General features: G+C 70.3%; 68 protein-coding genes and 1 tRNA gene (2 of these 69 only partly in view). 53 read left to right on the top strand and 16 right to left on the bottom strand.

The features are described from left to right. A protein-coding gene (locus tag ACWERV_RS09200) for a pyridoxal phosphate-dependent aminotransferase (RefSeq protein WP_452930640.1) crosses the window boundary here: on the bottom strand, positions 1 to 725 show its 5' portion. Its footprint begins 469 nt before the window's first position; only the first 725 of its 1194 coding nucleotides appear in the window; it begins with the start codon at positions 723 to 725; its stop codon lies off the left edge, out of view. Between the two features lie 218 nt (positions 726 to 943). Between ACWERV_RS09200 and ACWERV_RS09195 the strand changes: the two genes are divergently transcribed. The 3 genes from ACWERV_RS09195 to nusG all read left to right on the top strand — a co-directional run bounded on the left by ACWERV_RS09195 (position 944) and on the right by nusG (position 2409). Next, positions 944 to 1016, top strand: a tRNA-Trp gene (locus ACWERV_RS09195). A 107-nt stretch (positions 1017 to 1123) separates the two neighbouring features. Next, positions 1124 to 1417 (top strand): preprotein translocase subunit SecE, encoded by a 294-nt coding sequence (secE, locus tag ACWERV_RS09190; protein ID WP_398185500.1) that lies wholly within the window; start codon positions 1124 to 1126, stop codon positions 1415 to 1417. Positions 1418 to 1542: 125 nt separating this feature from the next. Continuing rightward, positions 1543 to 2409 (top strand): transcription termination/antitermination protein NusG, encoded by an 867-nt coding sequence (gene nusG, locus ACWERV_RS09185; protein WP_452930637.1) that lies wholly within the window; start codon positions 1543 to 1545, stop codon positions 2407 to 2409. A gap of 82 nt (positions 2410 to 2491) precedes the next feature. Here nusG and ACWERV_RS09180 read toward each other — a convergent pair whose 3' ends face one another. Next, positions 2492 to 3289 carry an SGNH/GDSL hydrolase family protein gene (locus tag ACWERV_RS09180; protein ID WP_398185494.1) on the bottom strand — a complete coding sequence of 266 codons (798 nt, stop codon included), beginning with the start codon at positions 3287 to 3289 and terminating at the stop codon, positions 2492 to 2494. 390 nt (positions 3290 to 3679) lie between these two features. Between ACWERV_RS09180 and rplK the strand changes: the two genes are divergently transcribed. From rplK to tuf, 11 genes are all read left to right on the top strand, one after another. Next, positions 3680 to 4114 (top strand): 50S ribosomal protein L11, encoded by a 435-nt coding sequence (gene rplK, locus ACWERV_RS09175; protein WP_398185491.1) that lies wholly within the window; start codon positions 3680 to 3682, stop codon positions 4112 to 4114. A gap of 173 nt (positions 4115 to 4287) precedes the next feature. Next, positions 4288 to 5013 (top strand): 50S ribosomal protein L1, encoded by a 726-nt coding sequence (gene rplA / locus ACWERV_RS09170; RefSeq protein ID WP_398185488.1) that lies wholly within the window; start codon positions 4288 to 4290, stop codon positions 5011 to 5013. A gap of 116 nt (positions 5014 to 5129) precedes the next feature. Continuing rightward, complete coding sequence (locus ACWERV_RS09165; RefSeq protein ID WP_452930632.1) at positions 5130 to 5960, top strand: hypothetical protein; 831 nt, start codon at positions 5130 to 5132, stop codon at positions 5958 to 5960. A gap of 316 nt (positions 5961 to 6276) precedes the next feature. Next, positions 6277 to 6813 carry a 50S ribosomal protein L10 gene (gene rplJ / locus ACWERV_RS09160; protein WP_398185482.1) on the top strand — a complete coding sequence of 179 codons (537 nt, stop codon included), beginning with the start codon at positions 6277 to 6279 and terminating at the stop codon, positions 6811 to 6813. A 154-nt stretch (positions 6814 to 6967) separates the two neighbouring features. Continuing rightward, on the top strand, positions 6968 to 7354 hold the full coding sequence (gene rplL, locus ACWERV_RS09155) for a 50S ribosomal protein L7/L12 (protein ID WP_398185480.1): 387 nt from the start codon (positions 6968 to 6970) through the stop codon (positions 7352 to 7354). A gap of 651 nt (positions 7355 to 8005) precedes the next feature. Further along, positions 8006 to 11491, top strand: a complete 3486-nt coding sequence (gene rpoB, locus ACWERV_RS09150; protein WP_398185476.1) for a DNA-directed RNA polymerase subunit beta — start codon at positions 8006 to 8008, stop codon at positions 11489 to 11491. Positions 11492 to 11599: 108 nt separating this feature from the next. Beyond that, positions 11600 to 15499 (top strand): DNA-directed RNA polymerase subunit beta', encoded by a 3900-nt coding sequence (locus tag ACWERV_RS09145; protein ID WP_452930628.1) that lies wholly within the window; start codon positions 11600 to 11602, stop codon positions 15497 to 15499. Between the two features lie 336 nt (positions 15500 to 15835). After that, positions 15836 to 16207, top strand: coding sequence for a 30S ribosomal protein S12 (gene rpsL / locus ACWERV_RS09140; protein ID WP_031519741.1), 372 nt, complete (start codon positions 15836 to 15838; stop codon positions 16205 to 16207). A gap of 2 nt (positions 16208 to 16209) precedes the next feature. Further along, complete coding sequence (gene rpsG / locus ACWERV_RS09135) at positions 16210 to 16680, top strand: 30S ribosomal protein S7 (protein WP_031519738.1); 471 nt, start codon at positions 16210 to 16212, stop codon at positions 16678 to 16680. Between the two features lie 38 nt (positions 16681 to 16718). Then, positions 16719 to 18845 (top strand): elongation factor G, encoded by a 2127-nt coding sequence (gene fusA, locus ACWERV_RS09130; protein ID WP_398185467.1) that lies wholly within the window; start codon positions 16719 to 16721, stop codon positions 18843 to 18845. A gap of 82 nt (positions 18846 to 18927) precedes the next feature. Next, positions 18928 to 20121, top strand: coding sequence for an elongation factor Tu (tuf, locus tag ACWERV_RS09125; RefSeq protein ID WP_398185464.1), 1194 nt, complete (start codon positions 18928 to 18930; stop codon positions 20119 to 20121). A gap of 102 nt (positions 20122 to 20223) precedes the next feature. Here tuf and ACWERV_RS09120 read toward each other — a convergent pair whose 3' ends face one another. Together ACWERV_RS09120 and ACWERV_RS09115 are read right to left on the bottom strand one after the other, a co-directional pair. Next, the gene (locus tag ACWERV_RS09120) at positions 20224 to 21978 is read right to left on the bottom strand and encodes a hypothetical protein (protein WP_452930623.1); all 1755 of its coding nucleotides are present in this window, start codon (positions 21976 to 21978) and stop codon (positions 20224 to 20226) included. After that, positions 21975 to 22682 (bottom strand): ABC transporter ATP-binding protein, encoded by a 708-nt coding sequence (locus ACWERV_RS09115; protein ID WP_398185459.1) that lies wholly within the window; start codon positions 22680 to 22682, stop codon positions 21975 to 21977. Before ACWERV_RS09115 ends, ACWERV_RS09120 begins: the two co-directional genes overlap by 4 nt. A gap of 263 nt (positions 22683 to 22945) precedes the next feature. On the opposite strand from ACWERV_RS09115, the gene ACWERV_RS09110 reads away from it, so the two are divergent. Further along, positions 22946 to 24193, top strand: coding sequence for a GDSL-type esterase/lipase family protein (locus ACWERV_RS09110; protein WP_452930620.1), 1248 nt, complete (start codon positions 22946 to 22948; stop codon positions 24191 to 24193). A 110-nt stretch (positions 24194 to 24303) separates the two neighbouring features. Next, entirely contained in the window at positions 24304 to 24711 is a 408-nt protein-coding gene (locus ACWERV_RS09105) for a hypothetical protein (protein ID WP_452930617.1), read from the top strand. Positions 24712 to 24880: 169 nt separating this feature from the next. On the opposite strand, the gene ACWERV_RS09100 is transcribed toward ACWERV_RS09105, so the two are convergent. Further along, entirely contained in the window at positions 24881 to 25138 is a 258-nt protein-coding gene (locus ACWERV_RS09100; protein ID WP_452930615.1) for a hypothetical protein, read from the bottom strand. Between the two features lie 106 nt (positions 25139 to 25244). Between ACWERV_RS09100 and ACWERV_RS09095 the strand changes: the two genes are divergently transcribed. From ACWERV_RS09095 to ACWERV_RS09080, 4 genes are all read left to right on the top strand, one after another. Next, positions 25245 to 25592: an ArsR/SmtB family transcription factor gene (locus ACWERV_RS09095; protein WP_398185447.1), complete on the top strand. Its 348-nt coding sequence runs from the start codon at positions 25245 to 25247 to the stop codon at positions 25590 to 25592. Positions 25593 to 25597: 5 nt separating this feature from the next. Next, a complete protein-coding gene (locus ACWERV_RS09090) occupies positions 25598 to 25834 on the top strand; it encodes a hypothetical protein (protein WP_452930612.1) in 237 nt (78 codons plus the stop codon). A gap of 100 nt (positions 25835 to 25934) precedes the next feature. Further along, complete coding sequence (locus ACWERV_RS09085) at positions 25935 to 26756, top strand: alpha/beta fold hydrolase (RefSeq protein WP_452930609.1); 822 nt, start codon at positions 25935 to 25937, stop codon at positions 26754 to 26756. Between the two features lie 37 nt (positions 26757 to 26793). Continuing rightward, entirely contained in the window at positions 26794 to 27495 is a 702-nt protein-coding gene (locus ACWERV_RS09080; protein WP_452930606.1) for an IMP cyclohydrolase, read from the top strand. Here the strand turns inward: ACWERV_RS09080 and ACWERV_RS09075 are convergent. From ACWERV_RS09075 to ACWERV_RS09050, 6 genes are all read right to left on the bottom strand, one after another. After that, entirely contained in the window at positions 27488 to 29497 is a 2010-nt protein-coding gene (locus tag ACWERV_RS09075) for a hypothetical protein (RefSeq protein WP_452930603.1), read from the bottom strand. The two genes, ACWERV_RS09080 and ACWERV_RS09075, sit on opposite strands and share 8 nt — an antisense overlap. A gap of 38 nt (positions 29498 to 29535) precedes the next feature. Next, positions 29536 to 30255 carry a hypothetical protein gene (locus tag ACWERV_RS09070; protein WP_452930600.1) on the bottom strand — a complete coding sequence of 240 codons (720 nt, stop codon included), beginning with the start codon at positions 30253 to 30255 and terminating at the stop codon, positions 29536 to 29538. Then, complete coding sequence (locus ACWERV_RS09065) at positions 30252 to 31091, bottom strand: phosphotransferase (RefSeq protein WP_452930595.1); 840 nt, start codon at positions 31089 to 31091, stop codon at positions 30252 to 30254. The genes ACWERV_RS09070 and ACWERV_RS09065 overlap by 4 nt, the downstream gene beginning before the upstream one ends. A 10-nt stretch (positions 31092 to 31101) precedes the next feature. Further along, a complete protein-coding gene (locus ACWERV_RS09060) occupies positions 31102 to 31569 on the bottom strand; it encodes an SAM-dependent methyltransferase (protein ID WP_452930592.1) in 468 nt (155 codons plus the stop codon). Between the two features lie 29 nt (positions 31570 to 31598). Then, the gene (locus tag ACWERV_RS09055) at positions 31599 to 32186 is read right to left on the bottom strand and encodes a Uma2 family endonuclease (RefSeq protein ID WP_452930590.1); all 588 of its coding nucleotides are present in this window, start codon (positions 32184 to 32186) and stop codon (positions 31599 to 31601) included. A gap of 84 nt (positions 32187 to 32270) precedes the next feature. Then, complete coding sequence (locus tag ACWERV_RS09050) at positions 32271 to 33641, bottom strand: UDP-N-acetylglucosamine--N-acetylmuramyl-(pentapeptide) pyrophosphoryl-undecaprenol N-acetylglucosamine transferase (protein ID WP_452930587.1); 1371 nt, start codon at positions 33639 to 33641, stop codon at positions 32271 to 32273. 175 nt (positions 33642 to 33816) lie between these two features. Between ACWERV_RS09050 and ACWERV_RS09045 the strand changes: the two genes are divergently transcribed. Then, positions 33817 to 34302, top strand: a complete 486-nt coding sequence (locus ACWERV_RS09045; protein ID WP_452930583.1) for a hypothetical protein — start codon at positions 33817 to 33819, stop codon at positions 34300 to 34302. Positions 34303 to 34324: 22 nt separating this feature from the next. Here the strand turns inward: ACWERV_RS09045 and ACWERV_RS09040 are convergent, their stop codons facing one another. Beyond that, positions 34325 to 34525, bottom strand: a complete 201-nt coding sequence (locus ACWERV_RS09040; protein ID WP_452930580.1) for a hypothetical protein — start codon at positions 34523 to 34525, stop codon at positions 34325 to 34327. Positions 34526 to 34648: 123 nt separating this feature from the next. On the opposite strand from ACWERV_RS09040, the gene ACWERV_RS09035 reads away from it, so the two are divergent. The 4 genes from ACWERV_RS09035 (at position 34649) to ACWERV_RS09020 (ending at position 36751) form a co-directional block, all read left to right on the top strand. Next, entirely contained in the window at positions 34649 to 34915 is a 267-nt protein-coding gene (locus ACWERV_RS09035; protein ID WP_398185412.1) for a hypothetical protein, read from the top strand. 95 nt (positions 34916 to 35010) lie between these two features. Continuing rightward, positions 35011 to 35706, top strand: coding sequence for an HAD family hydrolase (locus tag ACWERV_RS09030; RefSeq protein WP_452930578.1), 696 nt, complete (start codon positions 35011 to 35013; stop codon positions 35704 to 35706). Between the two features lie 33 nt (positions 35707 to 35739). After that, positions 35740 to 36516: a MerR family transcriptional regulator gene (locus ACWERV_RS09025; RefSeq protein WP_452930576.1), complete on the top strand. Its 777-nt coding sequence runs from the start codon at positions 35740 to 35742 to the stop codon at positions 36514 to 36516. A gap of 31 nt (positions 36517 to 36547) precedes the next feature. Continuing rightward, the gene (locus tag ACWERV_RS09020; protein ID WP_452930573.1) at positions 36548 to 36751 is read left to right on the top strand and encodes a hypothetical protein; all 204 of its coding nucleotides are present in this window, start codon (positions 36548 to 36550) and stop codon (positions 36749 to 36751) included. On the opposite strand, the gene ACWERV_RS09015 is transcribed toward ACWERV_RS09020, so the two are convergent. The 4 genes from ACWERV_RS09015 to cpt all read right to left on the bottom strand — a co-directional run bounded on the left by ACWERV_RS09015 (position 36729) and on the right by cpt (position 39050). Further along, positions 36729 to 37592 carry a metallophosphoesterase family protein gene (locus tag ACWERV_RS09015; RefSeq protein ID WP_452930570.1) on the bottom strand — a complete coding sequence of 288 codons (864 nt, stop codon included), beginning with the start codon at positions 37590 to 37592 and terminating at the stop codon, positions 36729 to 36731. The two genes, ACWERV_RS09020 and ACWERV_RS09015, sit on opposite strands and share 23 nt — an antisense overlap. Positions 37593 to 37655: 63 nt before the next feature. Further along, a complete protein-coding gene (locus tag ACWERV_RS09010) occupies positions 37656 to 38066 on the bottom strand; it encodes an SRPBCC family protein (RefSeq protein WP_452930567.1) in 411 nt (136 codons plus the stop codon). A 54-nt stretch (positions 38067 to 38120) separates the two neighbouring features. After that, positions 38121 to 38498 (bottom strand): hypothetical protein, encoded by a 378-nt coding sequence (locus ACWERV_RS09005; protein ID WP_452930564.1) that lies wholly within the window; start codon positions 38496 to 38498, stop codon positions 38121 to 38123. Positions 38499 to 38507: 9 nt separating this feature from the next. Next, positions 38508 to 39050 carry a chloramphenicol phosphotransferase CPT gene (cpt, locus tag ACWERV_RS09000; RefSeq protein WP_452930561.1) on the bottom strand — a complete coding sequence of 181 codons (543 nt, stop codon included), beginning with the start codon at positions 39048 to 39050 and terminating at the stop codon, positions 38508 to 38510. Positions 39051 to 39524: 474 nt separating this feature from the next. On the opposite strand from cpt, the gene rpsJ reads away from it, so the two are divergent. From rpsJ to rpsK, 28 genes are all read left to right on the top strand, one after another. Then, positions 39525 to 39833, top strand: a complete 309-nt coding sequence (gene rpsJ, locus ACWERV_RS08995) for a 30S ribosomal protein S10 (RefSeq protein ID WP_014144312.1) — start codon at positions 39525 to 39527, stop codon at positions 39831 to 39833. 14 nt (positions 39834 to 39847) lie between these two features. Beyond that, positions 39848 to 40492: a 50S ribosomal protein L3 gene (gene rplC / locus ACWERV_RS08990; protein WP_398185384.1), complete on the top strand. Its 645-nt coding sequence runs from the start codon at positions 39848 to 39850 to the stop codon at positions 40490 to 40492. A gap of 4 nt (positions 40493 to 40496) precedes the next feature. Further along, entirely contained in the window at positions 40497 to 41156 is a 660-nt protein-coding gene (gene rplD, locus ACWERV_RS08985) for a 50S ribosomal protein L4 (protein ID WP_398185381.1), read from the top strand. After that, the gene (gene rplW / locus ACWERV_RS08980; protein WP_398185378.1) at positions 41156 to 41482 is read left to right on the top strand and encodes a 50S ribosomal protein L23; all 327 of its coding nucleotides are present in this window, start codon (positions 41156 to 41158) and stop codon (positions 41480 to 41482) included. The genes rplD and rplW overlap by 1 nt, the downstream gene beginning before the upstream one ends. A 45-nt stretch (positions 41483 to 41527) precedes the next feature. Continuing rightward, a complete protein-coding gene (gene rplB / locus ACWERV_RS08975) occupies positions 41528 to 42364 on the top strand; it encodes a 50S ribosomal protein L2 (protein ID WP_031524803.1) in 837 nt (278 codons plus the stop codon). A 12-nt stretch (positions 42365 to 42376) separates the two neighbouring features. After that, positions 42377 to 42658, top strand: coding sequence for a 30S ribosomal protein S19 (gene rpsS / locus ACWERV_RS08970; RefSeq protein WP_014178772.1), 282 nt, complete (start codon positions 42377 to 42379; stop codon positions 42656 to 42658). A gap of 45 nt (positions 42659 to 42703) precedes the next feature. Continuing rightward, a complete protein-coding gene (rplV, locus tag ACWERV_RS08965) occupies positions 42704 to 43051 on the top strand; it encodes a 50S ribosomal protein L22 (RefSeq protein WP_031524799.1) in 348 nt (115 codons plus the stop codon). Then, positions 43051 to 43881, top strand: coding sequence for a 30S ribosomal protein S3 (gene rpsC / locus ACWERV_RS08960; protein ID WP_398185373.1), 831 nt, complete (start codon positions 43051 to 43053; stop codon positions 43879 to 43881). The genes rplV and rpsC overlap by 1 nt, the downstream gene beginning before the upstream one ends. 6 nt (positions 43882 to 43887) lie before the next feature. After that, a complete protein-coding gene (gene rplP / locus ACWERV_RS08955; protein WP_031524795.1) occupies positions 43888 to 44307 on the top strand; it encodes a 50S ribosomal protein L16 in 420 nt (139 codons plus the stop codon). Continuing rightward, positions 44307 to 44540 carry a 50S ribosomal protein L29 gene (rpmC, locus tag ACWERV_RS08950; protein WP_031524793.1) on the top strand — a complete coding sequence of 78 codons (234 nt, stop codon included), beginning with the start codon at positions 44307 to 44309 and terminating at the stop codon, positions 44538 to 44540. The genes rplP and rpmC overlap by 1 nt, the downstream gene beginning before the upstream one ends. Further along, positions 44540 to 44824, top strand: a complete 285-nt coding sequence (rpsQ, locus tag ACWERV_RS08945; RefSeq protein WP_031524791.1) for a 30S ribosomal protein S17 — start codon at positions 44540 to 44542, stop codon at positions 44822 to 44824. The genes rpmC and rpsQ overlap by 1 nt, the downstream gene beginning before the upstream one ends. 130 nt (positions 44825 to 44954) lie before the next feature. Next, complete coding sequence (gene rplN, locus ACWERV_RS08940) at positions 44955 to 45323, top strand: 50S ribosomal protein L14 (protein WP_031524788.1); 369 nt, start codon at positions 44955 to 44957, stop codon at positions 45321 to 45323. A gap of 3 nt (positions 45324 to 45326) precedes the next feature. Then, on the top strand, positions 45327 to 45650 hold the full coding sequence (gene rplX, locus ACWERV_RS08935; protein WP_031524786.1) for a 50S ribosomal protein L24: 324 nt from the start codon (positions 45327 to 45329) through the stop codon (positions 45648 to 45650). Beyond that, a complete protein-coding gene (rplE, locus tag ACWERV_RS08930) occupies positions 45650 to 46207 on the top strand; it encodes a 50S ribosomal protein L5 (RefSeq protein WP_398185363.1) in 558 nt (185 codons plus the stop codon). Before rplX ends, rplE begins: the two co-directional genes overlap by 1 nt. Positions 46208 to 46209: 2 nt before the next feature. Further along, entirely contained in the window at positions 46210 to 46395 is a 186-nt protein-coding gene (locus tag ACWERV_RS08925; protein WP_031524782.1) for a type Z 30S ribosomal protein S14, read from the top strand. 211 nt (positions 46396 to 46606) lie between these two features. Then, entirely contained in the window at positions 46607 to 47005 is a 399-nt protein-coding gene (gene rpsH, locus ACWERV_RS08920; protein WP_031524780.1) for a 30S ribosomal protein S8, read from the top strand. A gap of 21 nt (positions 47006 to 47026) precedes the next feature. Then, a complete protein-coding gene (rplF, locus tag ACWERV_RS08915; RefSeq protein ID WP_398185359.1) occupies positions 47027 to 47566 on the top strand; it encodes a 50S ribosomal protein L6 in 540 nt (179 codons plus the stop codon). A gap of 2 nt (positions 47567 to 47568) precedes the next feature. Then, positions 47569 to 47952 carry a 50S ribosomal protein L18 gene (rplR, locus tag ACWERV_RS08910; RefSeq protein ID WP_398185356.1) on the top strand — a complete coding sequence of 128 codons (384 nt, stop codon included), beginning with the start codon at positions 47569 to 47571 and terminating at the stop codon, positions 47950 to 47952. Positions 47953 to 48001: 49 nt separating this feature from the next. Then, positions 48002 to 48607 (top strand): 30S ribosomal protein S5, encoded by a 606-nt coding sequence (gene rpsE, locus ACWERV_RS08905; RefSeq protein ID WP_398185354.1) that lies wholly within the window; start codon positions 48002 to 48004, stop codon positions 48605 to 48607. Beyond that, positions 48607 to 48789 (top strand): 50S ribosomal protein L30, encoded by a 183-nt coding sequence (gene rpmD, locus ACWERV_RS08900; protein WP_031524772.1) that lies wholly within the window; start codon positions 48607 to 48609, stop codon positions 48787 to 48789. The genes rpsE and rpmD overlap by 1 nt, the downstream gene beginning before the upstream one ends. A gap of 2 nt (positions 48790 to 48791) precedes the next feature. Continuing rightward, positions 48792 to 49244, top strand: coding sequence for a 50S ribosomal protein L15 (rplO, locus tag ACWERV_RS08895; RefSeq protein ID WP_031524770.1), 453 nt, complete (start codon positions 48792 to 48794; stop codon positions 49242 to 49244). A gap of 233 nt (positions 49245 to 49477) precedes the next feature. Then, on the top strand, positions 49478 to 50794 hold the full coding sequence (secY, locus tag ACWERV_RS08890; RefSeq protein WP_398185350.1) for a preprotein translocase subunit SecY: 1317 nt from the start codon (positions 49478 to 49480) through the stop codon (positions 50792 to 50794). Next, positions 50794 to 51462: an adenylate kinase gene (locus ACWERV_RS08885; RefSeq protein WP_398185347.1), complete on the top strand. Its 669-nt coding sequence runs from the start codon at positions 50794 to 50796 to the stop codon at positions 51460 to 51462. The genes secY and ACWERV_RS08885 overlap by 1 nt, the downstream gene beginning before the upstream one ends. Positions 51463 to 51595: 133 nt before the next feature. Beyond that, positions 51596 to 52432 carry a type I methionyl aminopeptidase gene (map, locus tag ACWERV_RS08880; protein WP_398185344.1) on the top strand — a complete coding sequence of 279 codons (837 nt, stop codon included), beginning with the start codon at positions 51596 to 51598 and terminating at the stop codon, positions 52430 to 52432. A 131-nt stretch (positions 52433 to 52563) separates the two neighbouring features. Next, complete coding sequence (infA, locus tag ACWERV_RS08875) at positions 52564 to 52785, top strand: translation initiation factor IF-1 (protein ID WP_003956442.1); 222 nt, start codon at positions 52564 to 52566, stop codon at positions 52783 to 52785. A 27-nt stretch (positions 52786 to 52812) separates the two neighbouring features. Further along, on the top strand, positions 52813 to 52926 hold the full coding sequence (rpmJ, locus tag ACWERV_RS08870; protein WP_003956441.1) for a 50S ribosomal protein L36: 114 nt from the start codon (positions 52813 to 52815) through the stop codon (positions 52924 to 52926). 186 nt (positions 52927 to 53112) lie between these two features. Next, positions 53113 to 53493 carry a 30S ribosomal protein S13 gene (gene rpsM / locus ACWERV_RS08865; RefSeq protein WP_398185341.1) on the top strand — a complete coding sequence of 127 codons (381 nt, stop codon included), beginning with the start codon at positions 53113 to 53115 and terminating at the stop codon, positions 53491 to 53493. A 68-nt stretch (positions 53494 to 53561) separates the two neighbouring features. Then, positions 53562 to 53944, top strand: partial view of a 30S ribosomal protein S11 gene (rpsK, locus tag ACWERV_RS08860; RefSeq protein WP_003956432.1) — the 5' portion only. The gene runs 22 nt beyond the window's last position; the window shows 383 of its 405 coding nt (coding positions 1-383); the start codon lies at positions 53562 to 53564; its stop codon lies beyond the right edge, outside the window.

The following is a 53944-nucleotide window of genomic DNA, read 5'->3' as shown; positions in this document are numbered from 1 at the left end:
CCGGTCATGGCGTACGTCTTGGCCACGCCGTTGACGACGATGCACTTCTCCCGCAGCTGCGGGACGACCTGCGGCATCGAGGTGAAGACGGTGTCGCCGTAGACGAGGTGCTCGTAGATCTCGTCGGTGAGCACCCACAGGCCGTGCTCGACGGCCCAGCGGCCGATCGCCTCGGTCTCGCCGGGGCTGTAGACCGCGCCGGTCGGGTTGGACGGCGACACGAAGAGCACGACCTTGGTGCGCTCGGTGCGGGCCGCCTCCAGCTGCTCCACCGTGACCCGGTAGCCGGTCGTCTCGTCCGCGACGATCTCGACCGGTACGCCGCCCGCGAGCCGGATCGACTCGGGGTAGGTGGTCCAGTACGGGGCGGGCACGATGACCTCGTCGCCCGGGTCGAGCACCGCGGCGAAGGCCTCGTAGATGGCCTGCTTGCCGCCGTTGGTGACCAGCACCTGCGAGGCGTCCACCTCGTAGCCGGAGTCGCGCAGCGTCTTGGCGGCGATGGCGGCCTTGAGCTCCGGGAGCCCGCCGGCGGGCGTGTAGCGGTGGAACCTCGGATTGCGGCAGGCCTCGACGGCGGCGTCGACGATGTAGCCGGGCGTCGGGAAGTCCGGCTCTCCTGCACCGAAGCCGATCACCGGACGCCCGGCGGCCTTGAGGGCCTTGGCCTTGGCGTCGACGGCGAGAGTGGCGGACTCGGAGATCGCACCGACACGGACCGACACGCGCCGATCGGTCGCCGGAGGTACTGGGGGAGTGGCTGCGCTCATACCTGCATCGTCCCAGACACCAACCGCCCCCGGCACCGGGGTTTGGGGCCCGGAAAGCGCGTTCGGAGGCAATCCGAGGCAAGGCGTTCGACGAGATGCCTCCGAGCACGTACACTCAACGCTCGATGGCCTCCCGGCGATGTCGCCTGCGGTACGTTGGGAGTGTCTGTCGAAGGGTCGTAGCTCAATTGGTAGAGCACTGGTCTCCAAAACCAGCGGTTGGGGGTTCAAGTCCCTCCGGCCCTGCTCCACACGTCCTCACCGGACGTGGGCAGGCAGATGCAGGCATAAGGCACTCGCCGTACCGCGCGACGGGCGCGGCACGGCCACGACCCGGAGTCAGGTGAGGACGAGTGACTGAGATCACGGACTCCATCGAGGTCCCTGAGCCTGACGCGTCTCAGGACGACAACGAGGCCGAGAAGAAGCCCCGCCGCGGCGGCAAGCGCGCGAAGAAGGGGCCGCTCGGCCGTCTTGCGCTGTTCTACCGCCAGATCGTCGCGGAGCTCCGCAAGGTCGTCTGGCCCACCCGCAGCGATCTGAGCACGTACACCACTGTGGTGATTGTGTTCGTTGTGGTCGTCATCGCGTTCGTGAGCGTGGTTGACTGGGGTTTCAGCAAGCTCGTTTCCGCCGTTTTCGGCTGAGCCGTCCGCTCTTGCCGGGCCGGTCTCGGGCCGGGTTCCGCGTCCCGCCTGTCCGCGCGGAGGGCGCCGGGCGCTGGTCGCCCCGCCCGCAGTGCCACCCTTGAAGTCAGGAAGAAGCAGTCACCGTGTCTGACCCGAACGTGTACGACGCCGACGAGTCCGTCGAGGGCGAGGAAGCAGCGCTCGACGCCGTCGAGGCCGCCGAGGAGCCCGCCGACGCGCAGGACCCGGCCGAGTCCGAGTCGGCGGAGGACGCGGAGGAGTCGGAGGAGTCGGACGCCGCCGAGGACGACGACGAGACCGCGGCCGAGGACGACGAGTCCGATGAGGACGAGGACGAGGCCGAGGACAACGGCGAGGCCGAGGAGCCGGCCGCCCCGGTCGACCCGGTGGCCGCCTTCCGCGAGGAGCTGCGCACGCTCCCCGGCGAGTGGTACGTGATCCACACCTACGCCGGGTACGAGAACCGGGTGAAGTCCAACCTGGAGCAGCGTGCCGTCTCGCTGAACGTCGAGGAGTACATCTACCAGGCGGAGGTCCCGCAGGAGGAAGTCGTTCAGATCAAGAACGGCGACCGCAAGACCATCCGGCAGAACAAGCTCCCCGGCTACGTCCTGGTCCGCATGGACCTGACGAACGAGTCCTGGGGCGTCGTCCGCAACACCCCCGGCGTCACGGGCTTCGTCGGCAACGCCTACGACCCCTACCCGCTGACCCTGGACGAGATCGTCAAGATGCTCGCCCCCGAGGTCGAGGCGGCCGCCGAGGCCGCGGCCATCGCCGAGGGCACCGCGGTCCCGCGCAAGGTCGAGGTCCAGGTGCTGGACTTCGAGGTCGGCGACTCGGTCACCGTCACCGACGGCCCCTTCGCGACGCTCCAGGCCACGATCAACGAGATCAACCCGGACTCGAAGAAGGTCAAGGGCCTCGTCGAGATCTTCGGCCGCGAGACCCCGGTCGAGCTGAGCTTCGACCAGATCCAGAAGAACTGACGTTCCGTAAGTTCGTACGACCGAGCCCCTGCCTTCCGCGTCCGGAGGGCAGGGGCTCGGTCGTCACCGCGGCCGTTGCCGGTCAGTCGTTGGCGTTCAGCAGGGGGAGGTAGCCGGCGGAGTGGCCGGTGGCCGTGGGGTGGTAGGACTCCCAGCTCGGTGAGATGACCAGGGAGTGCAGGTAGTCGTCGCCCGAGCAGAGTTCGTGGCCCTTGAAGGTGCTGCGCACGTCGCCGAAGGCGAAGCCGTGGGAGGCCGCGACCGAGGCGATCGTGGAGTCCAGGACGTCCGCGGCCTCGTTTATCTTCTGGTGCTTGGTGTCGCTGAGGCCGACGCAGATCCACGCCGACAGGTCGTACATGTCCGGGTAGCCGAGGACGACGACCTTCGCGTTGGGCGCCTTGGCGCGGATCGCGTTGTAGGTGGTGTTCAGGCGGCCGGGCAGGGTGTTGCGGATGTACGTCTCGGCGGTGCTGACGCGGCTGACGCACGTGCTGTCGGAGCCGGTCACGCAGGTGGTCATGACGTCGGCGAAGCCGGCGTCGTTGCCGCCGATGGTGAGGGAGACCAGACCGGTGGAGGAGTTCAGACCGCCGAGCTGGCTGTTGGTCACATCCGTGGTGACCGCGCCCGAACAGGCGGCGAAGGTGAACGAGGACGGGCTGTGGGCGGCGGCCCACAGCGCGGGGTACGCGCTGTTGCTGCGGTGGCAGTCGCCACTGGAGCTGATGTAGTTGCCTGCGCCGTTCCCGGCGGAGTACGAGTCCCCGAGAGCGACGTACGCGGGCCCGGCCGCCTGTGCCGGGCCGGAGAAGACCAGCGCCGCCGTCAGGGCGGACGCCAGCGCGGTAAGAGCGGTGAGGGGCCTGCTCAGCTTCACGGAACCTCCTGGGTGAGGGCTTCCTGCAGCACTGTGGTACCAGCCAGTAGGTAGCCACGGGAAGTGTCCATGCCAAGAATTCTTCCCGCGTAGACCAGAACTTCAGGTTCCGCTACGGGAGTTGACGGTGGCGCGGGTGCAACTCGTGGGCCGGTGGAGGTATCTGAGGGGGCAACAGTGCATGGCGTGCTGTGATCGTACCGCTACTCGCAGTGTCTGCCGAGAGGCAGCGCGACGGGCGGGCTCCGTGCCGTGCGGAGCCCGCCGAGCGGGGCCGGGTGCGGGAGCGGCCGGAACGGATTTCGGGGCCGGGGGCAGTACCCGCTATCGTGGTGCGGTATGCCTGCTCGCAGGTATGGAAAAAACTCTCAACAGGACCCGGAGAGAGCAATGCCTCCCAAGAAGAAGAAGGTCACGGGGCTGATCAAGCTCCAGATCAACGCCGGTGCGGCCAACCCGGCGCCGCCGGTCGGCCCCGCGCTGGGCCAGCACGGCGTCAACATCATGGAGTTCTGCAAGGCCTACAACGCGGCCACCGAGTCGCAGCGCGGCATGGTGATCCCGGTGGAGATCACGGTCTACGAGGACCGCTCCTTCACCTTCGTCACCAAGACCCCGCCGGCGGCCAAGCTGATCCTCAAGGCCGCGGGCGTCGACAAGGGGTCCGGCACCCCGCACACCAAGAAGGTCGCCAAGCTCACCCGCGACCAGGTGCGCGAGATCGCCACGACCAAGATGCCCGACCTCAACGCGAACGACCTGGACGCGGCGGAGAAGATCATCGCCGGTACCGCCCGTTCCATGGGCATCACGGTCGAGGGCTGACGCCCGAGCTCGCGCAGTGGCCGGCCGAGGTACGAGGCCGTCCGCGGAGCGAGGGAGCAGGAAGCCCGAGCGGAACAGGCGAGGGCTGACGCCCCGCGCAAAGGCAGCACCTGTGGAAGGGCCTGCTCGGCCCGCACCACGAACTCCATCGAAACAGCTACAGGAGTAGTTCCATGAGCAAGCGCAGCAAGTCTCTCCGCGCTGCGGACGCCAAGATCGACCGGGAGCGGCTGTACGCGCCCCTGGAGGCCGTCCGGATCGCCAAGGAGACCGCGTCGACCAAGTTCGACTCGACCGTCGAGGTCGCCTTCCGCCTGGGTGTGGACCCGCGCAAGGCCGACCAGATGGTCCGTGGCACCGTGAACCTTCCGCACGGCACCGGCAAGACCGCCCGGGTCCTGGTCTTCGCGACCGGTGACCGTGCTGCGGCCGCGGAAGCCGCGGGCGCCGACATCGTCGGCTCCGACGAACTGATCGACGAGGTCGCGAAGGGCCGGCTGGACTTCGACGCCGTCGTCGCCACCCCGGACCTCATGGGCAAGGTCGGCCGCCTCGGCCGCGTCCTCGGCCCGCGTGGTCTGATGCCGAATCCGAAGACCGGCACCGTGACGCCCGACGTGGCCAAGGCCGTGACGGACATCAAGGGCGGCAAGATCGAGTTCCGCGTCGACAAGCACTCCAACCTGCACTTCATCATCGGCAAGGTGTCCTTCGACGACGCCCAGCTGGTGGAGAACTACGCGGCGGCGCTGGACGAGATCCTGCGTCTGAAGCCGTCCGCGGCGAAGGGCCGCTACCTGAAGAAGGCGGCCGTCTCCACGACGATGGGCCCCGGCATCCAGGTCGACCCCAACCGCACCCGCAACCTCCTCACCGAGGAGGACCCGGCGGCGGTCTGACCCGCGCCGTACCTCGCGAACGCCCCGCATTCCCCCTTCCCGGGGGGTGCGGGGCGTTCCGCGTCTACGATGCCCCGTGGCGCGCTGGGGAGCACGCCCGACAAGGGGGGTACAGCATGCGTACGACGAAGACGGCGGCGGCCGCGGCGGTCATCGTTCTCGCGGTCACGACCGCGGCCTGCGGCGGCTCGCACGACCACGGCGCGGCGCCCGGCGCGAACACGGCGGCGACCGGCACCACGAAGCCGCCCGCGGCAGGGGCCGACGCCGACAGCGCCGCGGCCAAGGCGGTCGTGGCGATGGTCGACCGGGCCGAGTCGATGCGCTCCGTGCACACCGCCACCGTGATGCGGCGCGGCAGCTCGACGGTCACGGAGACCGGGATCAGCTCCTGGGGCGGCCCGGACGCGGGGCTGGTTCTCACCGCGTCGCCCGCGGCGTTCGGCATGCAGGGGGTGAACCACCACGACCGCATGGAGGTGCGCTCGCTGCACGGGTTCCAGTACGTGCAGGTCGATCCGCCGGCCGCGGGGCCGAACAAGGGGAAGAGCTGGCTGCGCTTCACCCTGACCGCCACCATGGGCGAGGAGGTCGCGGCGGCAATGGCGGAGCAGATGGAGCACAGCCCGGTCCAGCGGCTGCTCCTGATGCCGTCCAGCGGCCCGGTCACGCTGGTCGGGCACGAGACGGTGGACGGCCGTCCGGCGGTGCACTACCGGGGCACCGTCCCCACGGACGCCAGGATCGTGGCGGCGCACAAGGTGCCGGAGTCGGCGCGCGTCGATGTGTGGGTGGGTGCGGACGGGCTGCCGGTGCGGATGGTCAGCGACGACGGGAAGCAGCGCACCACCGACGACTTCAGCGACTTCGGCGGCGTCGTCCACATCCAGCAGCCGTCGGCCGCGCAGACGATCGTTCCTCCGCCGCCCACGAGCGCCACGGCCTGACCGGGGTGTCCGGTTCCGCCGCGGGCTCGCGGGCGATTTGCTCCGTGGGGTCGCGGTCCCGTACGCTGCCGGGGAAGCCAAAGACCGCTGGTTGCCGTCGTGTCCGGATCTCCGGGCGGGGCGGCCGAAGGATCCGCTGATGCGGACGGCCCGCGCAGGTGATCGTGGATGGACTCCGAAGCCTTGAGGGGAAACCCGAAGGGCAGCGTCGAGTCACGCCCCGTGCGCCTGCGCCGGGGCGTTTGTTTTGCCCGGGGCACACCCGCCTCGTCCTTCGTTCCGCGCGGTCCATCACCCCGGAAGGAGGCCGAGACTCATGGCGAGGCCTGACAAGGCTGCCGCGGTTGCCGAGTTGACGGACCAGTTCCGCGCCTCGAACGCCGCTGTGCTGACCGAGTACCGCGGTCTCACCGTCGCGCAGCTCAAGACGCTGCGCCGCTCGCTCGGTGAGAACGCCCAGTACGCCGTGGTGAAGAACACGCTGACCAAGATCGCGGCCAACGAGGCCGGGATCACCCAGCTCGACGACCTGTTCGCGGGTCCGTCGGCTGTCGCCTTCGTCACCGGTGACCCGGTGGAGGCGGCGAAGGGTCTGCGCGACTTCGCCAAGGACAACCCCGCTCTCGTCATCAAGGGCGGTGTCCTTGACGGCAAGGCGCTGTCCGCCGACGAGATCAAGAAGCTTGCGGACCTCGAGTCCCGCGAGGTTCTGCTCGCCAAGCTGGCGGGTGCCATGAAGGCCAAGCAGTCGCAGGCTGCCGCGCTCTTCCAGGCGCTCCCGTCGAAGTTCGTCCGCACCGCGGAGGCGCTTCGGGTCAAGCTGGCCGAGGCCGAGCAGGGCGGTGCCGAGTAATTCGGCTCGCACGATGACCGGGGCCTGACGGCTCCGGTCGGGGCCGGCGCGCGACCGCACCACGCACCAGCGCACCGGCTTACGCGGGCCGACCGTACGCCCGCCGACTTGTACGACATCCGGCACCAGCCGATTTAGTGGAAGGACCGCCATCATGGCGAAGCTCACCCAGGACGAACTGCTCGCCCAGTTCGAGGAGCTCACCCTCATCGAGCTCTCCGAGTTCGTGAAGGCGTTCGAGGAGAAGTTCGACGTCACCGCCGCCGCCCCGGCCGCCGTCGTCGCCGGCCCGGGTGTCCCCGGTGTCGCCGCTGACGCTCCCGAGGAGAAGGACGAGTTCGACGTCATCCTCACCGCCGCGGGCGACAAGAAGATCCAGGTCATCAAGGTCGTGCGCGAGCTGACCTCGCTGGGTCTGAAGGAGGCCAAGGACCTCGTGGACGGCGCCCCGAAGCCCGTCCTGGAGAAGGTCAACAAGGAGGCCGCGGACAAGGCCGCCGAGTCCCTCAAGGGCGCCGGCGCCTCGGTCGAGGTCAAGTAACACCTCACGTCACCGAGAGCATCACGCTCCGTGACGTAGGAGCACTCGCTGCTCCAGCTACCGCAGGGCGGTCACCCGGAAGGGTGGCCGCCCTCGGTCGTTCGTACGCCCTCCGGCGGGCCGCGCCGGGGGTTGTCGTACCCGCCGGGTAGGGTGATCCTTCCTGCTGGGAACGGGTGCTCGCGCATGTGTGCGGGGCCGGGGCCTTGACGTTTGGCACGCGGCGCGCAATTCTCAGGACGCGCCACGACGTTGGACGCGATCCCGGCGGTGCCGGTCGCGGTTCCGCGGCCGATCCGTTGCATGATCCGATGCATGGATCGGTGGCGATGCGGGAATGCATGGCTATGCAGCAGGACGCAGGACGACGGCAGGGTATGACGGAGGCGATTCCAGGTTCCGAGGCTTGGGGTCGCGAGACGGGCGGAGGGGGCGACGATTCGGTACTCCGAATCTCAGCCTGGACATCAGTGTGCCAAGTGGCTACACTGACCCTTTGCGCTGCCTGTTAGCTGCTGCCTGGCCCGTCACCAGGAGCATGCCCACGTCTGAGAGCTGCTGAGAAGGCCCTCCCATCAGGGTTTTCCCTCTGGTCCTCAGGGGCGGACCGGTACGCGCGTAGTGAGTCCGAGCCCTCGGAAGGACCCCCTCTTGGCCGCCTCGCGCAACGCCTCGACTGCCAATTCGAACAACGGCGCCAGCACTGCCCCGCTGCGCATCTCTTTCGCGAAGATCCGTGAACCGCTCGAAGTTCCGAACCTCCTCGCGCTCCAGACCGAGAGCTTTGACTGGCTGCTCGGCAATGCGGCGTGGAAGGCCCGGGTCGAGGCGGCGCTGGACAGTGGGCAGGACGTCCCCAGGAAGTCCGGTCTGGAGGAGATCTTCGAGGAGATCTCCCCGATCGAGGACTTCTCCGGGTCGATGTCGCTCACGTTCCGTGACCACCGGTTCGAGCCCCCGAAGAACTCGCTGGACGAGTGCAAGGAGCGCGACTTCACGTACGGCGCCCCGCTCTTCGTCACCGCCGAGTTCACCAACAACGAGACCGGCGAGATCAAGTCCCAGACGGTCTTCATGGGCGACTTCCCGCTGATGACCTCGAAGGGCACCTTCTGCATCAACGGCACCGAGCGTGTCGTCGTCTCGCAGCTGGTCCGCTCGCCGGGCGTGTACTTCGACTCCAGCATCGACAAGACGTCCGACAAGGACATCTTCTCGGCCAAGATCATCCCGTCCCGGGGTGCCTGGCTGGAGATGGAGATCGACAAGCGCGACATGGTCGGTGTCCGCATCGACCGCAAGCGCAAGCAGTCGGTCACGGTGCTGCTCAAGGCGCTCGGCTGGAGCACCGAGCAGATCCTGGAGGAGTTCGGCGAGTACGAGTCGATGCGCGCCACCCTGGAGAAGGACCACACCCAGGGCCAGGACGACGCGCTGCTCGACATCTACCGCAAGCTGCGTCCGGGCGAGCCGCCGACCAAGGAGGCTGCGCAGACGCTGCTGGAGAACCTGTACTTCAACCCCAAGCGCTACGACCTGGCGAAGGTCGGCCGCTACAAGGTCAACAAGAAGCTCGGCAGCGACGCGCCGCTGGACGCCGGTGTGCTCACCACCGAGGACATCATCGCGACCATCAAGTACCTGGTGAAGCTGCACGCGGGTGAGACCGAGACCACCGGGGAGAACGGCTCCGGCATCGTGGTCGAGGTCGACGACATCGACCACTTCGGCAACCGCCGCCTGCGCAACGTCGGCGAGCTGATCCAGAACCAGGTCCGCACCGGCCTCGCGCGTATGGAGCGTGTCGTCCGCGAGCGCATGACCACCCAGGACGTCGAGGCGATCACGCCGCAGACCCTGATCAACATCCGGCCGGTCGTCGCCTCCATCAAGGAGTTCTTCGGCACCAGCCAGCTGTCGCAGTTCATGGACCAGACCAACCCGCTGTCCGGTCTGACGCACAAGCGCCGACTGTCGGCGCTCGGCCCCGGCGGTCTGTCCCGTGAGCGGGCCGGCTTCGAGGTCCGTGACGTGCACCCGTCGCACTACGGCCGCATGTGCCCGATCGAGACGCCGGAAGGCCCGAACATCGGTCTGATCGGCTCGCTGGCCTCCTACGGCCGGGTCAACGCGTTCGGCTTCGTCGAGACGCCGTACCGCAAGGTCGTCGGCGGTGTCGTGACCGACGACGTCGACTACCTGACCGCCGACGAGGAGGACCGCTTCGTCATCGCGCAGGCCAACGCGCCGCTGACCGAGGACCTGCGGTTCGCCGAGTCCCGCGTGCTGGTCCGCCGCCGTGGCGGCGAGATCGACTACATCCCCGGCGACGACGTCGACTACATGGACGTCTCGCCGCGCCAGATGGTGTCGGTCGCGACCGCGATGATCCCGTTCCTGGAGCACGACGACGCCAACCGCGCGCTCATGGGGTCGAACATGATGCGCCAGGCCGTGCCGCTCATCAAGGCGGAGGCCCCGCTGGTCGGCACCGGCATGGAGTACCGCTGCGCGGTCGACGCCGGTGACGTCATCAAGGCCGAGAAGGACGGCGTGGTCCAGGAGGTCTCCGCCGACTACGTCACGGTGACCAACGACGACGGCACGTACAACACCTACCGCGTCGCGAAGTTCTCCCGCTCCAACCAGGGCACGTCCTTCAACCAGAAGGTCGTCGTCAACGAGGGCGACCGCGTCGTGGTCGGTCAGGTGCTCGCCGACGGTCCGTCGACCCAGGAAGGGGAGATGGCGCTTGGCAAGAATCTGCTGGTGGCGTTCATGCCGTGGGAGGGCCACAACTACGAGGACGCGATCATCCTGTCGCAGCGCCTCGTGCAGGACGACGTCCTGTCCTCGATCCACATCGAGGAGCACGAGGTCGACGCCCGCGACACCAAGCTGGGCCCCGAGGAGATCACCCGGGACATCCCGAACGTCTCCGAGGAGGTGCTCGCCGACCTCGACGAGCGCGGCATCATCCGGATCGGCGCCGACGTGGTCGCCGGCGACATCCTGGTCGGCAAGGTCACCCCGAAGGGCGAGACCGAGCTGACGCCGGAGGAGCGGCTGCTGCGCGCGATCTTCGGTGAGAAGGCCCGTGAGGTCCGCGACACCTCGCTGAAGGTCCCGCACGGCGAGGTCGGCAAGATCATCGGCGTCCGGGTCTTCGACCGCGAGGAGGGCGACGAGCTGCCGCCCGGCGTGAACCAGCTGGTCCGCGTCTACGTCGCGCAGAAGCGCAAGATCACCGACGGCGACAAGCTCGCCGGCCGGCACGGCAACAAGGGCGTCATCTCGAAGATCCTGCCGGTCGAGGACATGCCGTTCCTGGAGGACGGCACCCCGGTCGACATCATCCTCAACCCGCTCGGCGTGCCGTCCCGGATGAACCCCGGCCAGGTGCTGGAGATCCACCTCGGGTGGCTCGCCAAGCAGGGCTGGGACGTCTCGGGCATCGCCGACGAGTGGGCGCGCCGGCTGGAGGCCATCGACGCGCACCGCGTCGAGCCCGGCACCAACGTCGCCACCCCGGTCTTCGACGGTGCGCGCGAGGACGAGATCCGCGGGCTCTTCGAGTCCACGATCCCGAACCGCGACGGCGACCGGCTGGTCCTGCCGTCCGGCAAGGCCCGGCTCTTCGACGGCCGCTCCGGCGAGCCGTTCCCGGACCCGATCTCGATCGGCTACATGTACATCCTCAAGCTGCACCACCTGGTGGACGACAAGCTGCACGCCCGCTCCACCGGTCCGTACTCGATGATCACCCAGCAGCCGCTGGGTGGTAAGGCGCAGTTCGGCGGGCAGCGATTCGGCGAGATGGAGGTGTGGGCGCTGGAGGCTTACGGCGCCGCCTACGCCCTCCAGGAGCTGCTGACCATCAAGTCCGACGACGTGCTCGGCCGCGTGAAGGTCTACGAGGCCATCGTCAAGGGCGAGAACATCCCCGAGCCCGGCATTCCCGAGTCCTTCAAGGTGCTCATCAAGGAAATGCAGTCGCTGTGCCTCAACGTGGAGGTGCTGTCCTCGGACGGCATGTCCATCGAGATGCGCGACACCGACGAGGACGTGTTCCGCGCCGCGGAGGAGCTCGGTATCGACCTGTCCCGGCGCGAGCCGAGCAGCGTCGAAGAGGTCTGACGGGTTCCGCCGGTCTCCCGGCCGTACACCTCGTACGGCCGGGCCCGGCGGCCCCCACGACCCGTTCAGACCATTTGAGAATCAACCCTGAGAGGGATTGACGACACAGTGCTCGACGTCAACTTCTTCGACGAGCTGCGGATCGGCCTGGCCACCGCGGACGACATCCGGACCTGGTCGCACGGCGAGGTCAAGAAGCCCGAGACCATCAACTACCGCACCCTCAAGCCGGAAAAGGACGGGCTCTTCTGCGAGAAGATCTTCGGCCCCACCCGGGACTGGGAGTGCTACTGCGGCAAGTACAAGCGCGTGCGCTTCAAGGGCATCATCTGTGAGCGCTGCGGCGTGGAGGTCACCCGCGCCAAGGTGCGCCGCGAGCGCATGGGCCACATCGAGCTGGCCGCGCCCGTCACGCACATCTGGTACTTCAAGGGTGTCCCGTCGCGCCTGGGCTACCTGCTCGACCTCGCCCCGAAGGACCTGGAGAAGGTCATCTACTTCGCGGCGTACATGATCACGTGGGTGGACGACGAGCGCCGCACCCGCGACCTGCCGTCGCTGGAGGCCCAGGTCTCCGTCGAGCGCCAGCAGGTCGAGCAGCGCCGTGACGCCGATGTCGAGGGCCGGCAGAAGAAGCTGGAGGCCGACCTCGGCGAGCTGGAGAACGAGGGCGCCAAGGCCGACGTCCGCCGCAAGGTCCGCGAGGGCGCCGAGCGCGAGATGAAGCAGCTGCGCGACCGCGCGCAGCGCGAGATCGACCGCCTCGACGAGGTGTGGGCCCGCTTCAAGAACCTCAAGGTCCAGGACCTGGAGGGCGACGAGCTGCTCTACCGCGAGCTGCGCGACCGCTTCGGCACGTACTTCCAGGGCTCGATGGGTGCCGCGGCGCTGCAGAAGCGCCTGGAGTCCTTCGACCTGGACGAGGAGGCCGAGCGCCTCCGCGAGATCATCCGCACCGGCAAGGGCCAGAAGAAGACCCGTGCGCTCAAGCGCCTCAAGGTCGTCTCCGCCTTCCTGCAGACCACCAACAAGCCCAACGGCATGGTGCTGGACTGCGTCCCGGTGATCCCGCCGGACCTGCGTCCGATGGTGCAGCTGGACGGTGGCCGCTTCGCGACCTCCGACCTGAACGACCTGTACCGCCGCGTCATCAACCGCAACAACCGCCTGAAGCGGCTTCTCGACCTCGGCGCGCCCGAGATCATCGTGAACAACGAGAAGCGCATGCTCCAGGAGGCCGTGGACGCGCTCTTCGACAACGGCCGCCGCGGCCGCCCGGTCACGGGCCCCGGCAACCGTCCGCTGAAGTCGCTGTCCGACATGCTCAAGGGCAAGCAGGGCCGCTTCCGGCAGAACCTGCTCGGCAAGCGCGTCGACTACTCCGCCCGTTCGGTGATCGTCGTCGGCCCGCAGCTCAAGCTGCACCAGTGCGGCCTGCCCAAGGCCATGGCGCTGGAGCTCTTCAAGCCGTTCGTGATGAAGCGCCTGGTGGACCTCAACCACGCGCAGAACATCAAGTCGGCCAAGCGCATGGTCGAGCGCGGCCGCACGGTCGTGTACGACGTGCTCGAAGAGGTCATCGCCGAGCACCCGGTGCTGCTCAACCGCGCGCCGACGCTGCACCGCCTGGGCATCCAGGCCTTCGAGCCGCAGCTGGTCGAGGGCAAGGCGATCCAGATCCACCCGCTGGTCTGCACCGCCTTCAACGCGGACTTCGACGGCGACCAGATGGCCGTGCACCTGCCGCTGTCCGCGGAGGCGCAGGCCGAGGCCCGCATCCTGATGCTGTCCTCGAACAACATCCTCAAGCCCGCCGACGGCCGCCCGGTCACCATGCCGACCCAGGACATGGTGCTCGGTCTGTTCTTCCTGACCACGGACTCCGAAGAGCGCACGATCATCGGTGAGGGCCGGGCCTTCGGCGCGACCGCCGAGGCGATCATGGCCTTCGACAACCGTGAGCTGTCGATGCAGGCGCCGGTCGACATCCGCTTCCCGGTGGGCACCGTCCCGCCGCGTGGCTGGACGCCGCCGGAGCCGGCCGAGGGCGAGCAGCCGTACCAGGTCGGTGACAGCTTCCGGCTGCGCACCACGCTGGGCCGGGCGCTCTTCAACGAGCTGCTGCCCGAGGACTACCCGTTCGTGGACTACGCGGTCGGCAAGAAGCAGCTCTCGGAGATCGTCAACGACCTCGCCGAGCGCTACCCCAAGGTCATCGTGGCGGCGACGCTCGACAACCTGAAGGCGGCCGGCTTCCACTGGGCCACCCGTTCCGGCGTCACCGTCGCCGTCACCGACATCGTCGTGCCGGAGGCCAAGAAGGCGATCATCGCCGCCTACGAGGCGCAGGACGAGAAGGTCCAGAAGCAGTACGAGCGCGGTCTGATCACCAAGCAGGAGCGGTCGGACGAGCTGATCGGGATCTGGAACAAGGCGACCAACGAGGTCGCCGTGGCGATGAACGCCAACTTCCCGAAGACCAACCCGATCTTCATGATGGTCGACTCCGGCGCCCGCGGAAACATGATGCAGATGCGTCAGATCGCGGGTATGCGAGGCCTGGTCTCCAACGCCAAGAACGAGACCATCCCGCGGCCGATCAAGGCGTCCTTCCGTGAGGGCCTGTCCGTGCTGGAGTACTTCATCTCCACCCACGGTGCCCGTAAGGGTCTGGCCGACACCGCGCTGCGTACCGCCGACTCGGGTTACCTGACCCGTCGTCTGGTGGACGTCTCGCAGGACGTCATCATCCGCGAGGAGGACTGCGGCACCGAGCGCGGTCTGAAGCTGCGGATCGCCGAGCGCGGCGCCGACGGCGTCCTGCGCAAGGCGGACGACGTCGAGACCAGCGTGTACGCGCGCATGCTCTCCGAGGACGTGGTGGTGGACGGCAAGGTCGTCGCGCCCGCCAACGTCGACCTCGGCGACGTGCTCATCGACCAGCTGGTGCGGCTCGGCGTCGAAGAGGTCAAGGTCCGCTCGATCCTGACCTGCGAGTCGGCCGTCGGCACCTGCGCCTACTGCTACGGGCGCTCGCTGGCCACCGGCAAGCTGGTGGACATCGGCGAGGCGGTCGGCATCATCGCCGCCCAGTCGATCGGTGAGCCCGGCACCCAGCTGACGATGCGTACCTTCCACACCGGTGGTGTGGCCGGTGACGACATCACCCAGGGTCTGCCGCGTGTCGTCGAGCTGTTCGAGGCCCGTGTGCCCAAGGGTGTCGCCCCGATCTCCGAGGCGGCCGGCCGGGTGCGGGTCGAGGAGACCGAGAAGACCAAGAAGCTGGTCGTCACGCCGGACGACGGCTCCGACGAGCTGGCGTACCCGATCTCCAAGCGGGTCAAGCTCATGGTGGGCGAGGGCGACCACGTCGAGGTCGGCCAGAAGCTCACCTACGGTGCCACCAACCCGCACGACGTGCTGCGCATCCTGGGCCAGCGTCAGGTGCAGATCCACCTGGTCGCCGAGGTCCAGAAGGTCTACAACTCGCAGGGTGTGTCGATCCACGACAAGCACATCGAGATCATCATCCGGCAGATGCTGCGCCGGGTGACGATCATCGAGTCCGGCGACGCCGAGCTGCTGCCCGGCGAGCTGGTCGAGCGCGGCCGGTTCGAGACCGAGAACCGGCGGGTCGTGTCCGAGGGCGGTCACCCGGCCTCGGGTCGTCCGCAGCTCATGGGTATCACCAAGGCGTCGCTGGCCACCGAGTCGTGGCTGTCGGCGGCGTCCTTCCAGGAGACGACCCGGGTGCTGACGGACGCGGCGATCCACGCGAAGTCGGACTCGCTGCTGGGTCTGAAGGAGAACGTCATCATCGGCAAGCTCATCCCGGCCGGTACGGGCCTGTCCCGCTACCGCAACATCCGGGTGGAGCCGACCGAGGAGGCCAAGGCCGCGATGTACTCGGCCGTCGGCTACGACGACATCGACTACAGCCCCTTCGGCTCCGGCTCCGGCCAGGCCGTTCCGCTGGAGGACTACGACTACGGCCCGTACAACGGCTGACGCGTAGTCCGCACACACCGCAGAGCGGCCGTCCCCGTGCGGGGGCGGCCGCTCTGCGGCATCCTGGACAGGGCCGCTGAGCTGGCGGAATCCGGCCGGTATGCATGTGTTTTGACCGCGGCCGATGCGGTAGGTACGCTCTGACCTTGTGCCTGGGGTGTGCCCGGGTTCTTGCGCGTGCCATGCGACCGTGCAGGGAGCCCGAGGCCGCGGCACCCGACGATACGCACGTCCTGCCATGACCGGGGGATGTGCAGGGTCCGCGACACACCCGACCGCGTGGGTCGGAGCCCAGGTTAGTTTTATCGAGATCGGCACAGAGAAACCGGAGAAACGGTGCCTACGATCCAGCAGCTGGTCCGGAAGGGCCGGCAGGACAAGGTCGACAAGAACAAGACGCCCGCGCTGAAGGGTTCCCCGCAGCGTCGTGGCGTCTGCACGCGTGTGTACACGACCACCCCGAAGAAGCCGAACTCGGCCCTCCGTAAGGTCGCCCGTGTGCGCCTTACCAGTGGCATCGAGGTCACCGCTTACATCCCGGGTGAGGGCCACAACCTGCAGGAGCACTCGATCGTGCTCGTGCGTGGCGGTCGTGTGAAGGACCTGCCGGGTGTTCGCTACAAGATCATCCGCGGTTCCCTCGACACGCAGGGCGTCAAGAACCGTAAGCAGGCCCGCAGCCGCTACGGCGCCAAGAAGGAGAAGTAAGAATGCCTCGTAAGGGCCCCGCCCCGAAGCGCCCGGTCATCATCGACCCGGTTTACGGCTCCCCGCTGGTGACGTCCCTCGTCAACAAGATCCTCCTGCACGGCAAGCGCTCCACCGCCGAGCGCATCGTGTACGGCGCTCTGGAGGGCCTGCGCGAGAAGGCCGGGGTCGACCCGGTCATCACGCTCAAGCGCGCTCTGGAGAACATCAAGCCGACCCTGGAGGTCAAGTCCCGCCGTGTCGGTGGCGCGACCTACCAGGTCCCGGTCGAGGTCCGCCCGGGTCGGCAGAACACCCTGGCGCTGCGCTGGCTGGTCGGGTACTCCCGCGCCCGCCGCGAGAAGACCATGACCGAGCGGCTCATGAACGAGATCCTCGACGCCAGCAACGGCCTCGGGGCTTCCGTGAAGCGCCGTGAGGACACGCACAAGATGGCCGAGTCCAACAAGGCCTTCGCGCACTACCGCTGGTAGTCGCTACCCCCATCGAGACCGAGAGAAGACTGAGCCACATGGCCACCACTTCACTTGACCTGGCCAGGGTCCGCAACATCGGGATCATGGCCCACATCGACGCGGGCAAGACGACCACCACCGAGCGGATCCTGTTCTACACCGGCGTTTCGTACAAGATCGGTGAGGTCCACGACGGCGCTGCCACGATGGACTGGATGGAGCAGGAGCAGGAGCGCGGCATCACCATCACGTCCGCCGCGACGACCTGTCACTGGCCGCTCGAGGACGTCGACCACACCATCAACATCATCGACACCCCCGGGCACGTCGACTTCACGGTCGAGGTGGAGCGTTCGCTCCGCGTCCTCGACGGTGCCGTCACCGTGTTCGACGGTGTCGCCGGTGTGGAGCCCCAGTCCGAGACGGTGTGGCGGCAGGCCGACCGCTACGGCGTTCCCCGCATCTGCTTCGTCAACAAGCTCGACCGCACCGGCGCCGAGTTCCACCGCTGCGTCGACATGATCGTGGACCGCCTCGGCGCGACCCCGATCGTGATGCAGCTGCCGATCGGTGCCGAGGCCGACTTCAAGGGCGTGGTCGACCTCGTCCAGATGAAGGCCCTCGTGTGGTCCGCCGAGGCCACCAAGGGCGAGATGTACGACGTCGTCGACATCCCGGCCACGCACACCGAGGCCGCCGAGGAGTGGCACGGCAAGCTGCTGGAGACGGTCGCCGAGAACGACGAAGAGATGATGGAGCTGTACCTGGAGGGCTCGGAGCCCACCGTGGAGCAGCTGTACGCGGCGATCCGCCGTATCACCATCAACTCCGGCAAGGGCGGCGACACCACCGTCACCCCGGTGTTCTGCGGTACCGCGTTCAAGAACAAGGGTGTGCAGCCGCTGCTCGACGCCGTCGTGCGCTACCTGCCCTCCCCGCTGGACGTCGAGGCCATCGAGGGCCACGACGTCAAGGACGCCGAGGTCGTCGTCAAGCGCAAGCCGTCCGACGAGGAGCCGCTGGCCGCCCTCGCGTTCAAGATCATGAGCGACCCGCACCTGGGCAAGCTCACCTTCGTCCGGGTCTACTCGGGCCGCCTGGAGTCCGGTTCGGCTGTGCTGAACCCGGTGAAGGGCAAGAAGGAGCGGATCGGCAAGATCTACCGGATGCACGCGAACAAGCGTGAGGAGATCGAGTCGGTGGGCGCCGGTGACATCGTCGCCGTCATGGGTCTGAAGCAGACCACCACCGGTGAGACGCTGTGCGACGACAAGTCGCCGGTGATCCTGGAGTCCATGGACTTCCCCGCGCCGGTCATCCAGGTCGCGATCGAGCCCAAGTCCAAGGGCGACCAGGAGAAGCTGGGTGTCGCCATCCAGCGTCTCGCGGAGGAGGACCCCTCCTTCCAGGTCCACTCGGACGAGGAGACCGGCCAGACCATCATCGGCGGTATGGGCGAGCTGCACCTTGAGGTGCTGGTCGACCGTATGCGGCGCGAGTTCCGCGTCGAGGCCAACGTCGGCAAGCCGCAGGTCGCGTACCGCGAGACCATCCGCAAGGCGGTCGAGCGGGTCGACTACACCCACAAGAAGCAGACCGGTGGTACCGGTCAGTTCGCGAAGGTGCAGATCGGCATCGAGCCGATCGAGGGCGGCGACGCGTCGTACGAGTTCGTCAACAAGGTCACCGGTGGCCGCATCCCCCGGGAGTACATCCCGTCGGTGGACGCGGGTGCGCAGGAGGCCATGAAGTTCGGCATCCTCGCCGGCTACGAGATGGTGGGCGTCCGCGTCATCCTGATCGACGGCGGCTACCACGAGGTCGACTCCTCCGAGCTCGCGTTCAAGATCGCCGGTTCGCAGGCCTTCAAGGAGGCCGCGCGCAAGGCGAGCCCCGTGCTCCTCGAACCGATGATGGCCGTCGAGGTCACCACCCCCGAGGACTACATGGGCGACGTGATCGGCGACCTCAACTCCCGCCGTGGCCAGATCCAGGCCATGGAGGAGCGCAGCGGCGCCCGGGTCGTCAAGGGCCTGGTTCCGCTGTCGGAGATGTTCGGCTACGTCGGTGACCTGCGGTCGAAGACCTCGGGCCGGGCCAGCTACTCCATGCAGTTCGACTCCTACGCCGAGGTTCCGCGGAACGTCGCCGAGGAGATCATCGCGAAGGCCAAGGGCGAATAACTCGCCTTAGGCTTGAAATCCAGCAAAGATCACCTGGCGCCGATGAAGCAAGGCGTACAGATCCATCCCCAGGAGGAACCCAGTGGCGAAGGCGAAGTTCGAGCGGACTAAGCCGCACGTCAACATCGGCACCATCGGTCACATCGACCACGGTAAGACGACCCTTACCGCGGCGATCACCAAGGTGCTGCACGACGCGTACCCGAACCTGAACGAGGCCTCGGCGTTCGACCAGATCGACAAGGCTCCCGAGGAGCGCCAGCGCGGTATCACCATCTCCATCGCGCACGTCGAGTACCAGACCGAGTCGCGCCACTACGCCCACGTCGACTGCCCCGGTCACGCGGACTACATCAAGAACATGATCACCGGTGCCGCGCAGATGGACGGCGCGATCCTGGTGGTCGCCGCGACCGACGGCCCGATGCCGCAGACCAAGGAGCACGTGCTCCTGGCCCGCCAGGTCGGCGTTCCGTACATCGTCGTCGCCCTGAACAAGGCCGACATGGTGGACGACGAGGAGATCCTCGAGCTCGTCGAGCTCGAGGTCCGCGAGCTGCTCTCCGAGTACGAGTTCCCGGGTGACGACCTTCCGGTCGTCCGGGTCTCCGCGCTCAAGGCCCTTGAGGGCGACAAGGAGTGGGGCGAGAAGCTTCTCGGTCTGATGCAGGCCGTCGACGAGGCGATCCCGACCCCCGAGCGTGACGTCGACAAGCCGTTCCTGATGCCGATCGAGGACGTCTTCACGATCACCGGTCGTGGCACCGTCGTCACCGGTCGTATCGAGCGCGGTATCCTCAAGGTCAACGAGACCGTGGACATCATCGGTATCAAGACCGAGAAGACCACCACCACGGTCACGGGCATCGAGATGTTCCGCAAGCTGCTCGACGAGGGCCAGGCCGGTGAGAACGTCGGTCTGCTGCTCCGCGGCATCAAGCGCGAGGACGTCGAGCGCGGCCAGGTCATCATCAAGCCGGGTTCGGTCACGCCGCACACCGACTTCGAGGCCCAGGCGTACATCCTGTCGAAGGACGAGGGCGGCCGCCACACCCCGTTCTTCAACAACTACCGTCCGCAGTTCTACTTCCGGACGACCGACGTGACCGGCGTCGTGACCCTCCCCGAGGGCACCGAAATGGTCATGCCGGGCGACAACACCTCCATGAGCGTTCAGCTGATCCAGCCGATCGCCATGGAGGAGGGCCTGAAGTTCGCCATCCGCGAGGGTGGCCGGACGGTCGGCGCCGGCCAGGTCACGAAGATCGTCAAGTAGTCTTCGACGCTTCTTCGTGAGCTACGGCTCACCTCACGAAGGTCCCGCACCCCTCGGGGGTGCGGGACCTTCGTGCGTAGGGGCTGCGCCCCCTCCGGGGCTCTACCGGAAGAGGCGGTCCGCGGCGCGGCGCGCGAGCAGGGCCAGCAGCGCCGCGAGGACCAGGGCGACGACCACGGCCTGGGCGGGGGGCCCGGCGAGGGCCAGGACGAGGCCCCCCACCGCGAGCAGCGGCCCCGCGGCGTACCACGCCAGATAGATGAGCGGCCCCGGATCCCCCGCGGGCGTCGCGAGCCCCATGAAGAGCAGCTGCGTACGGGCGGGCCCGCGAGCCGCGGACACCAGCGCCCCCGCGGCGAGCGGCAGCGCGCACGCGGGCAGCAGCACCAGCGCGGCGGGATGCCCCGCGGCGGCGTACGGGACGGCCGTGAGCAGCCCCAGCAGCGCCCCCAGGACCGCCGGCACCACACCGTGCAGCAGCATGACCCGGCGGAAGCGGTACGGCGCCCAGGCGGCCCGCCGTACGTCGTCGGTCTCCAGCCGCGCGGGCTCCGCGAGCGCCCCCACGGCCACGTACCCGGCGAGCAGCCCGAGGACGAGCCCGACCCAGCGGCGTTCGCCGCCCAGATCCGCCCCGGCGCCCGCGGCGAGCGCCCCGCAGACGGCCCAGACGGCGGCCTTGCCGAGCCGTCCGGGTGTGCGCAGCAGCGTCAGCAGATCGCGCCAGGGCACGAGCAGATGCCGTCCGAGGCGGCCGCGCGGCGGGCGGAACCGCAGCGTGCGGACGGCCGGGCCGCCCCCGTCCGCGGCCATGATCGCGAGCTTGGCGGCGCGCAGTTCGAGGGACCAGACCACGGCGGAGACGGCCGCTGCGGTCGCGGCCCGCTCCCGCAGCCGGGCGGTGGGCACGCGCCCGGCGTCCCGGTGGGCGGCCATCAGCGCCGCGGCGGTCGCGGCCGCGAGCAGCGCGACGGCGGCGGGCCAGCCCGGCGCCCGTCCCCCGACGGCGTGCACGACGGGCTGCCCGGCCCAGCCCCACGGCCCGCTCCACAGCTCGGCCTGCTCGACCGCGGGGGAACGGTGCCCCTTGGCGGCGAGGGCGGCCTGACCGGCGAGCGCGGCGAGCAGCAGCACGGCGGGCGCGGTCCAGCGCCGTACCGCCCGGCCCCACACGGGCCGCCGCTCCACCGCCATCCCGAGCGCGACCGCGAGCAGCGGCAGGCACACCGCGCCGGGCAGCACGGCGAGCAGCGCGTCGCCGAGGGAGGCGAGCCGGGTGACGTCCAGGACGGCGGCGCAGCCGAGCCCCGTCAGCAGCCCGGCGAGCGGGGCGAGCCCCGCGGTGAGCCAGAACCACGGGCGCAGGACGCGTTCGCGCCGTACCGGCTGCGCCAGCAGCCATCCGGCGGTCGGCCCCGGCACGACGACGGGCCCGCGCCACAGCGCGTCCCGCGCGGCGAGCACCCCGAGCGCGACGGCCCCGAAGGCGGCGAGCGCGGGCATCGCCGCCCGCAGCTCCCGGGCGACGGCCCCGTGCGCACCGCCGTCGTCGAGCCCGCGCAGGAAGCTCACGACGAAGCTGCTGCCGTATCCGGCGAGGGCGATCACGACGGTGTACACGGCGACGGCCAGCTCCCGCCCCTTGGCGCGCCGCCGCGCCCGCCGCCGCCCGCGCAGCCACGTCATGACCTCGTCGGTCCGGTCGTCCTCGGCCTCGGACCAGGGCGCGCCGTCGTCGGGGTCGTCCGGCGCTTCGGGGCCGGGCCCGGCCGGACCGTCCGCCGGGGTGACGTTCTCCGGGGCGCCCGGTGCGAGCGGCCGGGCCTCTTCCACGCCGGGGGGTGCCTCCTCGCTCATGCCCGGACGCCCAGCTCGCGCAGGACGTCCGCGGGCGGGCCCTCGGCGATGACGCGGCCGTCCTCCAGGGCGATGAGCCGGTCGGCGACGGCCTCGGCGAGGTCGGGCTGGTGCGTCGCGAGCAGCACGGCGGTCCCGTCCTCCTTCTCCGCGACCAGCAGCTCCGCGAGCCGGGTGCGGGCGGTGGGGTCGAGGCGCTGCTCGGGCTCGTCGAGGATGAGCAGCTCGCGCGGGCGCACCAGTGCGGCGGCCAGCATGAGGGACTGGAGCTGCCCGGAGGAGAGCGAGCCGGGCAGCGCACGGGCGTGGTCGGCGAGGCGGCGGTCGGCCAGCACCTGGTCGATCCAGGCGTCGGCGTCGTCCACGGCGTGCGCGAGGGTGACCAGCTCCAGGTGCTCGCGCACGGTGAGGTCCGGGTAGCAGGCGGCCGCGTCACCGACGACCGCGACCCTGGCCCGTACCTCCGGGTCGTCCTCGCGGACCGTCCGCCCCGCGAAGAAGGCGTCCCCGCGGGTGGGGGTGTCCCGTCCGGCCGCGATCCGCAGCAGCGTGGACTTGCCGGAGCCGTTGCGCCCGTAGAGCGCGACGCACTCGCCGCGCCCGACCTCCAGGTCCAGCGGTTCCAGCGCCAGCCGCTCCCCGTACGTCCGGCCGACCTTCCGCAGTCGCAGCAGCGCTCCGCCGCCACCGCTCGTCGCGCGCATGAGGCCTCCGTACGGGTGAGGTGATTCGTGTCCGCCCGACCTTAGTACGGGGGTGCCGCGCGGCCGCGGCCCGTACCCCGCGCGCACCTGGCCGTTCGACGCGGTTCGACACCCCGGCGGCGCGGGCGGGCCCGGGAGCGGCGGTGCGACGGTTCCCGCACGTGTCTTGACGTGCGGGAGGGCACGTCGGTACGTCTATGGGAGCGCTCCCATAGACGTACGGTCCCGGGGGCGCGATCCCCCCTCCCGGAAGGACACCGGACATGTCCCGCGCACTCCCCTCCGCCCGGCCCGCGTGGCGGGCGCCGAGATTACTGCTCGCGCTGCTCCTGCTCGCCCTCGGCACGCTCGCCGCGGTCGGCGGCGCCCGCTCGGCGTCCGCCTCCGCACCCACCACCGCCGCCCCGGCGGCCGCGGCCGCGAACCCCGTCAAGGTCATGCCGCTCGGCGACTCGATCACCGGCTCGCCCGGCTGCTGGCGCGCCCTGCTCTGGAACCAGCTCCAGGCCGCGGGTTACACCGACATCGACTTCGTCGGCACCCTCCCCCCGCAGGGCTGCGGGGTCGCCTACGACGGCGACAACGAGGGCCACGGCGGCATCCTCGCCACCAACATCGCCAACCAGAACCAGCTCCCGGCCTGGCTCGCCGCCACCTCGCCGGACATCGTGCTCATGCACCTCGGCACGAACGACGTCTGGAGCAACATCCCGCCCGCGCAGATCCTCGCCGCCTTCACGACGATGGTCGGCCAGATGCGCGCGAGCAACCCGGACATGCAGGTGCTCGTCGCGCAGATCCTGCCGATGAACCCGAGCAACTGCGCGGAGTGCGCGCAGCGCGTCGTCGCCTTCGACGCGGCGATCCCGGCGTGGGCGCAGTCGATCAGCACGGCGCGGTCGCCCGTGACCGTCGTCGACCAGTGGACCGGCTTCGACGACGCGACGGACACGGCGGACGGCGTCCACCCGAACGACGCGGGCATCGCGAAGATGGCCGCGCGCTGGTACCCGCCGCTTGCGTCCCTGCTGGCGAAGGACGGCGGCACGTCGGGCGGTACGTCGGCGGGGACGTCCACGGGTACGTCGTCCGGTACGTCGGCGGGCACGTCCACCGGTACGTCGTCCGGTACGTCGGCGGGCACGTCCACCGGTACGTCGTCCGGGACCTCCGCCGGTACGTCCACCGGCACCTCCACCGGCTCCACCGGAGGCACCGGCGGGGGTGACTGCTCCGCCGTGCTGACGGTCGGCAACTCCTGGCAGGGCGGCTACCAGGCGTCCGTCACCGTCACCGCGGTGCACGCGATCAGCAGCTGGACCGTCACGCTCACCGGCGTCACCGTCAGCCAGGGCTGGAGCGGGGTCTTCACGACCGGCCCCGGCGGCACGGTCACCGTCCACAGCGAGTCGTGGAACGGCACGCTCGGCGCGGGCGCGTCCACCACCTTCGGCTTCCTCGCCACGAGCAGCCCGTCCCCCGCCCCGACCGTCACCTGCTCCACGCCCTGACGCCGCCCGCGGGGCGTTGGTGGGCTGTTGGCGGCGCGTTGGCGGCCTCGCACAGGATCGGGTCCGACGCCGGTGGCCGACCGGCGGCCGGACCGGAGAAACGGGGAGACATGGGCAAGACGACGACGCTGGCGCGCAAGGCCGCCGTGGTGGCGGGCGCGGTGGCCGGAGCGGGTGTGCTGGTGCTGGGCGGCAGCGGGGTCGCGTCCGCCGAGACGGCGCGCTACACCGTCTGGAGCGGCAACTGCCACGCCACGATGATGACCGAGAACAACTCCATCACCGGCTGGCAGGTCCGCAACCTGGTGGACAACTACGGCAGCGTGGACTGCTCGGGCTGGATGGACTGGGCCCCCGAGGGCAACACCGGCCACTTCTACGGGCTCCAGGCCCGTATCTGGGTCGGCCCGGGACAGTCGCTGGAGAGCGGCTACATGCCCGACAACAGCCCGGCCCTGACCCGGGTGTGCATCCAGGCGAACAACGACGGGACGGCGCGCTGCTCGTCCTGGTGGTAGCCGGACCACCACCGGGGCGGCGCGCGCTGCCCGCCCCGGTGGTGCATCGGGGGAAAGCGTGATGGGCCGCGGCGAACTGACCACTCGCCGCGGCCCATTGCCGTGTCCGGGCCCGTGTCCGGGCCCGTGTTTTCGGGCTCGTACCGGTGTCCGTGTGGGCCCGGTGCCTCTACACCGGCTTGTGCGCGAACAGGTCCAGGTGGCCGCAGGACGTGCAGCGGAACGCCTCGATCTGCCAGCGCTGCTTGCCCATGCGCCGCGCGCCGCCGAATATGCCGCGTTCCAGCGGGCCGGCGATCCAGCGGGCGTAGCCCCGCGCGCCCTCGCCGGAGTCCTCGATGAAGCCGGGCTCCAGCGCGGTGCCGCCGCAACTGCTGCACTTCGCGGACCGGCCCGCCGCCGGGACGTCCCCCGTGTAGGTGTCCATGACGCCCGATGGTCGCGGACCGCCCGCCGCTCCGGCAAGCCGCACACGCGGTTGACAGCGAGAGTCGGCACGTGCAAATAATTACTTGCACGTGCAGGAGGAGCTTATGGAAACCACGGAACTGACGGGCGAGGACCTGGTGAAGGTGCTGGCGACGCTCGCCAGCCCGCACCGGATGCGCGTCCTCGCGGCCCTGTCGACCGGCCCCACCTATGTGAGCCAGCTGGCCCGCGACCTGGGGATCAGCCGGGCGCTGCTGCAGGTGCACCTCAAGCGTCTGGAGACGGCCGGGCTGGTCGCGGCGCGGATCGAGGTGTCCGACGACGGCAAGGCCATGAAGTTCTACGAGGTCGCGCCGTTCGACCTGCACCTCACCCCGCGGACGCTGACGGCCGCGGCCGGGACGCTCCCGGAGATCGCAGAGCGCGGCGAGGCCGCGCAGAAGGAGTCGTGACGCACATGCCCAACTGGCTCATCGAAGAGGTCGTCGTCCTCGCGATATTCGGCGCCGTGCTCGTCACGGTCATCCGGCAGCTCGGCGCGCACCTGCGCGCGAAGGCGCTGGGGACCCGGGAGGCGGATTTCCGTGGGATCAGCGAGCGGTCGCTCGCGTCGCAGGAGGCGACGCAGCGCAGCCTCGCGGAGATCTCGGTGCGGATGGCGAAGATCGAGCGCGTGCTCCAGGAGGTGGAGTAGCCGACGGGCGCCCCGGGAGTCCGGCGCGGTGACCCTAGCGGGCGGCCGCCCCGGCCGTTTTTCGGTGGCGGGCGGCGTGCCCGGCTGGCAGCATCCCGGCATGCTCAGCCTGCCGCCCGAGGAGGGCGCCCTCCGCTATGTCGTCGAGGGCCGGGAGTCCGCCGCCCCGCCCGTCGTCCTCGTCCACGACGGGCTGACCGACCACCACGTGTGGGACGAGGTCGCGCCCGCGCTGGCCGCCGACCGCACGGTCGTCCGCTACGACCTGCGCGGCTTCGGCCAGTCCCCGCCGCCCGAGGGGCCCTTCGAGGAGGTCGCCGACCTCACCGCGCTGCTCGACCACCTGGGGCTCGCGCGGGTGAGGCTCGCGGGCGTGTCGTGGGGAGGGCGGATCGCGATCGAGTTCACGCTGACGCACCCGGAGCGGGTGAGCGCCCTCGCCGCGTTCTCCCCGCCCTGGCCCGGCTTCGACCGCTCGCCCGACCTGCGCGCCTACGACGCGGCGGAGGGCGCGGCGCTCGCGGCGGGCGACCTGGACGCGGCGGTCGAGCTCAACCTCGACATGTGGCTGCGCGGCCCCGCCCGCCCCTGGTCCGCCGTCCCGCCCGCCCGCACCGCACGCGTCCGCACCCCCCTCCGTACCGCCCTGGCCCACCAGCCCGCGGTCGAGGCGCACTCCCGGCCGGGCACCTCCCTGCCCGTCACGGCCCTGGCCGCCCCCACCCTGATCGGCACCGGAGCCCTCGACACCCCCGACTTCGTCGCGATGGCCCACCGCTACGCCGCCGCGATCCCCACCGCGACCCTCACCTCCTTCCCGGCCGCCGGCCACCTCGTCCCGCTGGAGGCCCCGGCCGAGGTCGTCGCGGCGCTGCGGGGGGCGGGTTTCCAGCGGCTCGGCCGGACCCTGACGACTCGATAGCCTGGGCTCTTCGTTCCGACTGCTGAGGGTGGATGCGGTGAGCGGGTCACTGGGAGATGTGCTGCGGGGGAACCGGTATCCGGGGCGGGGGGTGCTGTGGTGCCGGACCGCGGACGGGGAGGTCTGCGGCGGGTACTTCCTGACCGGGCGGACGGCGGCCTCGCGCGGGCGGACGCTGCGGCTCACGGCGGACGACGAGCTGATCGTCGGACCCGCCGACGACCGGGCGCACGACGCGCTGCGGCACTACGCCGCCGCCCGACAGAGCGGGGAGTGGCTGGTCTTCGGCAACGGGGAGCAGGTCGCGGCCGTCGCCGGACGGCTCGCCGCCGGGCAGGCCCCCGCGGAGGCGCTGGACGGCCTGGACTACGAGCCCGACCCGCCGATCCTCACCCCGCGCCTGACCGTCGTGGCGTCCGCCGGATCCGCCGCCGCCCCCGTCTGGTTCGGCGCCGCGCGCCACAGCGGCGCGGCGCGTACGGCCACCGACCGGCTGACCCTGCGGGTGGGCGCGCTGGAACCCGGCGAGGGCGTCCTCATGACGACCTACCTCTCCGACGGCGTGACCGTCGCGACCGGCGCGCCCTTCACCCAGATCCGCACCGCCGCCGCGGACCGCGCGGAACTCCTCGACGACATCTGGTCCGCCCTCACGCCCGAACTGCGCGTCGCCGCGGCCACGTTCGCCCCGCACGGCCTCGCCGCCGCCGGGATCCGGCAGGCGCTGCCGGTCAGCTAGCCGCCAGCAGCCGGCGCGACAGCTCGCGCAGCCGGAGGTCCGGGTGCGGCCCCTCCACCGTGGACGGGCCCAGAAGGCGGCGCGGGGAGGTGGCGAACTCCTCCAGGTCGGCGCGCAGCCCCGGCGGGACGGTGCCCATCTCGGCGAGCGCCGTGAGGGCCTTGAGACCTTCCGGGGTGGGGGCGACGGACGCCGCCAGGACGGGGGTCGCGCGGGCCGGGTCGCCCGTGAGCCAGAAGGCGGCCTCGGCCGCAGCGACGCGCGTCGGCTCGTAGCCGCTCGTCAGCAGGGACTCCACCCGGGGGAGCAGCCGGGCCGCCGCCGGGCCCAGCGACCGGAGCAGCGGCAGGTGCCGGGCGGCCTCACCGGGGGAGGCCAGCAGCGGGGCCAGGACGTTCACCGCGGCGGTGGGCTCGCCGGTGAGCTGGGAGTAGGCCACGGACGCACCGGCCCGCACGGTGGTGTCGCGGTGGTGCAGGGCCATCCGCAGCAGGCCCAGGATCTCCGGCGAGCTCACACCCGCGGTGCCCAGGGCCCGCCCCGCCGTGAGCCCCGCGCGATCCGCGCGCAGGCACTCCGTCAGCTCCTCCTGCGCCTCGCGCACCGCCGCGGGGCCGAGCGCGGCCAGCGCCTCGACGAGGGTGAGGGCGTCGCCGCCCCAGAGCTTCGGCGCCGCCAGCTCCCGCCGCAGCAACGGGACGAGCCGCGCGGACTGCGCCGGGAAGTGCACGGCCGCCGCCCGCAGCGCCCCGGGGTACGACAGGTCCGGGAGCAGGTCGAGGGCGCGCGGGTCACCGGCGCGGACGAGGGCGAGCAGCGCTTCCTTCGCGGGCTGCTCCTCGGTGCCGGACGCGTGGGCGTGGAGGGTGTCGCGCAGCCGTGCGTCGGGGAAGGGGTCCAGCCCGACCCACCGGCTGATCACCCCGATCCGCACCGCCAGCTCACCGGGGAACCGCGCGAGCGGCAGCGCGTCGAGGGCGAGCGCGAGGAAGGCGGGCTCGTGGTCCCGCCACCGGAGGAGGACGTTCTCGCCGAGCGTCGTGCCGCGCCGCTCCACGTCACCGTCCGCGATCCACGCCGCCGCGACCCGCAGGGCGGCGTCCGGGTCCGCCACGAGGACGGTGCTGACGGAACTGACCTGCGTGCCGGACAGGTTGGTGCCGGGCCAGGGGAGGTCGCCCGTGCGGGGGCCGGGGCTGTGGTGCTCGTACGGTGCGGGGTGGAAGTCGAGGTCGTCGCCGGGGTCGGCGGACGGCCCGGCCGTGGCCGCCGCCCACAGGTCGGCCTCGGCGCTCTCGTCGTACTCCTCGTCCTCGTCCTCGTCCGGCTCCGCCTCCCCCTGTTCCTCTTCCTCTTCCTCCTCGGCCTCGGCGAGGATCCGCACCACCTCCGGGGCGTACGGCGGGCCCGAGACGTGGGCCGTCAGGAGGGCCGCGGCCAGGCGTATCGGGGGCAGCGGGCTGTCCAGCGGCAGGGCGTCGGTGCGGCCCAGCAGCACGCGCAGCGCCATCGCGTCGGCGCGGACCGCCACGACGGGGTCGTCGGCGTACAGCGCGTCGGCCGCGGCGAGCACCGCCTCCCGTACGGCGGGCTCCAGCAGATCAGCCGCCGCCGCGCCCACCCGCAGGGCCGCCCGGCGGACGTCGGGGGAGGCGTCGCGCAGGCACGGCAGCAGCCCGGCGACCTCGCGGGCGACCGCCTCCCGCACGGCGGCGCCCTCGTCCCGTTCGGCGAAGAGGGCCAGCAGCATCAGGACGTCGTCCCGCCGGCGGGTCGGCGCGTGGAGGGCGGCGTGCGCGAGGAAGGGCACGCTCTGGGCCCCGGCCGCCGCATGGACCCGCGGGTCGCCCCGGAAGACGCCTTCCAGCTCGAACAGCGCCTCGCCGACGGCGCTCTCGTCTCCGTACAGCCCCCGCAGCCGTCCCGGCAGATCCCCGGCGGAGCCGTACGCGTGGGCGAGGTCCTGCCACCGGACGCTGTTCAGCTTGTGCGGCGGACGCATGTGCGGCTCCTCTCGTGCCCTCTCCGGCGCCCCCGACCCTAGCGCCCGCCCCCGCCCTGCCGCTGCGCCCTCACCATGACGTGCAGCGGGGCGAGTTGGGCTGCCGACAGGCGTCGGGCGGCCCATAGCAGCGCGGCCTCCTCGCCTTCCACGGGGCCGGTGGAGGACGGTCCCGGATGCGGTCCGCCGGTCAGCAGGGCCAACTCGTGGGCGTCGATGCCCAGGACGGTGCCGAAGTCGGTGACGAGCCGGGGCGTCAGCTCCGTCCGCTCGGTGCGGATCGCATGGTAGGTCGCGGCCGACAGATACGTGGGTGTGCAGGCGCCGAGGACGTGGGCGATGCCCGACCTGCTCAGGTTGCGGTGCCGGAGCATACGGACGATACGGCCGCCCGGAGTGTGGCGGTAACCGTCGTCCGTCGGCCGACCGAACGGGGCGCCGCTCGCCTCCTCGTCGGGCAACGCGCGCATGTGCGCCAGCAGTCGGCGCTGTTCCGTCGGCGGAAGCCGTACCGCGTGCGTGACGACGCTGCCCACCTCCCCCTCCGCGTCGGGGTGCCGCGGTTCCAGGTCCGGCGGGACGTCCAGGTCCGCGAGGACGAAGAGGTCGACGGTGTGCAGGCCCAGCGCGGGTGCGAGCCGCCGGAGCAGGTCCGCGGCGGGAGCCTCGCCGGTGCGTGACGCCAACTCCGCGGCGGGCAGGCCGCGATGGTCGAGCAGCAGGGCCAACCGCGTCCCGAACGGGATCCCTTCGCTCATGCCGTGCCCGCTGTCCCCTCCGTCAGGGCCGCTGTGAAGTGGTCGCGGTGGGCGGTCTGCCAGGACTGGAGACGGTCCCATCGCTCCCAGCCGCCCCGTTCGGCGTGCGCGCGGACGTATGTCGGGTCGCCCGAGGCGAGGCGGGCGGTGACGAAGGCGCGGCCTGCGGCTGTCGCCTCCTCGACGGTGGCGGGGAGGGCGGCGCGGTCGGCGCCGGACAGGCCGTAGCTGTCGGCGAGGACGCGGAGGCGGGTGAACGGGTCCGGGGCGGTGGGGTATTGGGCCGCGGCGGTCGCCGGGTCGAGTACGGGCGCCCAGTAGCGGGCGGCCATGGCGACGTCCCAGAGCGGGCGGCCGGGCGCGGCGAGGTCGAAGTCGATGAACGCCACGGCGCGGCCGTCGCGGAAGACGACGTTCTCCGGGCAGATGTCGTTGTGGCACAGCAGCGGGCCGCCCGCCGGGTCGGCGAGGTCGTGCGGCCAGTCGGCGCCGGGGTCCACGGGGATCAGCGCGGCCGCGTCGTGGAGATCGCGCAGCAGCCGCCCCACCGACGCGAGGGCGTCGTCCGTCATCACCCACGCGGGGAAGGGCGGTAGCGCCACGTCGCCGGGCAGGAAGCTCAGCTGCTCACGCCCTTCCGCCGGGCCCCGTACGGGAGTCGGCGCCCCCGTGAAGCCGTGCTCGCGCAGCGCCCGCAGATGTGCGTGCAGGGCGCGGGCGGTCCGCGGGGCGGGCCGGTCGACGACGTCCCCGTGCCGGAAGACCGCCCCGGCGTTGGCCATCCCCCCGGCCAGCACCTCGGCCGTACCGTCGCCGTCCCCGCGCCCCGTCGCCATGGCGGTCAGGCTATGGCGTGAAGTAGTCCGCCATCATGCGGCTCACCCACTCCGGCTGCGTGACGTCCAGCACGCGGAACTCCTCCATCACCGGCTTCAGATCGATCACCGGCGTGCCCGACACCGCGTCGAGCCCCACGACCGTCAACTCCCGCCCCCGCACGGACTCGACGGCGCAGCACGTCACCCCGATCCGGTTCGGCCTGCGCGGCCCGCGCCCGGCGAAGATCCCCATCGGCGGCAGATCCGCCCGCCCGCGGTACGGACGCGGCTCGCGGTAGTCGTCCTTCTCCTCGAACCGGTCGAAGACGAACAGGACCTCGACGTGCGAGAACCCCTCCACCCCCTGGAGGCACGCCTCCCCGAACCGCTCGTCCACGGTGATGACGCTCCGCACGGCCCCCCAGTTGTCGGTGTCCTGGACATCCGTCCGGTCGTTGCGGACCGTCCCGATCGGTGTGATCTCGAAGCTGACCATGGCAGTGTTCTACCGCTTCGGCGCCCGCGTCAGGAGTAGCGCGGGAGGTTCTCCGTGGAGATCGTCCATTCGCCGATCGTCACGTCCTCGCCGTAGACGAAGTCGGTGCGCGTCGCGTAGCGCGGGCCGTTCGGCGTCGGGTGGATGTCGCTCAGGACGGCGCCCTCGCCGGTGCGGGGGTCGAAAAGGACGTAGACGGGGATGCCGAGGAGCGGGTAGTCGCGCATCTTGCCGACCCAGTCGTTGTCCGGGTTCGACCGCGACACGACCTCGATGGCCGCCAGCAGGGTGCCGGGGTCGAAGGAGCCTTCGACCTCCATGTCCGCCTCGGCGATGACCATGACGTCCGGGTGCCGCATGACGCCCTCGTGGACGTCCTCCACGTCCGGCGTGCCGGTGTGCGCGAGCAGGCCCTCCGGCATGACTTTCTCCAGCCTGCGGCTGACACGTGCGGCGGTCAGCTCGTGCGGGCCGCCGGGGGACATCATGTCGTGGACGATCCCTTCCTTGGTGATCTCCAGCTTGCCCGGCACGGCGTGCTGCATCTGCTCGACGATGTCCCGCATGGCCAGGTACGGGAGCGCGTCACGCCGTGCGTCACCGGGGGCGATGGTCATGGCATCCGCTCCTTTCGCTCCGTGGACCCGTGCTCTTCATGCTAACGGGGGGCCACAGACGTGACCCGGTGTCCGCGCCCTCTCTCATTCCTCCGCCGCGAGCTCCTCCGCCGCGGGCTCTTCCCGCACGGGCTCTTCCCGGGCGGGCTTCTCCGCCGCGGGCTTCTCCGGCGGGGTCGGGGGCTGGGGCGGGGCTGCGGGCAGCGGCGGGGTCGGGGGGAGTGGCGGGGGTGTCGGGGTGGGCTCGGGGGCGGCCGGCGGCGGGGTCGCGGCGGTCAGGAGGGTGTCCACCAGGCGGTCCGCCGCGTCCGGGCGGCCGTGGGTCCGCGCCGCTTCCGCCATCGCCGCGCGGCGGGCGGGGTCGGCCAGCAGCGGGGCCACCGCCGCCGAGAGCGTGTCCGGGGTCACGGTGTGGACGAGGGCCACCGCCGCGCCCGCGTCCGCGAAGTGCTGGGCGTTGTGGACCTGCTCGTTGCCCGCCGAGGAGGCCAGCGGCACCAGCACGGAGGGCTTGCCCAGCGCGGTGAGTTCGGCGAGCGTGCCCGCGCCGCTGCGCGAGATCACCACGTCCGCGAGGGCCAGCACGTCCGGCAACTCCGCGCTCACGTACGGCGTCAGCAGATACCGTCCCGCCAACTCGCGCGGCAGCAGCGCCGCGGTGGAGCGCAGCGAGGCGAAGTTGCCCGGCCCGCACTGGTGGATGACGTTCGCCTGGGCCAGCAGCCACGGCAGGACGGTCACGATCACGTCGTTGATCTGCTGCGAGCCCTGCGCGCCGCCCGTGACGTAGACGGTCGGCAGCGCGCGGTCGAAGCCGCCGAGCCCCAGCGACTCGACGGCCTTGTCGGCGCGCCCGGCGAGGACCTCGGGGCGTACCGGGTTGCCGGTGACGGCCGCGGACGCGCGGGCCCGGCGCGGCAGCAGCGGCAGCGTCGACTCCGACGACACCGCGAAGGCCGTCGCCACCCGCGCCAGCAGCCGGTTGGCGAGCCCCAGCCGTACGGTCTGCTCGTGCACCACCAGCGGCCGCCCGTTGGCCTTCGCGGCCAGCCCGAGCGGCACCGCCACGTAGCCGCCCGTCGCGAGCACCACGTCCGGCCGGAAGCCGGCGACCACGCGGCGGGCCTGGAGCACGCCGAGCGGCACGCGTGCCATGTCCCGCAGGTTCGCGGGCGACAGCAGCATCAGGGGATTCGCCGAGCGGCGCACCTTGCCGGTCGCGACCGTCCGGAAGGGGATCGCCTCGCCGGTCGCGACCCGCTCCTCCAGGCTGTCCGCGGTGCCGACCCACAGCACCTCCAACGCGCGCCCCTCGTCCGCGAGTCGGGCCCGCAGCGTGCGGATCGCGGTGAGCGCGGGGTACGTGTGCCCGCCGGTGCCGCCACCGGTGACGATGAGGCGGAAGGGTCGGGTGTCCGCCGGACGCGGCGCGACGAGGTCAGGGTCACTGTTCACGAGGTGGCTCCCCTTCTGACGGGGCCCGCGCCCCGGTGGTGCTGGTCACAGTAGCCGCAGGCCCGGCGCGTGGCCGAGCCGGACGGCGACGCGCTCGGATAGCCTTCCGCTGCACGCGACATGGCTTACGTACCAAGGGGGACAAGTGCCGCGTACCGCAAGGGTGTTGGCAGCCGTGGTGCTTCCGGTGGCGGCGGTCGCCGCGCTCGGCGCCTGCTCGTCGTCGAAGGACCACAAGGATGACGACGGCAAGCCGTCGGCCACCGCGCCCGCCGCCACGTCCGGCGCGTCGTCCGGCGGCGGCACCCACGGCCGCCTCGACTGGACCGGCTCCGCCTCCGGCGGCTTCGACGTCACCATGAGCGTGGCCTGCGCGACCGTGGGCGGCAAGGTCGTCGCCGTCACCGCCCCCGCGCCCGACAGCGGCGACTCCGCGACGCCGTCGTTCGTCGCCACGATCGGCGACCAGGCGATGGCGACCCTCGTCACCCCCGAGAAGAAGACCTTCGTCAAGCTCGGCGCCGACGGCATCTCCACCGCCGAGCAGGGCGGCACCTACACCGTCAAGGTCTCCGGCACCGAACTCGGCGCCGCGGACACCTCCGGCGGTTCGATCACCCTCGACGGCACCCTCACCTGCACGAAGGTCTCCGGCACCTGACCTGGGCCGGTGCGCCCGGCCGCTACCAGGACACCCGGGTCACGGCGCCCGCCGCGCGGACGGCCGCACGGTCGGGGCCCAGGGCGCGCTGCCGTCGAGAGCGGGCCGGTCCACCGCCCTGACCAGGGCGGATACGTCGGCGCCGGCGCAGCTCGCGGAGCACCGGCTCCGGGAGGTCGGGCCGCAGGTCCACGGCGAGGAAGAGGTCGTGGTAGCCGCTCACGTCCCCGGATCCCAGGAGGGCGTCGCGGTTTGCGGGCCGTCGTTCCGGTTATCCGACGATTGTGGCTTTGGTGGCGATTTTTCGGCGCCACGGGCGTCGGCGCCAGGAGCGAAGGAGGCTGCCGTGACCACGATGCACAAGCCCCCGGCGGAGGACACCGAGCGGTCGTCGCGCGGACCGGCCCACGCCCGCCGCCGCGACCCCCGGCTGCGGATGGCGCTCATCCTCGCGCCTCTCTACCTGATCACGTCGGCCCTGCTGGCGTGGTGGGCGTCGGACTCCATCACCGACCACAAGTGGTTCCTGGAGATACTCGCCGGGATCGCGCTGCTGCTCTTCGTGATCCAGGTGATCCGCGGGTACGCGGCCTGGCGCCGGTCGCGCCACTGACCCGTACGGCCCCGCCCCCGGCGGACGCCCCCTGCCCGGAGGGGGCCGGTCCGCCCTGGGCGCACGGGAGTTCACCCACCCGGTAACGTCCCGGCATGGCCTTCCCCACCGTGATCTTCGACTTCTACGGCACCCTCACCCCCAGCACGCCCACCGCCGTCTGGGACGGGCACGCGGCGCTCGGCGCGGTTCCGCTGGGGATCCCCGCCGGGCAGTGGCGGGAGGTGCTGAACGCGTCCTTCCCGGAGCGGGCCGTGGGCGCGCTCGGCGACCTGCCCGACACGATCCGTACCCTCGCCCGGCGCTGCGGGGTCGAACCGGGCGAGGAGGCGGTCGCGGCGGCCGCCGCCGTCCGGCTCGCCTGCCAGCGGGAGCTGTTCGTGCTGCGCCCGGACGCGGTCGGCACGCTGGAGCGGCTGCGTGGCGCGGGCGTACGGGTCGGCGTGCTCAGCGACTGCACCGTCGAACTCGCCGACTGCTGGGCCGATCTGCCGCTCGCCGGGCTCGTCGACGCCGCCGTCCTCTCCTGCACCGAGGGCCACCGCAAGCCCGCCCCCGAACTCTTCCGGCGGATCGCCGCGGCGCTGGACACCGCGCCCGCCGACTGCCTCTACGTCGGCGACGGCGGCGGCAGCGAGCTGACCGGTGCGACGGCCCAGGGCATGACGGCCGTGATGCTGCGGGCCGACGACTGGGCGTCCAACGACGCCCACGCCCGTGAGGACGACTGGCCGGGCCCGTCCTTCGGCTCGCTCACCGAGGTCGTCGCCGCCGCCACCGGGCGGCCTTGAACCTCACGTCGCGTGAGGGGCCACAGTGGGGGCATGCGGACGAACGGGGACGACGACCGGACGGCGACGTGGAAGGTGGGGCGACTGGCCGAGGCCAGCGGCCTCACCGTCAGGACGCTGCACCACTGGGACGAGATCGGGCTGCTCAGCCCCTCCTCACGGAGCGCGGGCGGGCACCGGGAGTACACCGAGGACGACCTCGGGCGGCTCTACCTGGTGCTGGCGCTGCGCAGCCTCGGGCTGGGACTGGAGACGATCGCGGTCTGCCTGGACGCCGGGCCGGACCCGGCGCGCCTCGTCCGGGACCACCTCGCCGGGGTGGACGCGGAGATCGCCGCGCTCGGGGCGCTGCGGGAACGGCTGGTACGGCTGCGGGACGAGCTGGCCGCCGACCGCGAGCCCGACGCCGCCGACCTGCTCGGGGCGCTGCGGGCGCTCGGCGGGACCGGGCCCGAGGGGCGCGAGGTCCTGGCCCGGCACCTGGACGCCGACCAGGAGCGTGTGCTGCGGGCGCGGGCGGCCGGCCTCGGCGCCGCCGCGCACTACCTGCGTGACGTCGAATGGCCCGAGCTCTACCGGCGCGCCGACAGGCTCCGGACCGGCGGCGTCCCGCCGCAGGACCCGCGCGTGCGGCGGATCGCGGCCCGCATGGACGAGCTGAGCACGCTCTTCACCGGCGGCGACACCCGGATCTCCGCGGGCGTGCGGGCGGCCTGGCGGGACGACCCCGCGGCGATGTCCGGCGAGCCCGCCGCCCCGGCGGACGAGTGGCGCGCCCTGGCCGACTACCTCGACCGGGCCCGGTCCTGAGCACCCCTACCACTGTCGAAGGAGCCACGCCGTGAACCGCACCGCCCGTACCCGTACCGCCCTCGCCCAGACGCTCCCGCTGCTCCTGACCCTCCCGCTGCTGAGCCTGCTCGCCGCGCTCGGCGCGGTGCCGTGGGACGTGCTGCTCGCGGTGCCGATCGCGCTCGCCGTGCAGGCCGCCGCCACGTTCGTACGGCTGCGGCCCCGCCGGGTCACGGCCCGAGACGGGCGATGACCTCGCTCATCTCGGGGACGTCGGCTTCGTAGACGGTCGCGCCCATGCGCGGGTCGCGCGCGTGCAGGGTGTGCAGGAGCGGGCCGTACGCCGCGGTGAGGTCGACCAGGGTCGCGGACGGGCCGTGCACCGCGCGCTCGGTCCCGGGCGGGGCCGTCAGGTCGATGCGGGTCACGACGCCGGGCGTGACCCACACGGTCGCCTGCGCGAGGCGGCCCGTGAGCTGCAGATGGAAGTGGCCGCACAGGACGAGGCGGACGTCCGTCCCGTCGATCGCCGCCGCCAGCTCCCCGGCGTTGTCCAGGCCGAAGACCCGCTGGACCTCCACGCCGGGCAGCGCGAGCGGCGGGTGGTGGAAGGCCAGCACCGTGCCGTGCGGCGCGGGCTCGGCCAGCAGGCCGCGCAGCCAGCCGAGCTGCCCCGCGGACAGGTGGCCGTACCCCTTGCCGGGGACGAGCGAGTCGAGGGTGACGAGCCGGTGCCCGTCCACGGTGGTCGCGGCCGCGCGCTCGCCCGCCGGGCCGTCGTACACCGCGTCCGGCTCGGCGTGCCCGCTGCCGAGCACATCGGCGAAGGCGGCACGGTCGTCGTGGTTGCCGGTCGTATAGAGGACACGCGCCCCGCGCGGCTCCGCGTACGCGCCGAGCAGCTCACGCGTCCGCGTGTACGCCTCGCGCGACCCGTCGTCCGCGACGTCACCGGTGACGACGACCGCACCGAGCGCGCCCAGGTGCTCCAGCCCGGCGAGCAGCAGCCGCAACGCGGCCGTCCCGTCGGCCCCGTCGCCGTCGGGCCCCCCGCGCCGGTCCAGGTGGGTGTCGGAAAGATGAAGTATCCGCATCGCCCGACCGTAGCCACCCGGCACGGGAAGCGGCGAGGGGAATTCCCGCCGTGCGGCGACCGCTCAGTTCGCCTCCAGCAGCCCCCGCAGCCTTTCCAGGTCCGCGGTCACGGTGGCCGCGTCCGTGGCGAAGCCGGCGTCCGTCATGCCGGGCAGGCGGCGGAGGGTGAAGACGATCTCGGCGGTGGAGTCGCCGTCGGGGAGGACGCGGACGGGGTTGTGGACGGTCTCGCCGGTGGGGAGGGTGACGTCGTGGTCGAGGACGCCGAAGTCGTTGGGCGGGGCGAAGGCGACGGTCACCCGGCCCATGGGGGAGTCCGCGATCCACACCTCGCCCTCCTGCCGGATCGCGCCGCTGAGGCCGTGCGCCCAGGCGGGCAGATGGGTGGGGTCGGCGGCGTACGCGTAGACGTCGGCGGCGGGGCGGGCGATGCGGACGGCGAGATGGCGGGACTCGTGCGAAGGGCTGCTCATGGCGGCGACGCTAGTGCGGGCCGCCCGCGTCCGGCTTGAACGAAACGGTCGCCCTCACGCGGTGCGGGCGCGGACGGCGGAGAAGAGGGTCCAGCCGTCGAGGAGCAGCGGGGAGGGGGTGTCGGGGTCCCAGCCGCGGGAGAGGGCCTCGTCGAGGAGGGCGCGGGCGGTGCCGGGTTCGTGGAGGTTGAGGTAGCCCTCGTCCGTGCCGACGGCGCCGGAGTGCAGGATGCCGTCGGGGACGGCGCGGCCGGGGCCGCCGGTGAAGCTGACGCGTACCGCGCCGCGGGCGCCGTCGCGGCGCAGCGTGACGACCTCTGTGCAGTGCTGGTAGCCGCCCCCGTCCGGGACGTGGTGCCGGTGCCGTACCGACCAGCGGTACGCCGCTTCGCCGACCAGCAGGCGGCGGGCCTTGCGGCTGCTGCGTGGCATGCGTTCTCCCTACGCTCCGTGCCCGGCCGCGTACTCCGCGACGGCGCGGGCGCAGTCGGCCGCGGAGGTGGAGGTCGTGTCGACCTCCAGGTCGTAGGGGACGCCCTCGTGGACGAGGGCGGCCTGCTTGGCGGCCATCCCCGGCGTGCGGTCGCCGCGGGCGGCCTCGCGGGCGGTGGCGGCCTCGGGGGCGCAGCGGACGCCGACCCACAGGACGTCGAGGCCGGTGAGGGCGCGTGACCAGCGGGCGCGGGAGCGGGGGCCGCCGAGGAAGACGTCGTCGACGACGACGTGCGCGCCGGCCCGCGCCGTCGCGGCGATCCCGGCGAGCCAGGCGGCGTCCAGCTCGTCGAACGCGGGTCCGGTGGTCACCTCGCCGCCGGGGCCGATGACCAGACCCTCGCCGCCCTCCCGGAGCCGGGGCGGCAGCGCGTCCACGAACGTGTCGACGCTCACGCTCAGCCATGCCTCGGGGAGGATCTCCTGGAGGCACCGGGCGATACTGGACTTCCCGGAGCTGGATCCGCCGTTGAGCACGATGACCTGGGGCACGGGCGCTTTCCTCCGGTACGGCACGGGTGGACCCGCCGACCCTACGGCCGCGGTCCGCGTACCGGCGACGCGTTTTCCGGGGGTGCCGGGCACCCGCGTTTGCGCACCTGTCACCGAGGGGTAAGCTACCCGGCTCGATTGGCGCCCCTTGTGGGGCGTATGGCAGACTACTCAAGTTGCTCGGTCGAGCGCCGATGCTGCGCGCCTCCCGTCGGGGGGACCGGAAGCGAGTCCCACGGTACTCGTCGCTCCAACTGCCCAGGTGGCAGCGCTGGGGCGGACGTACGGGAATCTTCCGGGAAGTGTCAGTGCGGGGCAGACCAGGCATCCGGTGGGTGACTTCTCCCACGCAAACCCCTTGAGCAGGGATTCCGCTTGCGGAAAACCATGTGCGAGGGGCGCGACACGCCCGACCGCGTGGGTCGGAGCAGGCGGATGCCAGAGCTGAGAAGAGACAAGGACTACGGAGTAGCCATGGCGGGACAGAAGATCCGCATTCGGCTCAAGGCCTACGACCACGAGGTCATCGACTCCTCGGCGAAGAAGATCGTCGAGACGGTGACCCGTACCGGTGCGCAGGTCGCGGGCCCGGTGCCGCTGCCCACTGAGAAGAACGTGTACTGCGTCATCAAGTCGCCGCACAAGTACAAGGACTCGCGCGAGCACTTCGAGATGCGCACGCACAAGCGCCTGATCGACATCCTCGACCCGACGCCCAAGACCGTTGACTCGTTGATGCGCCTGGACCTGCCGGCCGGCGTCGACATCGAGATCAAGCTCTGAGAGGCGCGGAGAAGATGACCAAGCAGATCAAGGGCATCCTGGGCGAGAAGCTCGGCATGACCCAGGTCTGGGACGAGAACAACCGTGTCGTCCCGGTGACCGTCGTCAAGGCCGGTCCGAACGTCGTGACCCAGGTCCGCACCAATGACGCCGACGGCTACGAGTCGGTGCAGATCGCCTTCGGCGAGATCGACCCGCGCAAGGTGAACAAGCCGCTCAAGGGCCACTTCGCCAAGGCGGACGTCACCCCGCGCCGCCACCTCGTGGAGCTGCGCACGTCCGACGCCGCCGAGTACACGCTCGGCCAGGAGATCACCGCCTCCGTGTTCGAGGCCGGGGTCAAGGTCGACGTGACCGGCAAGAGCAAGGGCAAGGGCTTCGCCGGTGTCATGAAGCGCCACAACTTCAAGGGCCTCGGCGCCGGCCACGGTGTGCAGCGCAAGCACCGCTCCCCGGGCTCCATCGGCGGCTGCGCCACCCCGGGCCGCGTGTTCAAGGGCCTGCGCATGGCGGGCCGCATGGGCAACGAGCGGGTCACCACCCAGAACCTGACCGTCCACGCCGTTGACGCGGAGAAGGGCCTGCTCCTGATCAAGGGCGCGGTTCCTGGTCCGAACGGCGGCCTCGTCCTGGTCCGCACCGCGGCCAAGGGGGCCTGAGGATATGAGCACCATTGACATTCTGTCGCCGTCCGGCGACACCGCCGGGACCGTCGAGCTCCCGGCCGAGATCTTCGAGGCGAAGATCAGCATCCCGCTGATCCACCAGGTCGTCGTCGCGCAGCTGGCCGCCGCCCGTCAGGGCACGCACAAGGTCAAGACGCGTGGCGAGGTCCGCGGTGGTGGCAAGAAGCCGTACCGGCAGAAGGGCACCGGCCGCGCCCGTCAGGGCTCGACCCGCGCGCCGCAGTTCGCCGGCGGTGGCGTCGTCCACGGCCCCGTGCCGCGCGACTACTCGCAGCGCACGCCCAAGAAGATGATCAAGGCCGCGCTGCGCGGGGCCCTGTCGGACCGGGCGCAGCACAACCGCATCCACGTCGTCACCGGCGTGGTCGAGGGCGAGGCGCCGTCCACCAAGGCCGCCCGCACGCTGCTCGGCAAGATCAGTGAGCGCAAGAACGTGCTGCTGGTCATCGAGCGCTCGGACGAGGCCGCCTGGCTGTCCGCCCGCAACCTGCCCCAGGTGCACATCCTGGAGGCCGGCCAGCTGAACACGTACGACGTGCTCGTCTCGGACGACGTGGTCTTCACCAAGGGCGCGTTCGACCGCTTCACCGGTTCCGGTGCCGCGGACGAGGCCGAGCTGGAAGGGAGCGACGCCTGATGGCCGAGCAGACCGTGACCACCAGCAAGACCTTCACGGACCCCCGTGACCTGCTGATCAAGCCCGTGGTCTCCGAGAAGAGCTACGCGCTGCTCGACGAGAACAAGTACACGTTCGTCGTCGACCCGCGCGCGAACAAGACCCAGATCAAGCAGGCCGTCGAGACGGTCTTCCAGGTCAAGGTCACCGGGGTCAACACGATCAACCGGCAGGGCAAGCGCAAGCGCACCCGCACCGGTTTCGGCAAGCGCGCCAACACCAAGCGCGCCATCGTGACCCTCGCCGAGGGCGACCGTATCGACATCTTCGGCGGCCCGGTCTCCTAACGGGGACCGGCCGATTGAAGTCCGGAATATTCCGAGGACTGAGAAATGGGTATCCGCAAGTACAAGCCGACGACCCCGGGCCGTCGTGGCTCCAGCGTCGCCGACTTCGTCGAGATCACGCGGTCCACGCCGGAGAAGTCGCTGGTCCGCCCGCTGCACAGCAAGGGCGGCCGTAACAACGCCGGTCGTGTGACCGTCCGCCACCAGGGCGGTGGCCACAAGCGCGCCTACCGTGTCATCGACTTCCGTCGGCACGACAAGGACGGCGTGCCCGCCAAGGTCGCGCACATCGAGTACGACCCCAACCGCACCGCGCGCATCGCGCTGCTGCACTACGCGGACGGCGAGAAGCGCTACATCCTCGCCCCCGCGAAGCTCCAGCAGGGTGACCGGGTGGAGAACGGCGCCAACGCCGACATCAAGCCCGGCAACAACCTGCCGCTGCGCAACATCCCGGTCGGTACCACGATCCACGCGATCGAGCTGCGTCCGGGCGGCGGCGCGAAGATCTCCCGCTCCGCGGGCGCTTCGGTGCAGCTGCTGGCGAAGGAGGGCACCATGGCCACCCTTCGTATGCCCTCCGGCGAGGTCCGGATGGTCGACGTCCGCTGCCGCGCCACGATCGGCGAGGTCGGCAACGCCGAGCAGTCGAACATCAACTGGGGCAAGGCCGGCCGTATGCGCTGGAAGGGCGTCCGCCCGACCGTCCGCGGTGTCGCCATGAACCCGGTGGACCACCCGCACGGTGGTGGTGAGGGCAAGACCTCCGGTGGTCGCCACCCGGTCTCCCCGTGGGGTCAGAAGGAAGGACGTACGCGTTCGCCCAAGAAGGCGAGCAGCAAGTACATCGTCCGCCGCCGCAAGACGAACAAGAAGCGCTAGGAGCGGGTTTAGATGCCGCGCAGTCTCAAGAAGGGGCCCTTCGTCGACGACCACCTGATCAAGAAGGTGGATGTCCAGAACGAAGCCGGCACCAAGAACGTCATCAAGACCTGGTCCCGCCGCTCGATGATCGTCCCGGCCATGCTGGGCCACACGATCGCGGTGCACGACGGCCGCAAGCACGTCCCGGTGTTCGTCACCGAGTCGATGGTCGGCCACAAGCTCGGCGAGTTCGCCCCGACCCGCACCTTCCGCGGGCACGAGAAGGACGACCGCAAGTCGCGGCGTCGCTGAGCGGGCTGAATCGTGACGACGAAGACAGACACTGAAGGGACGACCATGGAAGCCAGGGCCCAGGCACGGTACATCCGTGTCACGCCCATGAAGGCCCGCCGGGTGGTGGACCTGATCCGTGGCATGGATGCCACGGAGGCTCAGGCGGTCCTGCGATTCACCCCGCAGGCCGCGAGCGTGCCGGTCGGCAAGGTGCTGGACAGCGCCATCGCCAACGCGGCGCACAACTACGACCACACGGACGCGGGCTCGCTGTACATCAGCGAGGCGTATGTCGACGAGGGTCCGACCCTGAAGCGGTTCCGGCCGCGCGCCCAGGGCCGTGCCTACCGGATCCGCAAGCGCACCAGCCACATCACCGTGGTCGTCGCCAGCAAGGAAGGTTCCCGGTAATGGGCCAGAAGGTTAACCCGTACGGGTTCCGCCTCGGTGTGACCACGGACTTCAAGTCCCGCTGGTACGCCGACAAGCTGTACAAGGACTACGTCAAGGAAGACGTCGCCATCCGCCGGATGATGACGCAGGGCATGGAGCGGGCCGGCATCTCCAAGGTGGAGATCGAGCGCACCCGTGACCGCGTCCGCGTCGACATCCACACCGCCCGTCCGGGCATCGTCATCGGGCGCCGCGGCGCGGAGGCCGACCGTATCCGCGGCGACCTGGAGAAGCTGACCGGCAAGCAGGTCCAGCTGAACATCCTCGAGGTCAAGAACCCGGAGATGGACGCTCAGCTGGTGGCCCAGGCCGTCGCCGAGCAGCTGTCCTCCCGCGTCTCCTTCCGCCGTGCCATGCGCAAGAGCATGCAGGGCACGCTGAAGGCCGGCGCCAAGGGCATCAAGATCCAGTGCGGTGGCCGTCTCGGCGGCGCCGAGATGTCCCGGTCCGAGTTCTACCGCGAGGGCCGTGTGCCGCTGCACACCCTGCGCGCGAACGTGGACTACGGCTTCTTCGAGGCCAAGACCACCTTCGGCCGTATCGGTGTGAAGGTCTGGATCTACAAGGGCGACGTCAAGAACATCGCCGAGGTCCGCGCCGACAACGCGGCCGCGCGGGCGGGCAACCGTCCGGCGCGCGGTGGCGGCAACGAGCGTCCGCAGCGCCGCGGTGGCGAGCGCGGTGGCCGCGGCCGTCGTCCTCAGACGGAAGGCGCCCAGGCCCCCAAGGCCGCCGAGGCTCCCGCCGCTGAGGCTCCGGCGGCGGAGACCCCCGGAACGGAAGGCTGAGTAACAATGCTGATCCCCCGCAGGGTCAAGCACCGCAAGCAGCACCACCCCAAGCGTGACGGCATGGCCAAGGGCGGCACCGAGCTGGCGTTCGGTGAGTACGGCCTGCAGGCCGTGACCCCGGCGTACGTGACCAACCGGCAGATCGAGTCCGCTCGTATCTCCATCACGCGCCACATCAAGCGTGGCGGCAAGGTCTGGATCAACATCTACCCGGACCGCCCGCTGACCAAGAAGCCCGCCGAGACCCGCATGGGTTCCGGCAAGGGCTCGCCCGAGTGGTGGGTGGCGAACGTCAAGCCCGGTCGGGTGATGTTCGAGCTGTCGTTCCCGAACGAGAAGACTGCGCGCGAGGCGCTCACCCGCGCCGCGCACAAGCTTCCGATGAAGTGCCGCATCGTGCGGCGCGAGGCAGGTGAGGCGTGATGGCCGCCGGTACCAAGGTGACCGAGCTGCGCCAGCTCGGCGACGAGGAGCTCGTCGCGAAGCTGCGTGAGGCCAAGGAGGAGCTGTTCAACCTCCGCTTCCAGGCGGCCACCGGGCAGCTTGAGAACAACAGCCGGCTCAGGGTCGTTCGCAAGGACATCGCCCGGATCTACACCCTCATGCGTGAGCGCGAGCTGGGCATCGAGACGGTGGAGACGGTGGAGAGCGCCTGATGAGCGAGAAGAATGTGACTGAGAGCAGCGAGCAGCGGGGCTTCCGCAAGACCCGTGAGGGTCTGGTCGTCAGCGACAAGATGGACAAGACCGTCGTCGTCGCCGTCGAGGACCGCGTCAAGCACGCCCTGTACGGCAAGGTCATCCGCCGCACCAACAAGCTGAAGGCTCACGACGAGCAGAACGCCGCCGGCGTCGGCGACCGCGTCCTCCTGATGGAGACCCGGCCGCTGTCCGCCACGAAGCGGTGGCGCGTCGTGGAGATCCTTGAGAAGGCCAAGTAAGGCCGAGTAATCCCTGAGCGGGCGCACCCGCTCAGGACCGTTCCGTCAGGCTCGGCGCGGCCACGCGAGCCCCTCGCACGAGGGCTCGCGTGGCCCGCCGGGAACCGACGCGACACTTCAGGAGTAAGACGTGATCCAGCAGGAGTCGCGACTGCGTGTCGCCGACAACACTGGTGCCAAGGAGATCCTTTGCATCCGTGTTCTCGGTGGCTCGGGTCGCCGCTACGCGGGAATCGGTGACGTCATCGTCGCCACCGTCAAGGACGCGATCCCCGGTGGCAACGTGAAGAAGGGCGAGGTCGTCAAGGCGGTCATCGTCCGGACCGTCAAGGAGCGCCGCCGCGCCGACGGCTCGTACATCCGGTTCGACGAGAACGCCGCCGTCATCCTCAAGAACGACGGCGACCCCCGCGGCACCCGTATCTTCGGCCCCGTCGGCCGTGAGCTGCGCGAGAAGAAGTTCATGAAGATCGTCTCGCTCGCGCCGGAGGTGCTGTAACCGATGAAGATCAAGAAGGGCGACCTGGTCCAGGTCATCACCGGTAAGGACAAGGGCAAGCAGGGCAAGGTCATCGTGGCCTACCCCGCTCAGGACCGGGTCCTCGTCGAGGGTGTCAACCGGGTCAAGAAGCACACCAAGGCCGGCCAGACCGACCGTGGTTCGCAGACCGGCGGCATCATCACCACCGAGGCCCCCATCCATGTCAGCAACGTTCAGCTGGTCGTGGAGAAGGACGGCAAGAAGGTCGTGACCCGCGTCGGCTACCGCTTCGACGACGAGGGCAACAAGATCCGCGTTGCCAAGCGGACCGGTGAGGACATCTGATGACTGCCACCACTGCGCCGCGTCTCAAGACGCGCTACCGCGAGGAGATCGCGGGCAAGCTGCGTGACGAGTTCACCTACGAGAACGTCATGCAGATCCCCGGCCTGACCAAGATCGTGGTCAACATGGGTGTGGGCGACGCCGCCCGCGACTCCAAGCTGATCGAGGGCGCGATCCGCGACCTCGCCACGATCACCGGCCAGAAGCCGCAGGTCACCAAGGCCCGCAAGTCCATCGCGCAGTTCAAGCTGCGTGAGGGCCAGCCGATCGGCGCGCACGTCACGCTGCGCGGCGACCGCATGTGGGAGTTCCTGGACCGGCTGCTGTCGCTCGCGCTGCCGCGTATCCGCGACTTCCGTGGTCTGTCGCCGAAGCAGTTCGACGGCCGCGGCAACTACACCTTCGGTCTCACGGAGCAGGTCATGTTCCACGAGATCGACCAGGACAAGATCGACCGGGTCCGGGGCATGGACATCACCGTGGTCACCACGGCGACCAACGACGACGAGGGCCGTGCCCTGCTGCGTCACCTCGGCTTCCCGTTCAAGGAGAACTGACCGTGGCTAAGAAGGCACTGATCTCCAAGGCCTCGCGCAAGCCCAAGTTCGCGGTGCGCGCGTACAACCGCTGCCAGCGCTGCGGCCGGCCGCACTCCGTCTACCGCAAGTTCGGCCTGTGCCGCGTGTGCCTCCGTGAGATGGCGCACCGTGGCGAGCTGCCGGGCGTGACCAAGAGCTCCTGGTAATTCCGGTTCCCCGGATCACCAGGAACTCTCGGTAAGCAGTTGGGCCGGTGAATGCCCCGCTCTTCTTCCCGTAAGGTAGAAGGGTTGGGCGTTCGCCGCCCGCATCGACTTACTACGCCGTAGGTCCACCGCATCGCACCCGTCCCCGCACAGCCGGGGGAGAGGGACGTCGCACCAGGAAACCCCGGCGAGAGAGGCCCAGGGCCACTTCATGACCATGACCGACCCCATCGCAGACATGCTGACCCGTCTGCGTAACGCGAACTCGGCGTACCACGACGACGTCGTGATGCCGCACAGCAAGATCAAGTCGCACATCGCGGAGATCCTCCAGCAGGAGGGCTACATCACCGGCTGGAAGGTCGAGGACGCCGAGGTCGGCAAGAACCTCGTCCTCGAGCTGAAGTTCGGCCCCAACCGCGAGCGCTCGATCGCCGGCATCAAGCGGATCAGCAAGCCGGGTCTGCGGGTCTACGCAAAGTCCACCAATCTGCCGAAGGTGCTCGGCGGCCTCGGCGTGGCGATCATCTCCACGTCGCACGGGCTGCTCACCGGCCAGCAGGCTCAGAAGAAGGGCGTGGGTGGGGAAGTCCTCGCCTACGTCTGGTAACCGGGAAAGCGAGGTAAAGCAATGTCGCGCATCGGCAAGCTGCCCATCTCGGTTCCCGCCGGAGTGGACGTCACCATCGACGGCCGCACGGTGCAGGTGAAGGGTCCCAAGGGCTCGCTCACCCACACCGTCGCCGCGCCGATCGACATCGCCAAGGGCGAGGACGGCACTCTGCTGGTCACCCGCCCCAACGACGAGCGTGTCTCGAAGGCCCTGCACGGCCTGTCCCGCACGCTGGTGGCGAACATGATCACCGGCGTGACCGCGGGCTACAGCAAGCAGCTCGAAATCAGCGGTGTCGGCTACCGCGTCCAGGCGAAGGGCTCCAACCTGGAGTTCGCCCTGGGCTACAGCCACCCGATTCTCGTCGAGGCCCCCGAGGGCATCTCCTTCAAGGTCGAGTCCCCGGTGAAGTTCTCCGTCGAGGGCATCGACAAGCAGAAGGTGGGCGAGGTCGCGGCGAACATCCGCAAGCTGCGCAAGCCCGACCCGTACAAGGCCAAGGGCGTCAAGTACGCCGGCGAGGTCATCCGCCGCAAGGTCGGAAAGGCTGGTAAGTAGCCATGGCATACGGTGTGAAGATCGCCAAGGGCAAGGCGTACAAGGGCGCTGCGATCAAGCGTCGCCACATCCGGGTCCGCAAGCGCATCTCGGGTACGCCCGAGCGCCCGCGCCTGGTCGTGACGCGTTCCAACCGCGGCATCGTCGCCCAGGTCATCGACGACCTCGCGGGCCACACGCTCGCGTCGGCGTCGACCCTCGACGCGTCCATCCGCGGCGGCGAAGGCGACAAGAGCGCCAAGGCGAAGCAGGTCGGCCAGCTCGTGGCCGAGCGTGCGAAGGCCAAGGGCGTCGAGGCCGTCGTGTTCGACCGTGGCGGCAACCAGTACGCGGGGCGCATCGCCGCTCTCGCGGACGCCGCCCGTGAAGCCGGCCTGAAGTTCTAGCCGTCCGTCACCAGCGGAGAAACGCTAAAAGGATCGAGAGGTAATTCCAATGGCTGGACCCCAGCGCCGCGGAAGCGGTGCCGGTGGCGGCGAGCGGCGGGACCGTAAGGACAGGCGGGACGGCGGCCAGCAGGCCGAGAAGACCGCTTACGTCGAGCGGGTCGTCGCGATCAACCGCGTCGCCAAGGTTGTGAAGGGTGGTCGTCGCTTCAGCTTCACCGCGCTGGTCGTGGTGGGCGACGGTGACGGCACCGTCGGTGTCGGCTACGGCAAGGCCAAGGAGGTGCCGGCCGCCATCGCCAAGGGTGTGGAGGAGGCCAAGAAGCACTTCTTCAAGGTCCCCCGTATCCAGGGCACCATCCCGCACCCCATCCAGGGCGAGAAGGCCGCGGGCGTCGTCCTGCTCAAGCCGGCTTCCCCCGGTACCGGTGTGATCGCCGGTGGCCCGGTGCGCGCCGTGCTGGAGTGCGCGGGCATCCACGACGTGCTGTCCAAGAGCCTCGGCTCGGACAACGCGATCAACATCGTGCACGCCACGGTGGCCGCGCTCCAGGGGCTGCAGCGCCCCGAGGAGATTGCCGCCCGCCGCGGTCTGCCGATCGAGGACATCGCGCCCGCCGCCCTGCTGCGGGCTCGTGCCGGGGTGGGTGTCTGATGGCGCGCCTCAAGGTCACGCAGACCAAGTCCTACATCGGCAGCAAGCAGAACCACCGTGACACCCTGCGTTCGCTCGGGCTCAAGCGCCTGCACGACGTCGTGGTCAAGGAGGACCGCCCGGAGATCCGCGGCATGGTCCACACCGTCCGCCACCTCGTCACGGTCGAGGAGGTCGACTGATCATGGGTGACAACCCGATCAAGATCCACAACCTCCGTCCGGCCCCGGGCGCCAAGACCGCCAAGACCCGTGTGGGTCGCGGTGAGGCGTCCAAGGGCAAGACGGCCGGTCGTGGCACCAAGGGCACCAAGGCCCGTTACCAGGTTCCGGAGCGCTTCGAGGGTGGGCAGATGCCCCTCCACATGCGCCTCCCGAAGCTCAAGGGCTTCAAGAACCCGTTCCGTACCGAGTACCAGGTCGTCAACCTGGACAAGCTCGCGGCCCTCTACCCCGAGGGTGGCGAGGTCACGGTGGCCGGTCTGGTCGCCAAGGGTGCGGTGCGCAAGAACCAGCTCGTCAAGGTGCTCGGCACCGGCGAGGTCTCCGTGGCGCTGCAGGTGACCGTTGACGCGGTCTCCGGCTCCGCCAAGGAGAAGATCGCCGCTGCCGGCGGCACGGTCACCGAGCTCGTCTGAGCCCGATGCCCACCACGACCGGGGACGCTCTGGAACGTCAGAGCGTCCCCGGTCGTGCGTTCCTGTGATTTTCCTTCCCCGGTTGGTCATTCCTTGCGGGGCTACGTCGCCGGTAGGCTGACCGACGCTGCTGTCATCTTTGTGCTACCGCTCAGACCCGCCAGACCCCGTCAGTGTCGTCAGATACCTCAAAACCGTCCGCCCGCGCTGTCGCGGGGGGTGCAGGAGGCACCGTGCTCACCGCGTTCGCACGGGCGTTCAGGACGCCCGACCTGCGCAAGAAGCTGCTGTTCACGTTGGGCATCGTGGTGGTCTATCGCCTCGGGGCGCACATCCCGGTACCGGGCGTCGACTACACGATCGTCAACAAGTGTGTGAACGAGACCAAGGGCAACAACAGCCTCTTCGGTCTGGTGAACATGTTCAGCGGCGGCGCGCTGCTCCAGCTGACGATCTTCGCGCTCGGCATCATGCCGTACATCACGGCGAGCATCATCCTCCAGCTGCTGACCGTGGTCATCCCGCGCCTGGAAGCCCTGAAGAAGGAGGGCCAGGCCGGCACCACGAAGATCACGCAGTACACGCGGTACCTGACCGTCGCCCTCGCGGTGCTGCAGGGCACCGGCCTGGTCGCCACCGCCCGTTCCGGCAGCCTGTTCTCCGGCTGCAACGAGGCCGGCGGCATCGTGCCCAACCAGTCGATCTTCACCACCATCACGATGGTGACGACGATGACCGCGGGCACCGTGATGATCATGTGGCTCGGTGAGCTGGTGACCGACCGCGGCATCGGCAACGGCATGTCGATCCTGATGTTCGTCTCCATCGCGGCGGGCTTCCCGGGCAACCTGTGGGCGATCAAGGTCTCCGGCACCATCGCGGGCGGCTGGGTCGAGTTCTTCGCCGTCATCCTCGTCGGCCTCGCGATCGTCGGCCTGGTGGTCTTCGTCGAACAGGCCCAACGCCGGATCCCGGTGCAGTACGCCAAGCGCATGATCGGCCGGCGGTCGTACGGCGGCACGTCCACGTACATCCCGCTCAAGGTCAACCAGGCCGGTGTGATCCCGGTCATCTTCGCCTCGTCGCTGCTGTACATCCCGGCGCTGATCGTGCAGTTCTCCGGATCCACGGCCGGCTGGGCGCAGTGGATCAGCCGGAACTTCACCAAGGGCGACCACCCGATCTACATGGCGGCCTACTTCCTGCTGATCGTCTTCTTCGCCTTCTTCTACGTCGCGATCTCCTTCAACCCCGAGGAAGTCGCCGACAACATGAAGAAGTATGGTGGGTTCATTCCGGGCATCCGGGCAGGTCGCCCCACCGCCGAATACCTGAGCTACGTGCTGAACCGCATCACGTGGCCGGGCTCGCTGTACCTGGGTCTCATCGCCCTCGTTCCGACGGTCGCCATCGCGATCTTCAACGGGAGCAACGGCAACTTCCCGCTCGGTGGCACCAGCATCCTCATCATCGTCGGTGTGGGTCTGGAAACCGTGAAGCAGATCGAGAGCCAGCTCCAGCAGCGTAACTACGAAGGGTTCCTCCGCTGATGCGTATCGTCCTGGTCGGGCCGCCCGGTGCGGGCAAGGGGACACAGGCGAAGTTCCTCACCGAGAACCTGTCCATCCCGCACATCTCCACGGGCGACCTCTTCCGCGCCAACATCAGCCAGGGCACCGACCTCGGCAAGCGCGCGAAGTCGTACATGGACGCCGGTGACCTGGTCCCCGACGAGGTCACCATCGGCATGGCCGAGGACCGGATGGACGCGCCCGACGCCGCCGAGGGCTTCCTGCTCGACGGCTTCCCGCGCAACGAGCACCAGGCGCAGGCGCTCGACGCCTACCTCGCCGCGCACGGCCTGGCGCTGGACGGCGTGCTCGACCTGGAGGTTCCCGAGGACGAGGTGGTCAAGCGCATCGCCGGCCGCCGGGTGTGCCGCAACGACAGCGCGCACGTCTTCCACGTCGAGTACAAGAAGCCCCAGGCCGAGGGCGTGTGCGACGAGTGCGGCGGCGAGCTGTACCAGCGCAGCGACGACGCCGAGGACAAGGTGCGCAACCGCCTCGACGTGTACCACCGCGAGACCGAGCCGATCATCGACTACTACAAGCGCCAGAACCTGGTGGTCACGATCTCCGCGCTCGGCCCGGTCGCCGAGGTGACCGCCCGCGCGATGGCCGCCCTCCAGGACCGCCGGGCGGACGGCGCCGCGTAGGCGCGACCGACAGCAGCGACGACGTACGGCCGTGGTGCCCACCCGGGCACCACGGCCGTATCGTTGATTGAGCCCCTTTTCGAGTGTTCCCGTACCTCAGCACCCCCCACGACCCGAGGAAGGCGTCAGCCGCATGGTGGAGATCAAGACCCCCGAGCAGATCGCCACGATGCGGCGGGCCGGACTGGTCGTCGCCGCGATCCACGAGGCGACCCGCGCCGCGGCCGTACCCGGCGCCACCACCAAGGACCTGGACGAGATCGCCGCCAAGGTCATCGCCGACCACGGCGCCAAGCCGAACTTCCTCGGCTACGGCGGCTTCCCCGGCAACATCTGCACCTCGGTCAACGACGTCGTCGTCCACGGCATCCCGGACCGCGCGACCGTGCTCAAGGACGGCGACATCATCGCTATCGACGCCGGTGCGATCGTCGACGGCTGGCACGGCGACGCCGCCTTCACCACCCTCGTCGGCACCGGTCACGCCCCGGAACTGGCCGAGCTGAGCCGGGTGACGGAGGAGTCCATGTGGGCCGGCATCGCCGCCTTCCGCAAGGGCAACCGGCTGGAGGACATCTCCAAGGCCGTCGAGGGCTACATCCGCCGCCAGCCGCGCCCGGCCTCCGGCAAGTACGGCATCGTCGAGGAGTACGGCGGCCACGGCATCGGCACCGCGATGCACATGGAGCCGCACGTGCTGAACTACGTGACGAAGAAGCGCGGCCGCGGCATCAAGCTCGTCCCCGGGCTGTGCCTGGCGATCGAGCCCATGGTGACGCTGGGCACACCGCGCACCCATGTGCTGGAGGACGAGTGGACGGTGAAGTCCGACGACGGCTCGTGGTCCTCGCACTGGGAGCACACCATCGCGCTCACCGAAGAGGGCCCGCTCGTGCTGACCGCCCCCGACGGCGGCCGCGCCAAGCTCGCCGAGTACGGCATCACGACCGCTCCCGACCCCGTGGCGTAATGATCACCGCGCCTGGGCATACACAGTGGATTCGTCTTTCTTCGAACCGTGTCGTAGACTGACACGTCGGCTCTCGCATGTCTTCTGGCATGCCCGCAGCCGACCAAGGTAGCCGATCCCGAAAGCAGGACATGGCCAAAAAGCAAGGCGCCATCGAAATCGAGGGCACCGTGATCGAGTCTCTGCCGAACGCGATGTTCAAGGTGGAGCTGCAGAACGGTCACAAGGTCCTCGCGCACATCAGCGGCAAGATGCGGATGCACTACATCCGTATCCTCCCGGATGACCGGGTCGTGGTGGAGCTGTCTCCCTACGACCTGACGCGCGGACGGATCGTCTACCGCTACAAGTAGATCTCACGACCCGGAGAACCTGATCCCATGAAGGTCAAGCCGAGCGTCAAGAAGATCTGCGACAAGTGCAAGGTGATCCGCCGTCACGGGCGGGTCATGGTCATCTGCGACAACCTGCGCCACAAGCAGCGCCAGGGCTGACGCACGACCTCCACCTTCTGCACCCGCAGAACTTCGCGCGACGCACATCCGTACATACGCAGTGCCCGTCCCCTGCTCCAAGGGTGACGACACCCCCGGCGGAGGCCGGGGACCCGGCCGGTACCTGACACGGCCGCCCGGGAACCGGCACTGCGGAAGACCTCCGAATCACCAGGAGCCAGACACATGGCACGCCTTTCAGGCGTTGACCTCCCGCGCGAGAAGCGCGTGGAGATCGCCCTCACCTACGTCTTCGGCATCGGGCGTTCCCGCGCCCAGGAGATCCTGAAGAGCACCGGTGTGAGCCCCGACATCCGCGTGCGCGACCTCGCCGAGGACGACCTCGTCAAGATCGCCAAGTACGTGGACGACAACTACACGACCGAGGGTGACCTCCGTCGTTCCATCCAGGCCGACATCCGCCGCAAGGTCGAGATCGGCTGCTACCAGGGTCTGCGCCACCGCCGCGGCCTTCCGGTCCACGGCCAGCGCACTCACACCAACGCCCGCACCCGCAAGGGCCCGCGTCGCGCGATTGCCGGCAAGAAGAAGCCGGGCAAGAAGTAGTCCGCAAGCAGGACCCCATCCGCGGTCTTCGCTTCGTAGGACCGACCACCTCACCGGGAAGATGACACATGCCTCCTAAGGGCCGTCAGGGTGCAGCCAAGAAGGTGCGCCGCAAGGAAAAGAAGAACGTCGCTCACGGTCACGCGCACATCAAGAGCACGTTCAACAACACGATCGTCTCGATCACGGACCCCTCGGGCAACGTGATCTCCTGGGCCTCCGCCGGTCACGTCGGCTTCAAGGGCTCGCGCAAGTCCACCCCCTTCGCCGCGCAGATGGCCGCCGAGTCGGCCGCGCGCCGCGCGCAGGAGCACGGCATGCGCAAGGTGGACGTCTTCGTGAAGGGTCCCGGCTCCGGCCGCGAGACCGCGATCCGCTCCCTCCAGGCCACCGGCCTCGAGGTCGGGTCGATCCAGGACGTCACCCCGACCCCGCACAACGGCTGCCGCCC

The sequence above is a fragment of the Streptomyces sp. NPDC004031 genome, from assembly GCF_053604375.1.
This window is presented reverse-complemented; position numbering and strand designations above follow the sequence as displayed.

Coding starts and splice junctions, on each gene's coding strand:
- rplK (WP_398185491.1), top strand. CDS start 3,680: ATGCCTCCCAAGAAGAAGAAGGTCACGGGGCTGATCAAGCTCCAGATC.
- rplA (WP_398185488.1), top strand. CDS start 4,288: ATGAGCAAGCGCAGCAAGTCTCTCCGCGCTGCGGACGCCAAGATCGAC.
- ACWERV_RS09165 (WP_452930632.1), top strand. CDS start 5,130: ATGCGTACGACGAAGACGGCGGCGGCCGCGGCGGTCATCGTTCTCGCG.
- rplJ (WP_398185482.1), top strand. CDS start 6,277: ATGGCGAGGCCTGACAAGGCTGCCGCGGTTGCCGAGTTGACGGACCAG.
- rplL (WP_398185480.1), top strand. CDS start 6,968: ATGGCGAAGCTCACCCAGGACGAACTGCTCGCCCAGTTCGAGGAGCTC.
- rpsG (WP_031519738.1), top strand. CDS start 16,210: ATGCCTCGTAAGGGCCCCGCCCCGAAGCGCCCGGTCATCATCGACCCG.
- fusA (WP_398185467.1), top strand. CDS start 16,719: ATGGCCACCACTTCACTTGACCTGGCCAGGGTCCGCAACATCGGGATC.
- ACWERV_RS09120 (WP_452930623.1), bottom strand. CDS start 21,978: ATGAGCGAGGAGGCACCCCCCGGCGTGGAAGAGGCCCGGCCGCTCGCA.
- ACWERV_RS09115 (WP_398185459.1), bottom strand. CDS start 22,682: ATGCGCGCGACGAGCGGTGGCGGCGGAGCGCTGCTGCGACTGCGGAAG.
- ACWERV_RS09110 (WP_452930620.1), top strand. CDS start 22,946: ATGTCCCGCGCACTCCCCTCCGCCCGGCCCGCGTGGCGGGCGCCGAGA.
- ACWERV_RS09105 (WP_452930617.1), top strand. CDS start 24,304: ATGGGCAAGACGACGACGCTGGCGCGCAAGGCCGCCGTGGTGGCGGGC.
- ACWERV_RS09100 (WP_452930615.1), bottom strand. CDS start 25,138: ATGGACACCTACACGGGGGACGTCCCGGCGGCGGGCCGGTCCGCGAAG.
- ACWERV_RS09095 (WP_398185447.1), top strand. CDS start 25,245: ATGGAAACCACGGAACTGACGGGCGAGGACCTGGTGAAGGTGCTGGCG.
- ACWERV_RS09090 (WP_452930612.1), top strand. CDS start 25,598: ATGCCCAACTGGCTCATCGAAGAGGTCGTCGTCCTCGCGATATTCGGC.
- ACWERV_RS09085 (WP_452930609.1), top strand. CDS start 25,935: ATGCTCAGCCTGCCGCCCGAGGAGGGCGCCCTCCGCTATGTCGTCGAG.
- ACWERV_RS09075 (WP_452930603.1), bottom strand. CDS start 29,497: ATGCGTCCGCCGCACAAGCTGAACAGCGTCCGGTGGCAGGACCTCGCC.
- ACWERV_RS09070 (WP_452930600.1), bottom strand. CDS start 30,255: ATGAGCGAAGGGATCCCGTTCGGGACGCGGTTGGCCCTGCTGCTCGAC.
- ACWERV_RS09065 (WP_452930595.1), bottom strand. CDS start 31,091: ATGGCGACGGGGCGCGGGGACGGCGACGGTACGGCCGAGGTGCTGGCC.
- ACWERV_RS09060 (WP_452930592.1), bottom strand. CDS start 31,569: ATGGTCAGCTTCGAGATCACACCGATCGGGACGGTCCGCAACGACCGG.
- ACWERV_RS09055 (WP_452930590.1), bottom strand. CDS start 32,186: ATGACCATCGCCCCCGGTGACGCACGGCGTGACGCGCTCCCGTACCTG.
- ACWERV_RS09030 (WP_452930578.1), top strand. CDS start 35,011: ATGGCCTTCCCCACCGTGATCTTCGACTTCTACGGCACCCTCACCCCC.
- ACWERV_RS09025 (WP_452930576.1), top strand. CDS start 35,740: ATGCGGACGAACGGGGACGACGACCGGACGGCGACGTGGAAGGTGGGG.
- ACWERV_RS09015 (WP_452930570.1), bottom strand. CDS start 37,592: ATGCGGATACTTCATCTTTCCGACACCCACCTGGACCGGCGCGGGGGG.
- ACWERV_RS09010 (WP_452930567.1), bottom strand. CDS start 38,066: ATGAGCAGCCCTTCGCACGAGTCCCGCCATCTCGCCGTCCGCATCGCC.
- ACWERV_RS09005 (WP_452930564.1), bottom strand. CDS start 38,498: ATGCCACGCAGCAGCCGCAAGGCCCGCCGCCTGCTGGTCGGCGAAGCG.
- rpsJ (WP_014144312.1), top strand. CDS start 39,525: ATGGCGGGACAGAAGATCCGCATTCGGCTCAAGGCCTACGACCACGAG.
- rplC (WP_398185384.1), top strand. CDS start 39,848: ATGACCAAGCAGATCAAGGGCATCCTGGGCGAGAAGCTCGGCATGACC.
- rplD (WP_398185381.1), top strand. CDS start 40,497: ATGAGCACCATTGACATTCTGTCGCCGTCCGGCGACACCGCCGGGACC.
- rplW (WP_398185378.1), top strand. CDS start 41,156: ATGGCCGAGCAGACCGTGACCACCAGCAAGACCTTCACGGACCCCCGT.
- rplB (WP_031524803.1), top strand. CDS start 41,528: ATGGGTATCCGCAAGTACAAGCCGACGACCCCGGGCCGTCGTGGCTCC.
- rpsS (WP_014178772.1), top strand. CDS start 42,377: ATGCCGCGCAGTCTCAAGAAGGGGCCCTTCGTCGACGACCACCTGATC.
- rplV (WP_031524799.1), top strand. CDS start 42,704: ATGGAAGCCAGGGCCCAGGCACGGTACATCCGTGTCACGCCCATGAAG.
- rpsC (WP_398185373.1), top strand. CDS start 43,051: ATGGGCCAGAAGGTTAACCCGTACGGGTTCCGCCTCGGTGTGACCACG.
- rplP (WP_031524795.1), top strand. CDS start 43,888: ATGCTGATCCCCCGCAGGGTCAAGCACCGCAAGCAGCACCACCCCAAG.
- rpmC (WP_031524793.1), top strand. CDS start 44,307: ATGGCCGCCGGTACCAAGGTGACCGAGCTGCGCCAGCTCGGCGACGAG.
- rpsQ (WP_031524791.1), top strand. CDS start 44,540: ATGAGCGAGAAGAATGTGACTGAGAGCAGCGAGCAGCGGGGCTTCCGC.
- rplX (WP_031524786.1), top strand. CDS start 45,327: ATGAAGATCAAGAAGGGCGACCTGGTCCAGGTCATCACCGGTAAGGAC.
- rplE (WP_398185363.1), top strand. CDS start 45,650: ATGACTGCCACCACTGCGCCGCGTCTCAAGACGCGCTACCGCGAGGAG.
- rpsH (WP_031524780.1), top strand. CDS start 46,607: ATGACCATGACCGACCCCATCGCAGACATGCTGACCCGTCTGCGTAAC.
- rplF (WP_398185359.1), top strand. CDS start 47,027: ATGTCGCGCATCGGCAAGCTGCCCATCTCGGTTCCCGCCGGAGTGGAC.
- rplR (WP_398185356.1), top strand. CDS start 47,569: ATGGCATACGGTGTGAAGATCGCCAAGGGCAAGGCGTACAAGGGCGCT.
- rpsE (WP_398185354.1), top strand. CDS start 48,002: ATGGCTGGACCCCAGCGCCGCGGAAGCGGTGCCGGTGGCGGCGAGCGG.
- rpmD (WP_031524772.1), top strand. CDS start 48,607: ATGGCGCGCCTCAAGGTCACGCAGACCAAGTCCTACATCGGCAGCAAG.
- rplO (WP_031524770.1), top strand. CDS start 48,792: ATGGGTGACAACCCGATCAAGATCCACAACCTCCGTCCGGCCCCGGGC.
- ACWERV_RS08885 (WP_398185347.1), top strand. CDS start 50,794: ATGCGTATCGTCCTGGTCGGGCCGCCCGGTGCGGGCAAGGGGACACAG.
- map (WP_398185344.1), top strand. CDS start 51,596: ATGGTGGAGATCAAGACCCCCGAGCAGATCGCCACGATGCGGCGGGCC.
- infA (WP_003956442.1), top strand. CDS start 52,564: ATGGCCAAAAAGCAAGGCGCCATCGAAATCGAGGGCACCGTGATCGAG.
- rpmJ (WP_003956441.1), top strand. CDS start 52,813: ATGAAGGTCAAGCCGAGCGTCAAGAAGATCTGCGACAAGTGCAAGGTG.
- rpsM (WP_398185341.1), top strand. CDS start 53,113: ATGGCACGCCTTTCAGGCGTTGACCTCCCGCGCGAGAAGCGCGTGGAG.